At 58.4% G+C, this 57671-nt stretch carries 51 protein-coding genes and 3 pseudogenes (1 of these 54 only partly in view); 15 read left to right on the top strand and 39 right to left on the bottom strand.

Annotated features, from left to right (window positions below; all coding sequences use genetic code 11):
- Positions 1 to 1200, bottom strand: the 5' portion of a protein-coding gene (locus ABCS64_RS03880) for a lipoprotein-releasing ABC transporter permease subunit (RefSeq protein ID WP_418890600.1). 48 nt of this gene lie to the left of the window's left edge; 1200 of the gene's 1248 nt are visible here — the first part of the coding sequence; its start codon is at positions 1198 to 1200; its stop codon lies beyond the left edge, outside the window.
- A 174-nt stretch (positions 1201 to 1374) separates the two neighbouring features.
- On the opposite strand from ABCS64_RS03880, the gene recJ reads away from it, so the two are divergent.
- Positions 1375 to 3228, top strand: coding sequence for a single-stranded-DNA-specific exonuclease RecJ (gene recJ / locus ABCS64_RS03875; RefSeq protein ID WP_418890599.1), 1854 nt, complete (start codon positions 1375 to 1377; stop codon positions 3226 to 3228).
- 1143 nt (positions 3229 to 4371) lie between these two features.
- Here the strand turns inward: recJ and ABCS64_RS03870 are convergent.
- From ABCS64_RS03870 to ppx, 8 genes are all read right to left on the bottom strand, one after another.
- Positions 4372 to 4815, bottom strand: coding sequence for a PACE efflux transporter (locus ABCS64_RS03870; protein ID WP_418890598.1), 444 nt, complete (start codon positions 4813 to 4815; stop codon positions 4372 to 4374).
- A gap of 47 nt (positions 4816 to 4862) precedes the next feature.
- On the bottom strand, positions 4863 to 5282 hold the full coding sequence (locus ABCS64_RS03865) for a T6SS amidase immunity protein Tai4 family protein (protein ID WP_418890597.1): 420 nt from the start codon (positions 5280 to 5282) through the stop codon (positions 4863 to 4865).
- Positions 5279 to 5767 (bottom strand): type VI secretion system amidase effector protein Tae4, encoded by a 489-nt coding sequence (locus ABCS64_RS03860; RefSeq protein WP_418890596.1) that lies wholly within the window; start codon positions 5765 to 5767, stop codon positions 5279 to 5281. The genes ABCS64_RS03865 and ABCS64_RS03860 overlap by 4 nt, the downstream gene beginning before the upstream one ends.
- Positions 5768 to 5883: 116 nt before the next feature.
- Positions 5884 to 6612: an ABC-type transport auxiliary lipoprotein family protein gene (locus ABCS64_RS03855; protein WP_418890595.1), complete on the bottom strand. Its 729-nt coding sequence runs from the start codon at positions 6610 to 6612 to the stop codon at positions 5884 to 5886.
- Positions 6609 to 7562: an MlaD family protein gene (locus ABCS64_RS03850; RefSeq protein WP_418890594.1), complete on the bottom strand. Its 954-nt coding sequence runs from the start codon at positions 7560 to 7562 to the stop codon at positions 6609 to 6611. Before ABCS64_RS03850 ends, ABCS64_RS03855 begins: the two co-directional genes overlap by 4 nt.
- Positions 7563 to 7576: 14 nt before the next feature.
- The gene (locus ABCS64_RS03845; RefSeq protein ID WP_418890593.1) at positions 7577 to 8356 is read right to left on the bottom strand and encodes an ABC transporter ATP-binding protein; all 780 of its coding nucleotides are present in this window, start codon (positions 8354 to 8356) and stop codon (positions 7577 to 7579) included.
- Between the two features lie 59 nt (positions 8357 to 8415).
- Positions 8416 to 9543, bottom strand: a complete 1128-nt coding sequence (locus ABCS64_RS03840; RefSeq protein WP_418891872.1) for an ABC transporter permease — start codon at positions 9541 to 9543, stop codon at positions 8416 to 8418.
- 29 nt (positions 9544 to 9572) lie between these two features.
- A complete protein-coding gene (ppx, locus tag ABCS64_RS03835; protein ID WP_418890592.1) occupies positions 9573 to 11177 on the bottom strand; it encodes an exopolyphosphatase in 1605 nt (534 codons plus the stop codon).
- Positions 11178 to 11691: 514 nt separating this feature from the next.
- Between ppx and ppk1 the strand changes: the two genes are divergently transcribed.
- Together ppk1 and ABCS64_RS03825 are read left to right on the top strand one after the other, a co-directional pair.
- Complete coding sequence (ppk1, locus tag ABCS64_RS03830; RefSeq protein WP_418890591.1) at positions 11692 to 13821, top strand: polyphosphate kinase 1; 2130 nt, start codon at positions 11692 to 11694, stop codon at positions 13819 to 13821.
- Positions 13822 to 13849: 28 nt separating this feature from the next.
- Positions 13850 to 14044, top strand: coding sequence for a hypothetical protein (locus ABCS64_RS03825; protein ID WP_418890590.1), 195 nt, complete (start codon positions 13850 to 13852; stop codon positions 14042 to 14044).
- Positions 14045 to 14503: 459 nt separating this feature from the next.
- Here the strand turns inward: ABCS64_RS03825 and ABCS64_RS03820 are convergent, their stop codons facing one another.
- The 7 genes and pseudogenes from ABCS64_RS03820 to ABCS64_RS03790 all read right to left on the bottom strand — a co-directional run bounded on the left by ABCS64_RS03820 (position 14504) and on the right by ABCS64_RS03790 (position 20466).
- On the bottom strand, positions 14504 to 16666 hold the full coding sequence (locus ABCS64_RS03820; RefSeq protein WP_418890589.1) for a TonB-dependent receptor domain-containing protein: 2163 nt from the start codon (positions 16664 to 16666) through the stop codon (positions 14504 to 14506).
- 148 nt (positions 16667 to 16814) lie between these two features.
- On the bottom strand, positions 16815 to 16967 hold the full coding sequence (locus tag ABCS64_RS03815; RefSeq protein WP_418890588.1) for a hypothetical protein: 153 nt from the start codon (positions 16965 to 16967) through the stop codon (positions 16815 to 16817).
- 216 nt (positions 16968 to 17183) lie between these two features.
- Positions 17184 to 17384, bottom strand: a pseudogene (locus tag ABCS64_RS03810) (ABC transporter ATP-binding protein); the annotation flags it as partial.
- A gap of 393 nt (positions 17385 to 17777) precedes the next feature.
- Positions 17778 to 18095: pseudogene (locus tag ABCS64_RS03805) on the bottom strand (ATP-binding cassette domain-containing protein); the annotation flags it as partial.
- Between the two features lie 192 nt (positions 18096 to 18287).
- Positions 18288 to 19130: pseudogene (locus ABCS64_RS03800) on the bottom strand (ABC-F family ATP-binding cassette domain-containing protein); the annotation flags it as partial.
- Between the two features lie 71 nt (positions 19131 to 19201).
- Positions 19202 to 19906, bottom strand: coding sequence for an aspartate/glutamate racemase family protein (locus ABCS64_RS03795; protein WP_418890587.1), 705 nt, complete (start codon positions 19904 to 19906; stop codon positions 19202 to 19204).
- A complete protein-coding gene (locus tag ABCS64_RS03790; protein WP_418890586.1) occupies positions 19903 to 20466 on the bottom strand; it encodes an NAD(P)H-dependent oxidoreductase in 564 nt (187 codons plus the stop codon). The genes ABCS64_RS03795 and ABCS64_RS03790 overlap by 4 nt, the downstream gene beginning before the upstream one ends.
- Positions 20467 to 20851: 385 nt before the next feature.
- Between ABCS64_RS03790 and ABCS64_RS03785 the strand changes: the two genes are divergently transcribed.
- From ABCS64_RS03785 to ABCS64_RS03765, 5 genes are all read left to right on the top strand, one after another.
- Positions 20852 to 21508: an amino acid ABC transporter permease gene (locus ABCS64_RS03785; protein WP_418890585.1), complete on the top strand. Its 657-nt coding sequence runs from the start codon at positions 20852 to 20854 to the stop codon at positions 21506 to 21508.
- Positions 21501 to 22157: an amino acid ABC transporter permease gene (locus ABCS64_RS03780; RefSeq protein ID WP_418890584.1), complete on the top strand. Its 657-nt coding sequence runs from the start codon at positions 21501 to 21503 to the stop codon at positions 22155 to 22157. The genes ABCS64_RS03785 and ABCS64_RS03780 overlap by 8 nt, the downstream gene beginning before the upstream one ends.
- The gene (locus ABCS64_RS03775) at positions 22154 to 22909 is read left to right on the top strand and encodes an amino acid ABC transporter ATP-binding protein (RefSeq protein ID WP_422653347.1); all 756 of its coding nucleotides are present in this window, start codon (positions 22154 to 22156) and stop codon (positions 22907 to 22909) included. The genes ABCS64_RS03780 and ABCS64_RS03775 overlap by 4 nt, the downstream gene beginning before the upstream one ends.
- Before the next feature lie 38 nt (positions 22910 to 22947).
- A complete protein-coding gene (locus ABCS64_RS03770; RefSeq protein ID WP_418890583.1) occupies positions 22948 to 23763 on the top strand; it encodes a cysteine ABC transporter substrate-binding protein in 816 nt (271 codons plus the stop codon).
- Positions 23764 to 23920: 157 nt separating this feature from the next.
- A complete protein-coding gene (locus ABCS64_RS03765; RefSeq protein ID WP_418890582.1) occupies positions 23921 to 24265 on the top strand; it encodes a UbiA prenyltransferase family protein in 345 nt (114 codons plus the stop codon).
- A 25-nt stretch (positions 24266 to 24290) separates the two neighbouring features.
- Here the strand turns inward: ABCS64_RS03765 and ABCS64_RS03760 are convergent, their stop codons facing one another.
- Together ABCS64_RS03760 and ABCS64_RS03755 are read right to left on the bottom strand one after the other, a co-directional pair.
- Positions 24291 to 25376: an AbrB family transcriptional regulator gene (locus tag ABCS64_RS03760; RefSeq protein ID WP_418891870.1), complete on the bottom strand. Its 1086-nt coding sequence runs from the start codon at positions 25374 to 25376 to the stop codon at positions 24291 to 24293.
- Between the two features lie 355 nt (positions 25377 to 25731).
- Positions 25732 to 26013 carry a hypothetical protein gene (locus tag ABCS64_RS03755; RefSeq protein ID WP_418890581.1) on the bottom strand — a complete coding sequence of 94 codons (282 nt, stop codon included), beginning with the start codon at positions 26011 to 26013 and terminating at the stop codon, positions 25732 to 25734.
- Positions 26014 to 26282: 269 nt separating this feature from the next.
- Here ABCS64_RS03755 and ABCS64_RS03750 point away from each other — a divergent pair, with 269 nt between their 5' ends.
- Positions 26283 to 28244 (top strand): peptidase U32 family protein, encoded by a 1962-nt coding sequence (locus ABCS64_RS03750; RefSeq protein WP_418891869.1) that lies wholly within the window; start codon positions 26283 to 26285, stop codon positions 28242 to 28244.
- 103 nt (positions 28245 to 28347) lie between these two features.
- Here the strand turns inward: ABCS64_RS03750 and ABCS64_RS03745 are convergent, their stop codons facing one another.
- Entirely contained in the window at positions 28348 to 28518 is a 171-nt protein-coding gene (locus tag ABCS64_RS03745; protein WP_418890580.1) for a DUF6935 domain-containing protein, read from the bottom strand.
- A 146-nt stretch (positions 28519 to 28664) separates the two neighbouring features.
- On the opposite strand from ABCS64_RS03745, the gene ABCS64_RS03740 reads away from it, so the two are divergent.
- Positions 28665 to 29876 (top strand): phospholipase A, encoded by a 1212-nt coding sequence (locus ABCS64_RS03740; protein ID WP_418890579.1) that lies wholly within the window; start codon positions 28665 to 28667, stop codon positions 29874 to 29876.
- A gap of 426 nt (positions 29877 to 30302) precedes the next feature.
- Here the strand turns inward: ABCS64_RS03740 and ABCS64_RS03735 are convergent, their stop codons facing one another.
- The 3 genes from ABCS64_RS03735 to ABCS64_RS03725 form a co-directional block, all read right to left on the bottom strand.
- Positions 30303 to 31178 (bottom strand): M48 family metallopeptidase, encoded by an 876-nt coding sequence (locus ABCS64_RS03735; protein ID WP_418890578.1) that lies wholly within the window; start codon positions 31176 to 31178, stop codon positions 30303 to 30305.
- Positions 31179 to 31616: 438 nt separating this feature from the next.
- The gene (locus ABCS64_RS03730) at positions 31617 to 32816 is read right to left on the bottom strand and encodes an NnrS family protein (RefSeq protein ID WP_418890577.1); all 1200 of its coding nucleotides are present in this window, start codon (positions 32814 to 32816) and stop codon (positions 31617 to 31619) included.
- Between the two features lie 79 nt (positions 32817 to 32895).
- Positions 32896 to 33123, bottom strand: a complete 228-nt coding sequence (locus ABCS64_RS03725; RefSeq protein ID WP_418890576.1) for a SlyX family protein — start codon at positions 33121 to 33123, stop codon at positions 32896 to 32898.
- Positions 33124 to 33230: 107 nt separating this feature from the next.
- On the opposite strand from ABCS64_RS03725, the gene ABCS64_RS03720 reads away from it, so the two are divergent.
- Positions 33231 to 33524 carry an FmdB family zinc ribbon protein gene (locus ABCS64_RS03720; RefSeq protein ID WP_418890575.1) on the top strand — a complete coding sequence of 98 codons (294 nt, stop codon included), beginning with the start codon at positions 33231 to 33233 and terminating at the stop codon, positions 33522 to 33524.
- Positions 33525 to 33617: 93 nt separating this feature from the next.
- On the opposite strand, the gene putP is transcribed toward ABCS64_RS03720, so the two are convergent.
- On the bottom strand, positions 33618 to 35144 hold the full coding sequence (gene putP / locus ABCS64_RS03715) for a sodium/proline symporter PutP (protein ID WP_418890574.1): 1527 nt from the start codon (positions 35142 to 35144) through the stop codon (positions 33618 to 33620).
- A gap of 348 nt (positions 35145 to 35492) precedes the next feature.
- On the opposite strand from putP, the gene ABCS64_RS03710 reads away from it, so the two are divergent.
- Complete coding sequence (locus tag ABCS64_RS03710; RefSeq protein ID WP_418890573.1) at positions 35493 to 36278, top strand: enoyl-CoA hydratase/isomerase family protein; 786 nt, start codon at positions 35493 to 35495, stop codon at positions 36276 to 36278.
- A 1110-nt stretch (positions 36279 to 37388) separates the two neighbouring features.
- Here the strand turns inward: ABCS64_RS03710 and ylqF are convergent.
- Entirely contained in the window at positions 37389 to 38303 is a 915-nt protein-coding gene (gene ylqF, locus ABCS64_RS03705; RefSeq protein ID WP_418890572.1) for a ribosome biogenesis GTPase YlqF, read from the bottom strand.
- Positions 38304 to 38480: 177 nt separating this feature from the next.
- Between ylqF and ABCS64_RS03700 the strand changes: the two genes are divergently transcribed.
- Positions 38481 to 39389 (top strand): class I SAM-dependent methyltransferase, encoded by a 909-nt coding sequence (locus ABCS64_RS03700; RefSeq protein WP_418890571.1) that lies wholly within the window; start codon positions 38481 to 38483, stop codon positions 39387 to 39389.
- Positions 39390 to 39656: 267 nt separating this feature from the next.
- Complete coding sequence (gene brnQ / locus ABCS64_RS03695; RefSeq protein WP_418890570.1) at positions 39657 to 41021, top strand: branched-chain amino acid transport system II carrier protein; 1365 nt, start codon at positions 39657 to 39659, stop codon at positions 41019 to 41021.
- 28 nt (positions 41022 to 41049) lie between these two features.
- Here brnQ and ABCS64_RS03690 read toward each other — a convergent pair whose 3' ends face one another.
- From ABCS64_RS03690 to typA, 11 genes are all read right to left on the bottom strand, one after another.
- Entirely contained in the window at positions 41050 to 41889 is an 840-nt protein-coding gene (locus tag ABCS64_RS03690; RefSeq protein ID WP_418890569.1) for a metal ABC transporter permease, read from the bottom strand.
- A complete protein-coding gene (locus ABCS64_RS03685) occupies positions 41886 to 42773 on the bottom strand; it encodes a metal ABC transporter permease (RefSeq protein ID WP_418890568.1) in 888 nt (295 codons plus the stop codon). The genes ABCS64_RS03690 and ABCS64_RS03685 overlap by 4 nt, the downstream gene beginning before the upstream one ends.
- Before the next feature lie 38 nt (positions 42774 to 42811).
- Entirely contained in the window at positions 42812 to 43651 is an 840-nt protein-coding gene (locus ABCS64_RS03680; RefSeq protein WP_418890567.1) for a metal ABC transporter ATP-binding protein, read from the bottom strand.
- A 336-nt stretch (positions 43652 to 43987) separates the two neighbouring features.
- Entirely contained in the window at positions 43988 to 44893 is a 906-nt protein-coding gene (locus ABCS64_RS03675) for a metal ABC transporter substrate-binding protein (protein ID WP_418890566.1), read from the bottom strand.
- 270 nt (positions 44894 to 45163) lie between these two features.
- Complete coding sequence (locus ABCS64_RS03670) at positions 45164 to 46480, bottom strand: hemolysin family protein (protein WP_418890565.1); 1317 nt, start codon at positions 46478 to 46480, stop codon at positions 45164 to 45166.
- Positions 46481 to 46644: 164 nt separating this feature from the next.
- Positions 46645 to 47136, bottom strand: coding sequence for a ClpXP protease specificity-enhancing factor (locus ABCS64_RS03665; protein WP_418890564.1), 492 nt, complete (start codon positions 47134 to 47136; stop codon positions 46645 to 46647).
- A gap of 39 nt (positions 47137 to 47175) precedes the next feature.
- Positions 47176 to 47775 carry a glutathione S-transferase N-terminal domain-containing protein gene (locus ABCS64_RS03660; RefSeq protein WP_418890563.1) on the bottom strand — a complete coding sequence of 200 codons (600 nt, stop codon included), beginning with the start codon at positions 47773 to 47775 and terminating at the stop codon, positions 47176 to 47178.
- Positions 47776 to 48055: 280 nt separating this feature from the next.
- The gene (gene recR, locus ABCS64_RS03655; protein ID WP_418890562.1) at positions 48056 to 48658 is read right to left on the bottom strand and encodes a recombination mediator RecR; all 603 of its coding nucleotides are present in this window, start codon (positions 48656 to 48658) and stop codon (positions 48056 to 48058) included.
- On the bottom strand, positions 48658 to 48981 hold the full coding sequence (locus tag ABCS64_RS03650; RefSeq protein ID WP_479686647.1) for a YbaB/EbfC family nucleoid-associated protein: 324 nt from the start codon (positions 48979 to 48981) through the stop codon (positions 48658 to 48660). The genes recR and ABCS64_RS03650 overlap by 1 nt, the downstream gene beginning before the upstream one ends.
- 68 nt (positions 48982 to 49049) lie before the next feature.
- Positions 49050 to 50789, bottom strand: coding sequence for a DNA polymerase III subunit gamma/tau (dnaX, locus tag ABCS64_RS03645; protein ID WP_418890561.1), 1740 nt, complete (start codon positions 50787 to 50789; stop codon positions 49050 to 49052).
- A gap of 62 nt (positions 50790 to 50851) precedes the next feature.
- Positions 50852 to 52696 (bottom strand): translational GTPase TypA, encoded by a 1845-nt coding sequence (typA, locus tag ABCS64_RS03640; RefSeq protein WP_418890560.1) that lies wholly within the window; start codon positions 52694 to 52696, stop codon positions 50852 to 50854.
- A gap of 829 nt (positions 52697 to 53525) precedes the next feature.
- On the opposite strand from typA, the gene ABCS64_RS03635 reads away from it, so the two are divergent.
- The gene (locus tag ABCS64_RS03635; RefSeq protein WP_418890559.1) at positions 53526 to 53774 is read left to right on the top strand and encodes a hypothetical protein; all 249 of its coding nucleotides are present in this window, start codon (positions 53526 to 53528) and stop codon (positions 53772 to 53774) included.
- Between the two features lie 241 nt (positions 53775 to 54015).
- Here the strand turns inward: ABCS64_RS03635 and pdxK are convergent, their stop codons facing one another.
- From pdxK to kduI, 4 genes are all read right to left on the bottom strand, one after another.
- Positions 54016 to 54855 (bottom strand): pyridoxine/pyridoxal/pyridoxamine kinase, encoded by an 840-nt coding sequence (gene pdxK / locus ABCS64_RS03630; protein WP_418890558.1) that lies wholly within the window; start codon positions 54853 to 54855, stop codon positions 54016 to 54018.
- Complete coding sequence (locus tag ABCS64_RS03625) at positions 54852 to 55616, bottom strand: YggS family pyridoxal phosphate-dependent enzyme (protein ID WP_418890557.1); 765 nt, start codon at positions 55614 to 55616, stop codon at positions 54852 to 54854. Before ABCS64_RS03625 ends, pdxK begins: the two co-directional genes overlap by 4 nt.
- A 214-nt stretch (positions 55617 to 55830) precedes the next feature.
- Entirely contained in the window at positions 55831 to 56601 is a 771-nt protein-coding gene (gene kduD / locus ABCS64_RS03620) for a 2-dehydro-3-deoxy-D-gluconate 5-dehydrogenase KduD (protein WP_418890556.1), read from the bottom strand.
- A gap of 161 nt (positions 56602 to 56762) precedes the next feature.
- The gene (gene kduI / locus ABCS64_RS03615) at positions 56763 to 57599 is read right to left on the bottom strand and encodes a 5-dehydro-4-deoxy-D-glucuronate isomerase (protein WP_418890555.1); all 837 of its coding nucleotides are present in this window, start codon (positions 57597 to 57599) and stop codon (positions 56763 to 56765) included.
- Positions 57600 to 57671: the final 72 nt, after the last annotated feature.

The following is a 57671-nucleotide window of genomic DNA, read 5'->3' as shown; positions in this document are numbered from 1 at the left end:
ACTGGGATACAACGTCGCCACCAGCGACAGGATAAAGGAAACGCCCGTCACGGTCGTCACATCACGCCATTGCAGTTCGGAAGGCAGACTGGGGATGTAATACACCTGCTTGTCGAACAGTTGCGTACCGAGCACGCGCTCGATAAACGGCACGACCACATCGATATTGAGCGCCAGCGTCACACCGCCAACGACGCCGAGTCCCAGGCCGATAAAGCCGATCAACGCACCCTGGACGATAAAGATGCCCATGATGCTGTGCGGGCTGGCACCCAATGTGCGCAAAATGGCAATATCCGCCTGCTTGTCGGTCACCGCCATGACCAGTGTCGAAACGATATTGAACGCAGCGACGGCAACGATCAACGAAAGAATGATGAACATCATGTTTTTCTCGATTTGCACAGCGCGGAAGAAATTTGCATGACTCTGCGTCCAGTCGCTGATATAGGCCGGCGTATTGAGCGTATTCGCCAGCTGGCGCACCACGCGCGGCGCCATGAACAGGTCATCGAGCTTCAGGCGCACGCCAGAAACGCGGTCATCGAGCCGATACAATAGCTGCGCATCTTCCATGCGGATCAAGGCCATTCCGCTGTCGTACTCGAACATGCCCACTTCAAAAACACCGCTCACGGTAAACGTCTTCAGGCGCGGCAGGACACCGGCGGGCGTCACCACGCCCTGCGGCGCGATCACCGTCACCTTGTCACCAACAAAAACGCCCAATGCGCGCGCCAGTTCGCTGCCCAGCACAACATTGAACGAACCCGGCGTCAGCGACTCGAGCGTCCCTTCCTTCATATGCGGCCTAAAATCGGCCACCTTGTCTTCCAGCTCCGGCAAAATGCCGCGTACCATCGCGCCGCGCACCGACTGGCCGGAAGAGAGCATCCCCTGCGCCTGCACATAAGGCGCAGCGGCCAGCACATGCGGCTGTCCGGAGGCCTGCGCCGCCACTGCATCCCAGCCGGTCATATCACCATTGGCTCCGCTGATCTGGATATGCGAGACAACCGCCAGGATGCGGCCACGCAGCTCGCTCTGGAAGCCATTCATCACCGACAGCACGACGATCAGCGCCGTCACCCCCAGCGCAATGCCGAGCATCGAAATCAGCGAGATGAAGGAAATAAAATGGTTACGCCGCTTGGCGCGCGTGTAGCGCAAACCAATGGCCAATTCATAAGGCAATGCCATATTCTGTGCGGTATCTGCGCGGTGGCCCGATGAAAGATGAACAAGGCGCCTATAGTACACTTTTCCGCACCCTTTACCGGTGCCTGCGGCCTGCGGCCTTCCACAAATTTAAAGCGCAGCAGGTCGCCGGCCGCACCGATGAACCACGACACGCAATAACGCGCAAATAAAACGATGACCCTATCCGACTCGAACGCCTTTGACGCCCACAACACACATTCCACCCGCCTGAGCGCCCGCCGCGCATCGCCGCGCAGCCAGTGGCAGCTCGAACAGGACGGCGTGCATCCCCTGCTGGCGCGCCTGTACGCTGCGCGCGGCATCGCCGGCCGCAACGAACTCGATTACGGCCTCGCCGCACTGCTGCCGCCCGAACGCCTGACCCATGCGGCCGACGCCGCCGTACTGCTCGCCGATGCCATCGAGGCGCAGGCAAAAATCCTCATCGTTGCCGACTACGACTGCGACGGCGCCACGGCCTGCGCCGTCGGCATCCGTGCCTTACGGGCGCTGGCCGGTGCGCACGGCGTTCATGTCGATTACCTGGTGCCCAGCCGTTTTACCGATGGCTACGGCCTGACGCCGCCGCTCGCCGACATGGCAGCAGCGCGCGGCTGCGAACTGCTCGTGACCGTCGATAACGGCATCGCCAGCCTCGACGGCATCGCCCGCGCCCGGGAACTCGGCATGACGACACTGATCACCGACCATCACCTGCCCGGCGCAACCCTGCCCGAGGCCGACTGCATCGTCAATCCGAATCAGCCGGGCTGTGATTTCCCAAGCAAGAGCCTGGCCGGCGTCGGCGTCATCTTCTACGTCATGCTGGCGCTGCGCGCCGAACTGCGCGCGCGCGGGCACTTTGCCGATGGCAGCGAGCCGAACCTTGCATCGTTGCTCGATCTCGTCGCACTCGGTACCGTCGCCGATGTCGTCCCGCTCGACCACAACAACCGCCTTCTTGTACACCAGGGCTTAAAGCGCATCCGCGCGGGCAGGCTGACGCCCGGTCTGCGCGCGCTGCTCCGCGCTGCCGGCCGCGACCCGGCACGGGCTACGGCGTTCGACCTCGGCTTCGTCGCCGGGCCGCGCCTCAACGCCGCCGGCCGTCTGGCCGACATGTCGACCGGCATCGAAACCCTGCTCACCAACGACGAAGCTTACGCCCTCAATCTGGCGCAACAGCTCGACGCCTACAATCGGGAACGCAAAACCATCGAGGCCGACATGCAGGAACAGGCGATGTGCGCCCTGGCCGGAATGGCGGATTCAGCCTATGCGGACGGCGGCACGGAAGCATCCGACGAGGCCGCCATCGCACTCTTCGACCCCGCCTGGCATCAAGGCGTCATCGGTATCCTGGCCGCGCGCATCAAGGAACAGCGCCATCGGCCGGTATTCGTCTTTGCTCGCAGCAAAGGACAGCGACCTGACCGGAGTGAGGATTCTGAAGATTCAGTGCCCACTGCCGACGCGCCTGCCGCCGACAGCGAGCTGAAAGGCTCCGGCCGCTCGATTCCCGGCCTGCACCTGCGCGATGTCCTCGACCTGATTGACAAACGCGCGCCCGGCCTGCTCAAGCGTTTTGGCGGGCACGCCATGGCCGCCGGCGCAAGCATCATGGAGGCGGATTTCTCCCGCTTCCGGGCATGTCTGGTCGAAGTGGCCCGTGAACTGCTCGACCCCGCCGCGCTGACCCGCACGCTGGAAACCGACGGCGCGCTGGAAACAGGCTATCTGTCGCTCGAAACGGCAAAGATGCTGGATGAAGAAGTCTGGGGACAAAGCTTTCCGCCGCCGCTGTTTGCCGACGAATTCGTCGTCGAGCACCAACGTCTGCTCAAAGACAGGCACCTAAAGCTGCGTTTGCGCAAGGGCGCGGCGCTGTTCGACGGCATCTGCTTCAACTTCAGCGATGCCGTCCACGGCACAATTCGCGCCGTTTACCGACTATCCATCAACGAATTCAACGGCGTGCAGAACCTGCAACTGATCATCGAATATCTCGAAAACACGGGCAAAGCCTGAAATAGCGGCTTCCTTCGCCAAAATACTGCGTTGGCTCGCCTTGCCGTACTGCTCGTACTGTCAGCGGCTTACCGCCTTGTCTTTTGGCAAAATCGAGCCATAGCGGCTTCCTTCGCCAAAATACGGCGTTGGCTCGCCTTGTCTTTTGGCAAAGCCGAGCCGCTATATTTTTTGTGTCTTAAATATGGGTGCCCTGAACCCCGCGTGAATAGGGCGTTTGCGGGCAGGCACCTCTGGAACGCCCTATTTATAAGGGTTTTAGAGCACCCCTCTCGGAAATGCCCTAAATACGCGGGCTAGCGGGCAGGTGCCATGAAACTAAAAACAAGAATTTCCTCCGCATGCGCACTGACCTCCACCCACGAAACTCCTTTTGATGCCGTTGCGCTGTGCGGTAGCGCGCCCCGCTGACTTTCTTTGCCTCGCCAAAGAAAGTCAGCAAAGAAACGCGACTCCAGGCGCAGAAAACCCCTTGCCTCGGGTTGGAGTGGTACTTGTGCGGCGGGCTTGAAAACTCGCTGCGCTCAGACAATCAAGCCCTTGATTCCGCCAAGCTTCCCCGCGCCTGCGGCTGCGCCTAAAGGGGTTTCTGGGTGCTTCGTAGTGATCGAATACGCGAAAGAGCATACCCGGAAACCCGCGTGGATTGGGCGTTTGCGGGCAGGCACCTCTGAAACCTTTATGAATAAAGGCCTTCAGGGCATGGATACCGGAGATGCCCTAAATACGCGGGCTTCAGGGCGCCCATATTTGAGATACCAAAAATATAGCGGCTTAACTTTGCCAAAAGACAAGGCGGCGAGCCGCAGGCAGTACGAGTACGGCAAGGCGAGCCAACGTAGTATTTTGGCAAAGGAAGACGCTATGGCTCGAACTTTGCCATGTGAAAAATAGGCTGTTAACCCCTCAGCCCTTTGAAGCAGCTCCCCTTTAAAAAAACGAGCGAAGCAGTCATTATATTTTTTGATGCTCTGAAGCCCTTGTGTTTAAAGGGCTTCAGCGCGATTTATGTTTTCTGATCTGTTTGCGCGGGTTTGCGGAGCGCTTCTGCCGGCGAGCGCGGCAGCAGCAGGTTGAGCAATACGGCAAAGCCCAGCCAACACAGCAACGCAGTTATGTTGACAAGGAAAGCCGCTATAGTTTTCAGGCCTTGCCGACAATCGGAAAACAGCGGTCGTAGGCCAGATTGAAAATGAAGGCATAGGCAACGTAAGCCAGCGCCACCGCGATATCGGCGATCAGCGCTTCCAGCCAGCCCATGCCCGTCCAGACCACGATCAAGGGCAGCGTGATGACGAGCAGCCCGAACTCAAAACCGAGTGCATGCACAATGCGGAGCAGATGCGGCCTCCGGTCGGCGTTGCGCCCGGTCAGCCGGCCTTCCACCCAGTCGAACAAGGTGTTGTAGACGGCGTTCCAGCAAGCGGCGATCAAGGCGATCAACGCCATCAGACCGAACGAGGTTTTGGCCGGCACACCGCTTAGCCAGATGAACGGCGGCGTAATCAGCAGTAACCCGCCGATTTCAAACAGCGCGACTTGCCGGCAGCGATCCCGTGGCGCACGCAGCGTGACGGTTTTGCTCATCAGACCAACTTGGCATAGTAATAAAAGACAAGCATTACAACGGCAACCTACTTCTTCCGTCGAGTTTGAAATGGCTTATCCCCAATCCAATCTGGATGTGGGACATATTTTCTTATTAAGCCATAAAGCTCAGAACTATGATACATATCAATACACTTTAGAAGTGCAAATTCCGCGTCGGCATATCCTTCAATAGGCGTGCTGTAATTACGACTCAGAAATTTCGTAATCAATGCATCAATTTCAGAGTTAGCTGCCAAATCATAATACGTCCAATTGAGAAAAACCCCTCCTGTTCTTTTAGCATCTCGTCCTGCTGGCGAATCTTTGTAAGCTTGTGCAATACAATATGCCAGTGCACGATCCTTAAAGTTATCGGCATTATTTCTAGTAGTAGCTATAATTTGATCCGTTCCCGCATAGGATATAGCTGAACATAGCGACAAAATAGTAAAAAAATATTTCATGAGAGTTTCCAGAAATAGGCTTTAGTAGTCTGATAATTCGCTTCTCGCTCATTAAAATAACAATGATCGTAGCAACTGTTACCATCATATAATGTTGCGTGTCCACTTGCAGTTGACCAACCTCGTACCTCAAAAAGAATAATTCCCTTTTGTCCGATTAAAGCGTTAGATGGTGGATACTTGATAATTTTAGGTTTTCCCCAATGTCGGCATAAAAAATCAGCAAGGTCATTGACACGGTAAAAATAGTTCCGCCTATCTTTACCTGTCACAGTTTTGTTAGCTATAGCTGGTATATACGTCCCTGTTTGATTAAGTATATAACTCATACGAACTGCGCATGTATTCTCCCAAGGTTGAGTTGGGTGTCTAATATTAATAGCAACAACACCACCAATCACTTCTGCAACTTTATCTGCGGGATTAAAAGCATCGTAAATCTTTTGCGAAGCAGTCCAAGCTGCTAAAAAAGATGGCCTTGCCAAGTTAACCTTCCTATATAAAAATAAACATATACTAATTAATCTTTATTTATGCGGATTTAAATCCAACATTAATGACATTAATAAAAAATATTTAAAATAAAAATATATTACACAAATCAGTGCCGTCGCGGTTTGGCCGTTTCCGCCGTGCGGCAGAGGGAGCGGCCGGCAGACTGCGCGTTCAACGCGCCCAACCAGTCGGCAAGCTGTTGCCCCAGCGCATTGCCGGCCTCAACAAGCGCTCCCACGCCGCCGCGCGCATCGGGTGTGGCCGCATTTTTTTCGGTGACAAACCGGCGCTCGGCAATAACGCGCCGCGTCGCGTCGGTCAGTATCGCGGTAGCCTGCAGTAACGCCCGGCTGTGCTGCGGCGAATCGAAGACCTGCGAAAACTCCTGTAATTCGACGCGCAGCGCACAGGCTCCCGCCGCACTCGCCGCCGCATCCGGCACACCCAGCTGCTGGCGCAGACGCTGCGTCAGCAGCTGGCCGGGATTGGCCGCCCAGCGGCTATCCACGTATTCACGCCGCTTGAGCGGATCGTCGTAGGCCAGGCGATAGCCGATGCCGGGCGAGTCGAACCACGGCGGCGTATCGACATCGACGGCCAGGCTCATTGCCTCGGCGCCGGTACCGCCCTGCCCGGCCAAGGCTGAAACGGGCAGGCCAAAATCATAGACGGTTGGCTGTACGGCGGATGGACTGGCGGCGCAGCCGGCCAGCAGCGCGATCGCTGCCAAGGCGCCGGCAGGAGCCGCCGCACGGCGGATAGCACGACGAATTGCGCGGTGGATGGATAGAGACGCCCAGTGGCGGAAAATTGTCAGCAACATCGGATTCCTCATGGTTTTTTCCTGTCTGCCGGTGCGGTAAAGCCGGCTTCTCCCGGCCCCGGCGTCTGCTTGGGGCCGCCGAGAATCAGACTTTGCGGCCGGTCTTCCAGCATTTTCAGGACACGGTTTAACTGCCGCGACGTGACCGCCAGATCGCGGCCCAGTTCATTTAAGCGCGGCAGCGTCGCGGCGCCGGACTGACCGCCCAGCGCCACGTCGAGTTTATCGCTGACGCTTTGCAGACGGGCAACCAGCCCGCGCGCTTCGGCAAAGAAGGGGCCGATCTGGCCGGTGGCGTACTCGGCGCGTTGCAGCGTCGTCTGCAAGGTGCGCAGATTCTGTCCGGACAGCGCCTGCCGAAGCTGCTCCGAGGCTTCGCGCGCATTATCCGAAGCGGCCGCGAGGTTATCCAGCGTGCGCGTCATCGCCTTCCGATTTTCGGGATTCAGAATCCGGTTGATATTCACAACCAGACGATGAATCTGTTTGAGCGTATCCGTGCCCGTGTCGGTCAATGCGTCTACGAGGGAATCTTCCATCGGAATGCGCGGCATGCCTCCCGATTCTGCCGACAAAAGCGCGCGATCGGCATCCACGGGGTGTCCCACGCCGTCTTCATCCCGGTCATCGAGCTGGATATGGGCGATGCCGGTTACGCCCTGATACCCCAGGCGGGCGATGGCGCCCTGCCTGACGGGCACATCGTCGCGGATACGGATGTGGATCAGGATATTGCGCGGATCGCGGCTGTCGAGATCGATGTCCTCGACGCGGCCGACGCGGATTCCCCGGTAGCGCACCTGCGCCTGCGGATTCAGCCCGCTGACGCTCTTGTCGGTCACGACCAGGTAATCGCGCATATGCTCGGTCTTGCCGCCAAACCACCATAAAGAAAGGATGGCGGCAATGCCGAGCAGTAAGGTAAAGATTCCGGTGATCAGGGCGTGGGAGCGGTTTTCCATGGTGGATTTTCTGCCTATTTCTTGGACAAGGTGGCGGATAAGGCGGCCAGCGCGTGTTCGGAACAAAAAAAGTTGTGGATAAACGGATGGTCGACTGCCATCACCTCGGCCGGCGGGCCGCAGGCAATGATACGCTGGTCGGCCAGCACCGCGATATGCGTGGCCAGGCCGGCCAGCGTATCGAGATCGTGCGTGACCATCACGACGGTGAAATTCAGCTCCTTCTGCAAGGCGCTGATCAGTTTGACGAAGCTGGCCGCCAGATCGGGATCGAGGCCGGCGGTCGGCTCGTCCAGCACCAGCAGTTCCGGCTCCAGCGCCAGAGAACGCGCCAGCGCAACGCGCTTAATCATACCGCCCGACAGTTCCGCCGGCATCAGATGACCATGACGCGGTTCGAGTTCGACCATCGCCAGCTTGAGGCGCACTAGCTCACCGATCATGGCCTCGTCAAGCCGGTGCAGTTCGCGCAGCGGGAAAGCGATATTGTCGAAAACCGACAGCGCGGAAAACAGCGCGCCCTGCTGGAACAACATGCCGAAACGGCGGCGCAAGGCGCGGCGGCGAAGGGGATCGGCATCGGCGATCGGCTCACCGAACAGGCGCACCGTGCCGCGCTCCGGCGTCAGCAGCCCGATGATTTCACGCAGCAGCGTCGTTTTGCCACTGCCGGAGCCGCCGACCAGCGCCATCACCTGTCCGGCCAAAACGTCCAGATCGAGATCGCGGTGAATGACCGTCTCGCCGAAGCGCGTCGATAAGCCGCGCACCTGCACGACAGGCGCCCGGGACACTACTGGGGACGCAGATTCATGCGCTGGAAGCGGTGTCATGTCCGTTCGTCTGTCCATGCTCAGATCCCCACATTGCGCGTCAGGATGGCGAACAGCGCATCCGTCAGAATGACCAGCGTAATCGCCGTGACGACGGCCGTCGTCGTATTGCTCGACAGGCTTTCGGTGTTCGGCCGCACCTTGAGGCCGAAATGACAGGACACCAGCGCAATCAGAAAGCCGAAAAACACGCCCTTACTCAGGCCGATCCACACATTGGCGACCGGCACGACACGCGGCAGCGCGGTAATGAAATAGTGAAAAGACAACCCCATTTCCAGATTGGCCGATACCATGCCGCCGACCAGCGCCGCCGCCGAGCACCAGACGACCAGCAGCGGCATGGTCAGCGCCAGCGCGGCGACTTTTGGAAATACCAGGCGCAAGCTGCGCGAAACGCCCATCGTCGCCAGCGCGTCGATTTCCTGCGTCACGCGCATCACACCGATCTGCGCCGTCATGGCCGAGCCAGAACGGCCGGCAACGAGGACGGCGACAAGCACCGGCCCCAGCTCGCGGATGATGCTGATGCCCAGCAGATTGACGATATAGATGTCCGCGCCGAAAGTACGCAGTTGCAGCGCGGAAAGAAAAGAGAGCACGACGCCGATGAGAAAGCCGACGAGCGCCGTCACGGGCAAAGCCTGCGCGCCGCTGCGGAAAATATTGGCCGAGAATTCCCGCCCAGGAATATCGCGCGGGTGAAAGAGCAGATAACGCGCATCGAGCACCAATTGCCCGAACAGGGCGATTAGCCCCGCCAGATTGCGCAAGCCGCTCAGCACAGCGCCACCGACGAGCAACAGGCCGCCGGAAAGGTACGCTGGGCGTTCCGGCCGGGCACTGTCTACCGGAACAGCGGCGGCGCGTTCGATGATGGCCCGCAAGACGGGCGGAACAGCCACGGTTTTCGGCCACTTGCCGCCCCAGGCGCGCCACAGCGTTAAGGCGCCGACGCTGTCGAGCCGCGTAATGCCGTGCAAATCCCAGGTGGTTTCAGCCCCGACCTGCGCGCGCAGACTGGCTTCAAACGCCGCAATCGACGCGGGCAGCCTGGCCAACGTCCAGTCGCCGGAAAGAGCCAGCGTGCGCCGGCCATCCGCAGCTTCATGCAGAGAAAACGCCGCTTCCGACACCGGCGCCATCATCGCTGCATCCCTGTCAGATCCGCCTTGCACTACGTCCTCCCGCGCGCCGCCGACCGGCGCTTGATTGTCCAGCCGAATCCCACGCGTTGCCAGATCGCCGCTTCATCCGCCAACGCCGAGGCACTGAGCGGATTGGCCGCCAGCCAGCTGGCAGGAAACGAGAGCGAAAAAACGCCATATTCGCCTTCGGTGCCGTTTTTATCGCCCGAACTCTTTGTACGCGCGGTTTGTGATGCTTTTGTTCTGCCGGCATATTCCCCGCCTTGCAGGCTGACCCGAACATCCGGCGCCACGGAAAGATTGTCGCGCGAACGATAGAGCAGCGCGGCCAGGCGCAGGCAGAACACCAGCACCCAACAGAAATCGCCATCCGGCAGGAATTTTTTCAGCTTTTCCAGCTTGCCGCGCTGACCGAGAATCAGGGCGGAGAGGCGCTCCTGTTCCGTCTTCGAAAAACCCGGCATATCCGCGCAGCGCGTAATGTACGCGCCATGTTTATGAAAATCGCCATGCGAAATCGAAATACCAATTTCATGCAGCGACGACGCCCATGTCAGCAGGCGCATTCCGTACTCATGCACCTGCGGATCGCAACCGTCCGCCAGCTGCGCGAAGCACGCCAACGCCATAGCCTTGACCCGCGCGGCCTGCGACACGTCGATGTGGTAACGGCGCATGAAACGGCGCACCGTCGTATCGCGCATGTCGCGCCGGTGAAAACGGCCAAGCAGGTCATAGAGAACCCCCAGGCGCAACGCACCTTCGGAATAGATCATGCGCTCGATGCCCAGTTCTGCAAATATGGCGGACAGAATCGCAAAACCGCCTGCCAGCACGGGCGCACGCTCGCCGCGCAGGCCGGACAGGCCGAGGTTTTCCATCGAGCCGGCGCGGATCAGCAGGCTGCGCAGTTTTTCCAGCCCGGCGCGGGTAATACCGTCACCGCCGCCGGGATTGAGCCGGTTCATTTCCAACAGATCGGCAATCGCCCGCGCCGTGCCGGAAGAGGCAACCGCCTCACTCCAGCCCAGTTGCCGATACGCCTGCGCAAAGCGCTGCACTTCGCGCGCTGCGGACAGTTCCGCCTTGATCAGGCGTTTGGCATCAACGCGCCCATCGGGGAAAAAGCGCAGCGAATAACTCACGCACCCCATGTACAGGGAATCCATAAGCATCGGCTCAATTTTTTTGCCGATGATGAGTTCGGTCGAACCGCCGCCAATATCGACGACCAGCCGCCGGTCGCGCGTCGGCGGCAGCGCATGGGCAACGCCAAGGTAGATAAGGCGCGCCTCTTCGCGGCCGGCGATGATTTCAATGGGAAAACCGAGCGCCTGTTCGGCCTTGGGCAGAAATGCCGCCGCATTGCGGGCGACACGCAGGGTATTGGTCGCCACCGCGCGCACCGAGCCAGGCTGGAAACCGCGCAGACGTTCGCCAAAGCGCGAAAGCGCCGCCAGCGCCCGCGTCTGCGAGGCCGTATCCAGCAGCTTGTCCGGCGTCAGGCCGGAGGCCAGGCGAACCGTCTCTTTGAGGGTATCGAGCGGGTAAATCTGGCTATAGACGAGGCGGCCAACTTCCAGGTGAAAACTGTTCGACCCGAGATCGACGGCGGCAATCTGTTCGTAGGGCATAGGGCGATCAAGACTTTCCGGCGGCCGATGACTCGGCGCATTTCAGCATATTCCGTGTATCTTGCATATTGGAGTGGAGTGGCCGGTTCCGGCAACGCCGGGAATACCGAGAATACCGGCCTGAATTTGCATGGCGGGCGTCATTCTATCACCTCGCCCTATGCGATCGTCGGGCCGCGCCCGCATTACCGACCCGGTTAATGTATTCACGATGCGTTGGCCGGTCTGTGTATCGCTCGCCACAGGGCCGCGCAGGCCGATTTTTCGGCGGAGACGGGGATATCAGCGATATTTCGCGACTGCTTTTCTGCCGGTTCTCTGCCGCTTCCCTACCAGTTTCCTGCCGCTTTTGAGCGCCGTTCCCCGCTTCTTGTCGCTCCTATCACGAGAATCCTCATTCACCCGAACCGGCCGGATGCGGTGGGCAGATTCAACCATCCGGAAATATCGGGGGTTTGGCGATAGAATGGCCGCTGCCCGACCCGGCAATGATTCTCCACGTGTTCTTATCCCCATGCGCTTGTCCAAATCGCCCCGCTCTCCCCACTCCTTGCCTCATTCCGCTGGAAAGCCAGAGGATCACGGCAAATACCTCAACCGCGAACTCGCCCTGCTAGCCTTCAACCGGCGCGTGCTGGCGCAGGCAAGCGATCCGTCCGCACCGCTGCTCGAACGCCTGCGTTTTTTGTGCATCGTCAGCAGCAATCTCGACGGGTTCTTTGAAATTCGCCTCGCCGGTCTCAAGGAACAGATCAAGCTCAATTCGGGCGAAGTGTCGGTGGATGGACTGACGGCGCAGGCGGCCTATGATCGGGTCAGTGATACGGCACATGGATTGGTCGCCGAACAATACGCACTGCTCAACGGGCAGATCCTGCCGGCACTGGCCGCAGAAGGCATCCGTTTTTTCCGGCGCAGCCAGTGGAATGAAGCGCAGTTCGAGTGGATTCGCGATTATTTTTTCCGCGAAGTCATGCCGGTGCTGACGCCGATCGGGCTGGATCCTTCCCATCCTTTTCCGCGTGTCCTGAACAAGAGCCTGAACTTTGCCGTCGAGCTGGACGGCAAGGATGCTTTTGGCCGGCATTCCGGCACGGCCATCGTCCAGGCGCCGCGCGTGCTGCCGCGCCTCATCCGCCTGCCCGAAGCCCTGTGCGGCTGCCCATATGGTTTCATTTTTCTGTCGTCGATACTGCACGCCTTCGTCAATGAGCTGTTTGCGGGCATGACGGTACTCGGCTGCTACCAGTTCCGTGTCACGCGCAACAGCGACCTATTCGTCGATGAAGAAGAAGCCAAAAACCTGCGCATCGAAATCCAGGGGGAACTGCCCCAGCGCCACTTCGGCGACGCCGTGCGGCTGGAAGTTGCGGACAACTGCCCGGAACATATGGCTGATTTTTTGCTGACCCAGTTCAGTCTCCGCCGCAGCGATCTTTACTGCGTTTGCGGCCCGGTCAATCTCGCCCGTCTCATCGAGATTCCCGACCAGGTCGACCGGCCGGATCTGAAGTTTCCGCCATTTACGCCGAGCCTGCCCAAGACGCTCGACAAGAGGCACGGTATTTTTGAAGCCTTGCGTAAAAACGACATTCTGCTGCATCACCCTTACCAGAGTTTTTTGCCCGTTATTGCGCTCATTGACCAGGCTGCCACCGATCCTCAGGTCGTTGCCATCAAGATGACCGTCTATCGCACCGGAACGGATTCCGTGCTGATGAAGTCGCTGCTGCGCGCCGCACGCAACGGCAAGGAAGTCACCGTCGTCGTCGAACTCATGGCGCGCTTCGACGAAGAAGCCAATATCGGCTGGGCCACCCAGCTCGAAAAAGTCGGCGCTCATGTCGTTTACGGCGTCGTCGGCCACAAAACACACGCCAAGATGCTGATGATTGTGCGCCGGGAGAGCGACGCTTCCGGCAGCTGCCTGCGCCGTTACGCGCATCTGGGCACCGGCAACTACCATCCGCGCACCGCCCGCCTGTACACGGATTTCGGCCTGCTGACGAGCAACGAGGCCATTTGCGCCGATGTCAACGAAATCTTCAAGCAGCTCACCGGTCTGGGGCGCGCCAGCGCGCTTTGCCATCTCTGGCAGTCGCCGTTCTCGCTGCACCGCAACGTCATCGCCGCCATCGAGGCCGAAACCGACGCGGCACGCAACGGCAAACGCGCGCGCATCATCGCCAAAATGAATGCGCTGCTCGAACCGGGCGTGATCGATACGCTGTACGCCGCTTCGCAGGCAGGCGTCAGGATCGACCTGATCGTGCGCGGCGTCTGCGCCCTGCGCCCCGGCCTCAAGGGATTATCAGAAAATATCCGCGTGCGTTCGGTCATCGGCCGTTTTCTCGAACATCAGCGCATTTTCTATTTTTATGCTGGCGGCGAAGAGAAGGTTCTGCTGTCAAGCGCCGACTGGATGGAGCGCAACTTCTTCCGCCGCATCGAACTGGCCTTTCCCGTCCTCGATAAAAAGCTCAAGCGCCGCGTCATTCACGAAGGTCTGCGTCTTTATCTCGCAGATAACCAGCAGGCCTGGGAAATGAACGCCCAAGGCGGCTACCGCCCGCGTCACGACGGGCGCCGGGCAAAAACACAGCGCAGCGCACAGCGCGAATTGCTGGAATTGCTGAAACGCTAAAATGCGGTGTCATTGTCATGGGAAAAAAGTGTTTTTAGAACGCCATCTTGGCGAAATAATCTTTTATAAGCCGCAACTGCCCCCTTTTTTCAAGCATGAAAGCATGACCGCCGGTGGCGGCATTTCAAACAAAAGCATTGCGGAAGGCAGGCCGGAGATGCCCAATCCACGCGGGCTCGCGGGCAGCTGTTCAGAGATGCCCAAGCCAGAAAAACGTTCGTAAAGAAACAAGCACGGCATGTGCCGTTTCAGGTCGGGCTTTTGTCCGCGGCGCGCAAGGGCTTGTGCGTGTAGCGTCAAATAGCTAAAAAATCACCACCGCGTTGCGCCACTTTTTCACACGCCCTGTACTGTCTGCGGCGGCTGCCCGGAAGTCCGCGTCCTTTGGACGTTTCAAATAGGGTAGTGCTGGAACCCGCGCCAATTGGGGGTTTGCGAGTAGGTGTCGCTGAAACCCGCGTGGATTGGGCGTTTCAGACAGGACAGCTCTGAAACCCGCGTCAATTGGGCGTTTGCGAGCAGGCATCCCGGAAACCCTTATTCCACCCGGGATTCCATTCGGGCTTCGAGCCTGCTCCGCCGCTGCCGGCATCTGCCTGCATTGCACGTTAAGCGCGGTAGCGGCGGCGTGCGGCGGGCTGAACGTCTGTGGCGTCCGAACGTCCACGGCCGCGCCGGATTTTCAGAAACGCTTATCAAATGAAACGTAGTAATTCCGCCCTCGGCCGACCATGGTGGTCGTGTCATAGCTGTTGTAATGGATACGCTTCCGGTCAAAGAGATTGTTGATGCCAAAATTCAGCGTGAAGTTCTTGTCGAAGAAGCTCATGCCGCTATCTACCGGCTTCCAGCTGCCAAACAGGTCGACGATGGTAAACGCCTGGTTGATGTAGCGGTATTCGACGCCGCGAATTTTACGGACATAGATGTCGCGCTTCGGCTTGAACCAGTGGGTTAACTTGACGCCGCCGGTCAGCTTCCACCCCGGATGGGTGTAGGAAGCATTGAAAGAGAGCTTATCCACCGAGGGCTGTTCCAGCTTGCCGGTTGCGCTATCGATAATTTTCAGGTGATCGTATCCGCCGCCGAATTTCCAGTCACGCCAGCGGTATTTTCCTTCGACTTCATACCCCTTGCGTTTGGCCGCGCTGACATTTCGGTACTGGGCATATTGACGGGTTGTAACACGATCGCCAATGTCGGGGGGCGTACCGAGTTCAGGCGCCTCCTTCAGGGAGATCATGTCCTCGATTTTGCCGTCAAAATAGGTCGCCTTGAAATAGAGTTCATCATGACCCAGTAAATTTTGCTTATCGACCGAAAAGCCGATCTCATACTCCTTGGCCGTTTCCGGCTTCAGGTTAGCGTTCGGCACATACCAGTAATGGGGATTTAACGCACCATCGGATGAGGTTTCGTGCGGTGTCGGGCCGCGGAAGGTTTCCGCATAACCGGCCAGGAGGTAGATGCCATCGAAGGCCTGATACGCCAGACTGACTTTCGGCGACAGACGGCTATCCTTGTATCCTTTCGCGCCGCCTTTATCGACACCGCGCTGGAAGCTGTCGTAACGCGCGCCAAGGGTCACATCCAGCTTGCCAAAGCTGGCGGTATCCTGCGCATAGATACCCAGGTCCTTATAGTAATTGGGCATCGAGCCAAACGCGGACACTTTCCCTTTGTTGACCATGTGCGCATCTTCGTTGCGGTCTTCATAATCGAGTCCAATGACAAGCTGGTTATCAACCGCACCGAGTTTAAATTTAGATTTGTTCTTGACACCCAATCCCCAGCGCTCATCCCAGTTGGTATAACGGTTGGCGGACAACCCATCCCAGATGCGCGAATAGGACGCCTTGCTTGTATAGAGCTTGGCCTCCAGATCGATCCACGGATTGTTCGCCGGGGCAAACTGGTAGCTAACACTGTAGTCCTTTTGCTTGAGCCATCCATACACGGGCGACTTGCCCGGATCAACGCCGTACAACGTCTGCCATGTAGTTTCCAGATTTTCGTTATAGTCGAAGTATGAAAAGGACAGCCGTTGTTCCGGCGTCATATCCCAGCCCAGCTTGAGCATAGTGTTCTTGATATTTTCATCGTTCGCGGCATGCGTAATCCGTTTACCATCGGTCGTCACTACGCCGCCGGCAGCCAATTTGTTGTCGCCGAATTCGGCTCTGCGCCCATAGACAACGAAATCGAAGGGGCTGTTTTTTGGATCAAACGCAAAAGCCAAATACCCACTTCGGCTGTTGTTGACATCATAACGGCCACCGACGGTCAATCCTGTTTCTTTACCTGCGGCGAGAAAATCCTTGGCATCCTTCGTCCGCATACTCACGATTCCGCCAATGGCGCCGCTACCATGCAGCACGGAAGAGCCGCCCTTGACGACTTCAACCTCCTTCAACAGATTCGGATCCGTACGGAAAGAAGAAATATGGTTGGAAAACATATTCACCGAGCGCCGGATGCCATCCTGTTCGATGATCACCCGATTCTCCGACTGATAGCCAAAACCGCGAATCTTGAATTGCGAGCCGATCTGACGACCATGATCGTAGCCCGTCTCGAAGCCTGGTATCTGGCTGAGGCTTTCAACGACATTCTCACTGCCCTGCAAGTCTTCGTTTTCCAGCACGCTGACTTGCCCGGCATATGTTGCGGCGGAACTATCCATGCGGTTGGCAGTGACCGTCACCGGCGCGAGGCTCACTTCCGTACTTGCGGAGTCAGAGGACGTACGGGGTGGTTTGGCGGAATCATTTTCCTGAGCGAATGCCGGTATGGAAAGGCATACGCCCAACAGCGCAATGCTGTTTGCCAGACAGGTTTTCTTCATCAAATCTTCTCCATGCATATTCGGGTAAATCAAAAATCCAGGCCGGTGGACGGCATGTTTTGGCATCTCTCACAAGGCGTAAATCACGAGTGCCCAAGCGCAGTGCTGGCACGCTGCAACGTCTCTCTCAGCAGCAAAACAAGGCACATTAAATGTGTTCGCCGGCTGGCTTATTATTAAGCAATAAATGATAATAATCATCAATAACATTTTTATAGTTACGATCAAAAAACACGCCGAGTACGGCTTTTCTCTTGCTATTACGCAACACATGTCCCCAAAGCCATTCATGGTTTTTCATGCTTCTCCGGAAAAATCCGGTAACCCAATCCATCCATGATCGCCTTCGGTAAAAAACATAAACACGCCAATGAAAAAGGCCGCAGTCGCTGCGGCCTTCGATATATTTTTGATGTGATGTTGCAGAAAAAACCGGCGCAATACCTCAGCAGAATCTGCGCACTCTCCCTTCAGATTCCCTTCAGATCCGTCCCGCACTTATCGACGAGCGCGCGATTCAGCCCTCCAGAAACGCCCAGCGCTCCAGCAAGGCCATGAGCTCTTCCTCGATTTCGGCGAGTCGCGTCGACAAACGCCGCGCTTCGTCGGGCTGCGCCTGATACAGCGCCGGATCTTCCAGCCGCAGCATGGTGCTTTTTTGTTCCGCCTCCAGCGCTGCAATACGCCCTGGCAAAGCGTCGAGTTCGCGCGTTTCTTTGTAACCCAGCTTGCGCCGTCCTCCGGCAGAACTTTTCTCTGCAAGAGATTCGGGCGATGCCGGCGCTGTCGTTGCCGGATGCTTTGCCGAGACTGTACGATGCGCGCCACCAGTGCGCTGCACGACCTGACGTTCTCTCTGACGCCCTTTTTGGTATTCCAGCCAGTCGCCATAGCCGCCGACCGATTCATACCAGCGGCCCTCGCCTTCCGGCGCGATGATCTGCGTCACCACATTGTCGAGAAAAGCGCGGTCATGACTGACGAGGAACAGTGTGCCCGTGTAATCCTGTAGCAGCTGTTCAAGCAGTTCCAGCGTTTCGATATCCAGATCGTTGGTCGGCTCGTCGAGTACCAGCACATTGGCAGGCCGCGCAAACAGGCGTGCCAGCAGTAGCCGGTTGCGTTCGCCGCCGGACAGCGATTTGACCGGCGAACGGGCGCGCTCGGGCGCAAACAGAAAATCGCCAAGATAGCCGATAACGTGCTTCCTCTCATTGCCGATTTCCACATAATCCGAGCCGGGAGAAATCACATCGACCAGCGCCGCTTCCTCATCGAGCTGCGTCCGGAATTGATCGAAATAAGCAATCTGCAGGCGCGTCCCCAAGCGCACCTGACCGGTATCCGGCGCCAGTTCGCCGAGAATCAGGCGCAGCAGCGTCGTCTTGCCCGCGCCATTGGGGCCGATAATGCCAATGCGGTCGCCGCGTTGCAGGCGGCAGGAAAAGTTGCGCACCACGGCTTGATCACCAAAGCTTTTGGATACATCGACCAATTCAGCCACCAGGCGACCGCTTTTTTTGCCGGCGTCGATCGCCAGTTCGACGCGCCCCTGGCGTTCCCGCCGTGCCGCGCGTTCGCGCCGCAACTGTTCAAGCCGGCGCACACGGCCTTCGTTGCGCGTTCGCCGCGCTTCAATGCCTTTACGAATCCAGATTTCTTCCTGCGCCAACAGTTTATCGAAGCGAGCGTTAAGGCTTGCTTCGTCGTGCAGCGCTTTTTCCTTGATCGCCTGGTAATCAGCAAAGTAGCCGGGAAATGATTGCAGGCGGCCGCGATCCAGCTCGACGATGCGCGTCGAAACACGGTCGAGAAAATGCCGATCGTGCGTGATGAAAACCATCGCCACGGCAGACGCGCGCAGCATGTCCTCCAACCATTCGATAGCCTCGATGTCGAGATGGTTGGTCGGTTCGTCGAGCAGCAATACATCCGGCGGCACCGCCAATGCCTGCGCCAGCGCCAGCCGCTTTTTCTGCCCGCCGGACAACGTGCCGACCCGCGCACTGGCATCGAGTGAAAAGCGCTGGATCGCCTGTTCCGCCTGCGCTTCAAAAGACCAGGCCTGGCGCATCTCGAGCGCATTTTGCAGATGGTGCAGGCGATCGAGCAGAAATACCTGACGCTCAGGCGATGCGGAAATTTCATGCGCCACGGCATGGTACTCGGCGAGCAGTGACGAAACCTCGCCCATGCCGGCGACGACCGCCTCAAACACGCTCATATCCGGCGCAAACAGGGGCTCCTGCGGCACATACCCCAAATGCAGCCCCGGCTGCCGCCACACCACGCCATCATCGAGCGCGCCCTGCCCCGCCAAGGCGCGCAGCAGAGAAGATTTACCACTGCCGTTGCGCCCGATCAGCGCCACACGCTCACCCGGATCGAGCTGAAAACTGGCGTGGTCGAGCAGCGGCACATGACCGTAAGCCAATGAGGCATCGGAAAGCGTCAGATAGGGCATTTCAGCAGCTCTTTAACAAATCATTAAGCGGTGGCGCTCCGGCCGCACCCGCTCAGAAAGCATCGAACACGTCAAACGTATCCCTCCAAAATAAATGTCACGGCGGCAAGTGCGTGAATCCGGGCGCTATCGAAGACGGGCAACGGGCATTCTTCCGGCTGCAACAACAAACCAATTTCAGTGCAGCCGAAAATCACCGCTTGCGCACCGCTTGCCTGTAAACCGGCAATGACGCTCTGAAAAAATGCGCGCGCCTCGGCAGTCGGGCGATTGCGGCACAGCTCCTCGAAAATCACCCGATCGATTTCATCCTGCTGCGCCGCATCCGGAACAAGTGCATGCACGCCCCGCAGACGCAAGCGGTCGGTATAAAAACCGTCGCACATGGTAAAGCGCGTCCCCAGTAAAGCGGCGGTATGCAGCCCATTGATCCGGAGGGCATCGGCAACGGCATCGACAATGTGCAGCAGAGGAATACCAACCGCGTTCTGTACAGTATCGGCAACCTTGTGCATGGTGTTGGTCGCCAATACCAGCGCCTGTGCGCCAACGCTTTCCAGCCGGCGGGCACTCTGCGCAAGGACTTCTCCGGCCTGCGCCCAGTCGCCTGCTCGCTGCATCCGCACAATAGGCTCAAACTCCAGGCTGTGCATCACGATGTCGGCGCTGTGATTGCCGCCCAGGCGGGCATTGATTTCGCGGTTGATACACTGGTAGTAGGACACCGTGCTCTCCGGACTCATACCGCCGATGACGCCCAGGGTTTTCAGTTTCATTCCGGCAAATCCTCGATCTGCCGCACCAGGCGCCCAGCGTGATCCCTGGCCTTGGCCTGCACGCTTTGCAGATCTTCCTCACGGCTGAGTCCGGCAATGTACATCATGCTGTTGGAAATGACCGGTTGCCCGAACTGCAAGCCGCACAACAGCCCTGTCTGGCGTAAAGGGGGAATAAACGCCTCGATGGCGTAATTCATCGCCTGGCCTTCCGCATAGGCTTCGGCTGGCGAGCCGGTGGTAAAGGAAATGATCAGCCGCTTGCCGCCCAATTTGGCACCTGATCCATAGGCAAAACCGTGCGTGAACACATCGTCCAGCCATTTCTTAAGCAGTGCGGGCAGGCTGTACCAGAAAAGCGGGAACTGCCAGACGATCACGTCGGCGGCAAGCAGTGCCTGCTGTTCGGCGGCAATATCGATCTGGTAGTCGGGATACAGCGCGTCCAAACGGCGAATCTGCGCATGGGGCAGACGACCGGCAAGTTCATCGAGAATCGCCCGATTGGCGGTAGACTGCTGCAGGTTCGGATGGCCGGAAATAATCAGGATGTTTTTCATGGCAACTTCCTTTGCGTTTTCTGGGAGAATTTTCTGGAAAAGGTTGATAACACGATCAAGCCATCAATGGGATCGCACACACATGTGAAAGCAATCACACCAAGGCAAATGGTGCAATATAAACGACCAGCAAAAAAAGCGCATACCTGGACAATCATTACGCCTTCATCCGCAGTCCTGACACGCCGATAATCACAACCTGCCGGATAGATCATCAAGACGATAGAAAGTGACCAGCTACCCACGATAGCAGGGGTTATAACTTCAAGTTATTTCACCATGACGAAAAGATTTCTTCGCCCGCCATGCTTTCAGGGATAATGCCCAACTTCCACACGCTGCTTCATCGGTGTTTCATCGCATTACTTTTATTGCACCACTTTCCATGGATTTTGCTTATCTCAGCGAAGTTTTTCCGCAATACATTAGCGCAACGGGAGAAACGCTACGCTTGTCACTGTGGGGCGTCGGATTGTCGTTACTACTCGGTCTGTCGGTATGCATTGCAGTCGTCTACCGCTTGCCCGTACTCGCTCGATTCTGCCGCCTGTATATCGAGCTATCACGCAACACGCCGCTGCTGGTGCAATTATTTTTCCTTTATTACGGCCTGCCGAAACTGGGCGTCCACCTATCAGGCTTTGTCTGTGGGGTGATCGGACTGACCTTCCTGGGGACATCTTATATGGCCGAAGCGTTCCGCGGCGGCATTGAATCGGTGAACAAGATTCAGCAAGAGGCAGCGCTGAGCATTGGGCTAACCCCCGCACAAACTTTTATTTATGTCGTATTCCCGCAATCACTTGCGGCGTCCGTCCCGGCGCTGGTTGCCAATACGCTATTCCTGATCAAAGAGACCTCGGTTGTCGGCGTATTGGCGGTAGTGGAATTACTCAATCTGAGCAAGGAGTTAATCGGCCTGGATTACCAAACGAACGAGGCACTGCTGATGCTGGTGCTCGGCTATGCGACACTATTGCTACCCGTAATCGCCTTGGCGCCGTGGATCGAACGCCAGGTACGCAAAGCAAGCCATGGCTGAACCGGTCGAATGGGGCGCATATGCCTGGCGGCTATTGCTTGGCATGAAGATGACATTCGCCATCTCCGTCGTCTCGATGGGTATTTCAATTCTTGGCGGGGTACTGTTCGGAATACTGATGATGCTGCCCAGTCGGTTGCTGCGTTTTTGCTGCCGCTGCTATCTGGAGCTGATCCGCTTCATTCCGCTTCTGGTATTGCTGTTCATCTTTTATTTTGGACTGGCTGGCTGGTTCGACTGGCACTGGGAACCGTATGTGGTCTGCATTTTCGTTTTTAGCCTATGGGGCATTGCCGAAATGGGTGACCTCGTGCGCGCAGCGCTCTCGTCGATTGACAGGCATCAGAGCGAAACAGCGTTGGCACTCGGTTTGAGCAAGGCACAAACCTTCCGTTACGTGCTGCTGCCGCAAAGTATCCGCCGCGCCTTGCCCGGCATAGTCAACCTGCTGACGCGAATGGTTAAGACGACAGCGCTGGCCGCCCTGATCGGCGTTGTCGAAGTCGTTAAAGTTGCGCAGCAGATTATCGAGTTGCACCCAAGCGCCTCATTCTGGATTTATGGAGCCGTATTTGTGCTGTACTTTATCGTCTGTTATCCACTTTCTCTGCTGGCAGCGCGCCTGGAAAAACAGGAGCGGGAGTCATGAAATCCGTAACCGGCACAACGGCGCCACTGCTTAGCTTGCGCGGCATTGATAAATACTACGGCGATATTCATGCCTTGCATGACATCAATCTGGATATTGCCGCCGGCGAAGTGGTCGTTCTGCTCGGCCCTTCCGGTTGCGGGAAGAGCACATTGCTACGCTGCATCAACGGACTGGAGCCCACTCAGGGCGGGCGAATCTTTCTCGACGGCTACGGCGCACTGGGAGAGGATATTGGCTGGCACGCCGCCCGTCAGCACATCGGCATGGTTTTCCAGAGCTATGAACTATTCAACCATCTCAATGTGCTGGACAACATCCTGCTGGGCCCACTCAAGGCACAGAAGCGACAACGCGATGAAGTAGAAGCACAAGCCGATCAGCTATTGCAGCGCATTGGGCTTTACGAGCGCAAAACAGCCTATCCGCGCGAACTGTCCGGCGGCCAGAAGCAGCGCATCGCCATTGTCCGCGCGCTCTGCCTGAATCCAAAACTTCTTCTCCTCGACGAAATCACCGCTGCGCTCGACCCGGAGATGGTGCGCGAAGTGCTCGACGTTGTCCTCGAACTGGCCGCCGAAGGTATGACGATGCTCATCGTCACGCATGAAATGGGCTTTGCGCGTAAGGTCGCCGACCGCATCATTTTCATGGACGCCGGGAAAATCATCGAGCAGGCCGATCCGGAAACTTTTTTCACTGCCCCAGCCTCACAACGGGCACAGGCATTCCTCAACCTTATGCATTATTGACACATTTAATTTTTTGACTTGACCGAAAGGACTCTCCAATGAAAAAGACGATTCTCCTGGCTACATTACTTGGCGCTCTATTTACCCAGGCTTCAGCATTTGCCGCCAGCCCTGAAGACCTCAAAGCCAAGGGGGAAGTTCGTATTGGCGTTTTCAGCGACAAGCCCCCATTCGGCTATGTCGACGCCAAAGGCATCTCGCAAGGTTTCGATGTTGAGATCGGCCGTTATATCGCTAAAGATCTGCTGGGTGACGCAAACAAGGCCAAATTTGTACTGGTGGAAGCTGCCAACCGCGTCGAATTCCTACGATCTGGCAAGGTCGACATCATTCTTGCTAACTTCACCGTCACGCCGGAACGTGCCAAGGTTGTCGATTTTGCCAAACCTTACATGAAAGTCGCACTCGGTGTCGTATCCCCCAACAAAGCGGTCATCACCGACATCGCCCAGATCAAGGGAAAAACCCTGCTGCTCAATAAAGGCACGACGGCTGACCGTTACTTCAGCAAGGAGCACAAGGAAATCAAAAGCTTGAAGTTCGACCACAACACCGAAACCTTCAACGCTCTTGTCGATGGGCGCGGCGAGGCATTGGCACACGACAATACCCTGCTGCTCGCCTGGGCAGAAGAACATCCTGGTTACACCGTCGGTATCGCTCGTCTGGGCAACGATGACTTTATCGCTCCAGCCGTCGCCAAAGGCGATGACAAACTACGCGCCTATCTGGATGAAAAAATTGAGGAAATCAGCAAAAACGGCGTACTTAAGGCTGCTTACCAGAAAACGCTGCGGCCCGTATTCGGTGACAAAGTGCCCGCTTCGGAAATTTTAGTCGACAACCTAAAATAAGCTTAGGCGGACAACAGGTCGTAGAGAAACAAAATCTAGCTTACCACACCCGGCGCAAACGCCATCGCGCCGCATTGACCTTGGCCCATCATCTTGATTTACAGGCGCCAGCTCATGGCTCTGGCTCATCGTATTGAACGCTTTTAGCGAAAAGGTTGTGACAGAAAGCGTACTTGTCGTCGATTTGGATGGCTCGCTGATCTATACCGACATGCGGCACGAATCGGCCGTGCGTCTGCTGGGGGATCATCCGCTGGCTGTGCTTGAGTTTTCCAATCCCGATGCATGGCTTTCACTGCTGCTGGCATTTCTTGCCTTCAGCATCTGCGCATCCTCCGTCTATGTCGTCAGCGACCTGCCCGATCTGGAAAACGACCGGCAGCATCTGCGCAAGAAAAGCCGGTCGTTTTCGCCATCAAGCGATCGTGTCAGCCCGGCGACAGGTATGGTCTTCGGTGCCATCCTGCTAGCCGGAATGGTGGGCCTGCCATCGCTTTCGTAACCGCCGCCGGCCGTCGGGCAACCGACTATGTCCCCGCTGCCTGCACCCCATTTAAAGCATTCAAAGGCCCGGCAATGCGGCAAATCCAGCGTGCCAGCGGCGGCGCGGTCAAGATCACAACGAACAGGCGCAGAGTCTGTGTTGCCGCGACAAATGGTATATCCGTTTTTGTGCCGCTATCCATTGCCAGCAAAATGATTGCATCCAGCCCACCGGGCGTTGTGGCCAGATAAGCGGTCAGCAGATCACTACCAGCAAAACGGTGCAGCATCCAGGCAAAAAATGCGCACAGCCCAATGAGCATGAAGGCTGAGAAAAAGAGCCAGTGCATCTTGCGCAGACTTGCGTATAACAGCGTGCGGTTGAAGCCAAGTCCGACGAACCAGCCGATGAGCATCGAAGCGGCCATTTGAAAAACCGGCGGCAGACGGAAATCCATCCAGCCCGCCGCATTGATGACGGCACCGGTCAGCATCGTCACCAGCAAAGCACCGGCAGGGATGCGTAAACGCCAGGCAATAAAACCGCAAATCGCCATAATCACCAGCGTCAGCGCCATTTGCACCAGATCGCCCAGGAAAAAAGCAGATAACGAAAACCGCGCATTCGCCGCAACATCAATGGGATGTGGCACCGATAGACGATGTACTGCCAGCGAGGCCAGCAGAACGACAAGCAACATGCGCAGATACTGCATCATCGCCACCATGCGCACATCCGACCCATAGGCCTCGGCCAGCGCAATCATCGCACTCGCGCCACCGGGCGAAGCGCCCCAAGCCGCTGTATTGCCCGGCAACACCCGCCACCGGGTCAGAAACCAGCCCACCAACCCGCCGGCAATTACCGAACTCAAAACCATGGCACCGAGTACTTGCCAGTTTTCGGTCAGCGCCCCCAATACCGACGGCGTCATGCTCTTTGCCGCTGCACAGCCGACCAGCGCCTGCGCATAAATGAAGCAAGGACGCGGCAATTTCAGCCTCGCGCCCAAAAGCCGGAAACTCATCCCACACAGCACCGAACCGAGAAAAAATGCTGCGGGAACACCCAACCAGACCAGTGTGCCACCCACGGTAACTGAAAATAGGAGCAATGCGACCCACTGCATGTTTTGGCAAGGTACGGATTGCCCGTGCAAAATTGCGGACATTGTTGAGGCGGCCGGATCCAATGAGGGGGCGAGCATGATACTGCGACTCGCACAGGAAATGCCGAAAAAGACGCATTTTGACGACCTCTACCGAGGTTAGCCGGAATAACCAGAGACAGCGGGAGCTGAAAAAAGAAAACCCGCCATTAGCGGGTCGGAAAGAAAAACGAAGAATGACTACAAATGACCACTGACAACACAGCCGCACGCCCAAGGCAGTGCGGCTGTCAAGTTGGCAGGTTGAAAAATGGCGCTTCTAATATTATTTAAGTTTAAGCCCTCCGCCAGCGTTCAAGGTTGAATGCACCAACGCTTATGCGGCACGGAGACTGGCGGCAAAAGCCGTTTCGATGCTTTTCGGAAAATGGAACCGGCAGAAGGTACGGCGGATACCCACCTCATCGACACCATTACGCGCATCTTCAAAGCGGATGCCCAACGCACGTCCATTGGACGCCAGCGTTGCAAAAGCATACTGCCAGCGCCGCGCCTCGGCCAACCGTTCGCGCAATTCACTTTCGTTGTAGATGGCGACACCCGCCCGTTTCAGCGATTCCAGAAAAGCGTCGAAAGATTCTTTACTCAGACTACCCATGTTCAACTCCTTTGCTATGCTTTTTTTGATCCAGCGACATGGATGATCTGTCGCCATGAGCCGATTAACGCGCTGTCCATACGGCGGTTGACAAAAAATTTCGCTCGCACTCTCGAAACACCGTCAAATATCGTAAGAATTACGGTAAGCACATTCCAGATCAATGACTTACAATAGGCACTGCACTCATCAGACCACCCAAAAAACTCTTAATGAGTCTTCCCAACCATCGATCCGGCCACGAATCGGCGCAAAAGACCGGGGCAAGCATGCATGAAACCACGCGGGAAATCATCCCTGGGATAAAACGTGCACAGGCACGGGAAATAGAACTGCTCGCACCCGCCAGAAACGCCGATTTCGGCATGGCCGCCATCGAGCACGGTGCGGATGCCGTATATATTGGCGGTCCCTCTTTTGGCGCGCGTGCCGATGCCGGCAATGCCCTGCCGGATATCGAACGCCTGGCCCGACACGCGCACCGCTTCAATGCCCGTGTGCTGATCGCACTCAATACCATCCTGCGTGACGATGAACTGGAAACTGCGCGCCGCCTCGTCTGGCAATGCTGGGAAGCCGGTGCGGACGCCCTGATCGTGCAGGACATGGGGCTGCTTGAACTTGATTTGCCGCCCATTCAATTGCACGCCAGCACACAATGCGACATCCGCACGCCGGAAAAAGCGCGCTTTCTCGAAAGCGTCGGATTCTCCCGGCTGGTGCTGGCGCGCGAACTGTCACTGGCGCAGATTCATGCCATCGCCACCCAAACGACGGCGGAGCTCGAATTTTTTATCCACGGCGCACTGTGTGTCAGCTACAGCGGCCAATGCTACCTGAGCTATGCGCACACCGGACGCAGCGCCAATCGTGGCGACTGTTCGCAAGCCTGCCGCCTTCCCTACACGCTCACCGACACATCCGGCACAACGCTGCGCTCCGGCAAACACCTGCTCTCGCTCAAGGACAACGACCAGCGCGCCAACCTGCGGCCGCTGATCGAGGCTGGCATCCGCTCGTTCAAGATCGAAGGCCGCCTCAAGGATCTGGCCTACGTCAAAAATATCACCGCCTGTTACCGGCAGCAGCTCGACGCCATTATCGACGCCGGAGAAGGCTGGCGGCGCGCATCCTCGGGCCGTTGTGCCTTTTTCTTCACGCCGCAACCAGAAAAAACCTTTAACCGCGGCGCCACCGATTACTTCGTCAATAAACGCCATGCTGATATCGGCGCCTTCGACTCGCCGAAATTCACCGGCGAACCAATTGGCCATATCACCCGCCTCGGTCAAGCATATTTTGAAGTGCAGAGCAGCGTTTCCCTGCACAATGGCGACGGCCTCAGCTTTCCCACGCCGGATGGCGAACTGGGCGAATTAACCGGCCTCCGCATCAATCTGGCCGAACCGATCGAAGGTGCCCCCGGCCATTACCGGCTGACGCCCGGCGGCAGGCTGCCCGCCAGTCTGCGTGTCGGCGCCCCGGTACATCGCAACCTCGATTATGAATTCGAGCGCCTGCTGGAGAAAAAATCCGCTGAACGACGCCTGTCGTTGAATTTGTCCTTTGCTGAAACTCCCGAAGGGTTTGCTCTGCGCCTGACCGACGAACGCGGCATCTGCGCCGAAGCCCGCCTTACACATGCCAAAGAGACGGCACAGCACCCCGAGCGCGCCACAACCGCCGTGCGCGAAGCGCTTGGCCGGCTCGGCAATACGATCTACACAGCCGCCGCCATCGACATCGACTGGGAAACGCACACCAAGCCCCGCTTCATCCCCGCAGCGGCACTCAACACCCTGCGCCGGCAAGGCATTGAGGCTCTAGATACCGCCCGGCAAGCCGCCTACACCCGCCCACCCCACCATGCTGCACGGACTCCTCCGCTGCCCTATCCGGCAGATACGCTCAGCTATCTTGGCAACGTCTATAACGCCAAAGCACGTGCCTTTTATGAAAAACACGGCGTCCGCCTCATTGAGCCCGCCTATGAATGCCGGCAGGAAAAAGGTGAAGTCTCGCTGATGGTGACCAAACACTGCGTGCGCTACAGCCTTCAGCTGTGTCCCAGGCAGGTCAAGGGACTGCGTCCCGATCCGCTGATCCTGCTAAACGGCAAAGAAAGGCTAATCCTGTGCTTTGACTGCGGCCCCTGTGAGATGCACGTCATCGGCAGGCTCAGGAAAAACCGCGCGCTTCGGCTCTCGCCGCAGACCGCGGCAGTCAAATAAAAGGCCGGCGCCACCTAACCAACTAGCCAGTCAGCCGCGAACCATGCCTAAACACGCCGGCGCGCTTCACTCCATAGCAGAAAGGGGCGGGCAAGCATCAGATTCACTTCGACGGAACATTGTCGTAGTCAGCGTCATGCGCATTTTTCCGCTTTTCGATCGCAGCCCGTGGCGGACGCACCCGTAAATAGGTACTCGCATTGTTGATGGTATACCACAGCCCATCGTATTCCTTGACCCATACAGGGCGCGGGCTGTCCGCACCGAAATCCATTTACCCCGCATGGCGGCAAGCCGCAGATCGGCAAGCGGTGACGAGACGGCGTATCGGCATGCACCAACCGGGAAGGGGAAATCCAGCGCATTGGCGATATCCGGGTAAAATGTACCGCAATGCATTATTTATCAAGGAAATCAACGATGTTCCCGACCCGACCGACCAATGCGCTTGGCTTGCTTCTGCTCTCCTGCACAAGCGCTGCGATGTGCGCGCATTCCACGGCCGCTGCCGCCGCAACGCCCGCCTCCGCTACCGTCTCCACCGGCAACCCGGCCGCCTGCGCCGCATTAAGCGACGACCATGCGCGCCTTGCCTGTTACGACCTTGCGGTCGGCCGCACAAGCGCCGGCGCACCCGCTACTCTCAACCCGCCGAGAGAAACTGCCTCTGCGCAGCTTTCGCAAACCAGCGCTGCCGACAGGGCAGCCACCGCCGGCACGGACGCCGACAGCCGCGCGTCATCGGATGCTTCGGCCGCTTCGGCGGCGGCCGCCTCCGGCAACGGCCTCACGCTGCCGGCACTGGCGGAAAGTGCCCCGAGCGACAAGCGCAGCCTGTCCGCACGCTGGGAACTCGACGCGGCGGACAAACGCGGCACGTTTAACCTGCGCCCCTACAAGCTCAACTACCTGCTGCCGGTACGCTGGAGCAGTTCGCCCAATACGCTGCCCGCCTCGCCCAATCCGAACAACCGCGTCGGCCAGCCGCTCGACCTGGAGAACATCGAAGCGAAATTCCAGATCAGCTTCAAAACCAAGCTGACGGAAGGTCTGTTCGGCAAATATGGCGACCTCTGGGCGGGCTACACGCAGCAATCAAACTGGCAGCTTTACAGCAACTCAGCGCCATTCCGCGACACGATCTACGAACCGGAAATTCTCTCCGTCTTCCGCAGCAACCTGCATCTGGGCGGCGGCCTGCGCCTGCGCATGCTATCGCTCGCCCTCAACCACCAGTCGAACGGACGCGGCCTGCCGCAATCGCGCAGCTGGAACCGGCTCATCGGCACAGCGGGCTTCGAATACGGCAACTTTCAGCTGATCGGGCGCGCCTGGCAGATTCTCGGCCGCGGCAGCCTGCTCAACGACAACCCCGACATCGCCCACTATCTGGGGCGCGGCGACCTGCAAGCGCGCTGGTACGCGGGCGAACATGCCCTGTCGATAACGGCGCGCGGCCCGCTGCTGCACAAACATTCGCGCGGCGCGCTGCTCGCCGAATGGAATTTCCCCATCCATCGCAACTTCAAGGGCTATCTGCAAGCCTCTTCTGGCTACGGCGAAACCTTGCTCGACTACAACCATCGGCAGACGACCTTCGGCCTCGGCATTTCAATTGTCGACTGGCAGTAAGCCTCTGCCGTCGACGACCCTGTTCCTGGACTCGGCCCCGACAGCATTGGCGCGCCTGCCCCGCTCCCCCGCAAAACGGACGGCGATTGATGTGCCGCCGGCGCATGAAGCCATCGAACAGTGAGCTTTATCGAAGCAACAGTGAGCTTTATCGAAGCCAACGACGATGACGCCCGGAAAGCGCTGCTAATAGCCTCTCCTCCGCCCCACACCACCCCCTCCCCGGAACGCCCTTATTTACCTGGGCTACAGCGGCGCTGAAACCGCCGATTGACGCGGGTTTCAGCGGCATGCCGTCAAAGGGTATCTCACAGGCGCGGTGCGTGCGGTGAGATGCAGTCGTCTGAATCTTCGTCTGAATCTGAGCGATTTCGGGTATCGCGCAGGCGTTCGGCGCGCCCGAACACACACGGCGGATCGTCGCGTTTATTTTGGTCGGGCGGTGTAGAGCGGGTACACGCGGTCAGCGTACACACGTAGATCGGCAATGCGCGAGCCATGCGACGGGTGCGTCGAGAGCCATTGCGGCACCGAGCCGGTGGATGCCTTTTCCATCTTCTGCCACAGGGAAATGGCTGCGCGCGGATCGTAGCCGGCGCGCGCCGCCAGTTCGACGCCGATGCGATCGGCCTCCTGCTCCATCCCGCGCGAGTTGGGGCGCATGAACGCCAGGTCGCCGACCACGCCCAGCGCCTGCTGGCCCAGTTTGGCATCGACGCCGAGATAGGCGCCGAGCAGCGCGCCGCCAATGCCCGTCGCCACATTGATGCCGGCGGACTGGCTCATCTTTTCCCGGCCATGTTCACGCAGCGCGTGGGCAATTTCGTGGCCGAGGACGGCTGCCAGCTCATCGTCCGTCGTGTTGAGCTTCTCGATCAGCCCGGTATAGACGGCGATCTTGCCGCCCGGCATACACCAGGCGTTGAGTTCCTTGGATGAAATCACGTTGGTTTCCCACTGCCAGCCCGGCGCATCAGCACGGAAAGTGGCCGTGGCCGGAATCAGTCGGGCGGAAATGCTGCGCACGCGCTGCACCAGGAGGGCGTTCTGGTTGAGCATGCCTTTTTTCTGGGCGTCGGCAATGACCTGGCGATAGGCTTTCGCCGCTTCCCGATTCACTTCGGCGGACGAGACAAGCATCATCTGCTTGCGGCTAACGCCGACCTGGCCGCCGGAAGTCGTATCAACCGACGCGCAGCCGAATAGCGCCAGCGCGGTCAGCAAGGTGACGATCAGTTGCCTGTTCTTCTGCATGATTTCTCCCGTCAGAAAATGAGCGAAATGCGCATCCGGATACTGCATGCCATACCTTCATGCGGGCACGACTCTGAATGCGCACTGAGGGTAACGGCCGGACAGCGGATGTGGCCTACACGCACGGAGCCTACGTATTTTATGCGCAAAGACCGCGCCGAACCACATCTGCCACGGCAAGCCGCCGCCTGACCGACGCCACGGATGGCATTGACCGGCGGCAATGGACGCTGTGCGCGTGCCTCCCGCGCAATTATGCGAAGGCATTGACGGGAAAAGAAACGCCCAAACTCCCGCGTCAATGCCAGCAAGAACCTCAGGCGCCTTCTGTTTTCGGCGGCCAAAAACGCTGTATCCAGCAATCGCTCCCTTGGGATATCAGGCGCGAACCTGTCGCAAACCCGCCGCAAACCGGCGCAAATTTCTACACATTCCGGCGCAAGTCGGGTAGCCAGCATCGTCGCGAGGCTTCGCCCAAGCGCTCGTTCAGCCGGGTTTGCCGTCCACGCGCGGCCGAGTCAGGATCGGCACGTATTTCCACAGATAGATGAGAAAACACAGCGTCCAGGATGTTGCCGAAGCGTACAGGCACGGAATGTAGTAGCGATCTGGCAAGCCGAACCAGATAGCGACGCGCAGGATGAGCGCGATGCCGATCAGCCAGTAGCAGAGCGTCTCGCCAAATCCGGCCTTGAGCGGGCGTCCGGTATGGCCAAGCGCCGTGCGCGTGATCATGCCGATGATCAGCCCGGCCATTGCGCCGACGCTCAGGATATGCAGCGTCGCCGCCGGATCAGCCAGACCGAAGGCGGCCAGCCCCAGCACCAGCAGAGCAACGACAATCCAGCCGTGCGCAACATGCAGAATCCACAGCAGCGGCGTAGTGCGTGTCGGCCATGGCCGCCAGCCCCAGATACGCACGAGCTGCACGGCGGCGGCGGGCAGCGCCAGCACGCTGACGAATCCCGGCGGCGCGCCAACCGCCCAGGCAAAAAGCGCCAGCGCCGTCAGCACCACAGCCGCACGGTCGCACCAAGGGTTGCGCCACGGCACGGTTTTCAACGCATTAGCCGTAAAGCTCGGCACGATGCGCCCGGCGATTATCGTTTCCAGCACGGTAATCAGCGCCACGCCCAGGTGTAGGCCAATCAACGGTTCAACATCAAACCAGAGGTGCGCGCCGGCGTGCACCAGCGCATTGGCGGCCGCCAGCGCGAGCAGCAGAAACGGCGCGAAATAGTTGCGGCGATTACGGGCGCGATAAAGCAGACGCCCGATGACGACGGCCAGCGTCGGCAGAAAGGCAAGATCGACGACCGCCGCCAGAATAGGCATGCCGGAAAACATCGCCAGCCGCCCGGCCAGCCAGAGCGCGACCAGCGCGGCCAGCCGCCCGCCCTTCGGCGTCGGCAGTCCCGACCAAACCTGCCCAGCCGTTAGCAAAAAACCAGCGATGATGGCAACGGCGAAGCCGAACACCATTTCGTGACCGTGCCAGAGCATACCCGGCAGCACAGGCGCAAGTTCGACGTCGCCGGCGTATAGGGCGAGCCATAGCGGCAGCACCAACGCGGCAAACAGCGCGCCCAGCAGATAAAAGGGGCGGAAGCCAAGGGCAAACAGGGCAAAACCTGCCGGCGGCGTTTTGGGGCGGAGGCGCGGTTCGTCGATTTGAATGATGGCCAAAATGAAACTCCGTGATCGCAAAAAACATATCCATGCCGCGCAGATACCGCAACGCCGCACAAGCATCAACCAATCCGGTTCAGTAATGCGGCGGCACCTCTTCACGCAGGCTGGGCGGCGCGGCGGACCCAGCCGTTGCCTGCGCTTCCGCATCCGCCTGCATCTGCCGGTAAAGATGGCGCAGCTGCGCTTGCAGGAGCGAAAGTTCCTGTTGTTGACGGAAAACCGTGCGGTTGAGTTCCTCAACCAGATCTTCCATCAGGCTCAAGCGGATTTCGAGTTCGGTGTTTCGGTCATTCACGGCCATGCCCATCCATGCTTCCAATGTTCCCCAGACAGCGGCGTCACAAAACCGCGCCGGCAAATTATAATCGGCGCCTTCAATAAACCAAGAAACTCCAGAGGATTCCCGTCATGCCGCTCGTTTCATGCCGCGCCTGCGGCCACCAGGTCGACACTTCGGCGATGGCCTGCCCCAGCTGCGGCGCCACCGACCCCGGCAAAAAAATCAGTCGGCAGCAGCGCAATCTCATCATTTTTCTCATCCAGCTCGTTTTCTGGGCCTGCGTTCTGGGCATGGGCGGCCGTTACGTGTGGACGCACTGGATTCCGCCGCTCAAGCAATTCGTCGCTAAAAGCCAGGCCGCCGCACCGTCGTCAGGCGCGCCTGACATACCGGACAGAATCGGCATGCCGGCAGCCCAATAAGGACGCGGGCTACAGCCGGCCAGTATCGGCGCAGCGATCACGCGGTGTCGGTCGGCACCGCCGCCCGACATCGCCTCCCCTTACCTACGCCGTTCAGCGCTGCGCCCGAAAATCCGCATCGGCCTGCTCGAAACGCGCCTGAACAGCGGCGTCCGGCGCCTTGCCGAGCAGGGAAACGAGTACGGCGGTCACCCCGCAGGCGACAAAACCGGGCGCAATTTCGTAAAAGGTTCGCCAGCCATCCAGCCCCGCCGCGAGCGCGGGGTTCTTCACCTGAACCAGCCACACGACGCACACCAAGGCGCCGGTAATCATGCCGGCCAGCGCACCGCTGGCGGATATGCGCTTCCATAAAACAGAGAGAATGACGATGGGGCCGAAAGCCGCGCCAAAACCGCCCCAGGCGAACTCCACCAGCCCGAGGACTGTGCTATCCGGATCGGCGGCAATCAGGATGGCGATCACCGCCACCGCCAGCACCATGACGCGGCCCACCCAGACCAGTTCTTTCTGCGGCGCCTTCGGGCGCAGAAAGCCCTTGTAGAAATCTTCGGTAATCGCGCTGGAGCAGACGAGCAGCTGGCAGGACAGGGTAGACATCACGGCGGCCAGAATGGCGGAAAGGATGATGCCGGCAATCCACGGGTTGAACAGAAGCGTCGTCAGGGCAATGAATACGCGCTCATCCTTGCCTTCCATCACACCGACCTGGTCGGGGTTGCCGCCGAAGTAGGCGATGCCGAAATAGCCGACCGCCACCGCACCGCTCAGGCAGACGATCATCCAGGTCATGCCGATGCGGCGGGCCGCGCCGATTGATTTGACGTTTTCCGCCGCCATGAAGCGCGCTAGGATATGCGGCTGGCCGAAATACCCCAGCCCCCAGGCCGCCGTGGAGAGGATGCCGATCAAGGTCGTTCCCGTCCAGAGGCTGTCGTACTGTTTCCCCGTTTCCTGCGCGACAGCGGCAATGGCGGCGTGCATCTGCGCCGTACCGCCCAGCGACAGGTACACCATGACCGGCGTCAGGATCAACGCAAAGAGCATCAGCGTGGCCTGCACGGTATCCGTCCAGCTCACCGCCAGAAAGCCGCCGATGAAGGTATAGGCAATGGTTGCGCCCGCCCCCAGCCACATGGCGGTCGTGTAATCCAGGCCGGGGGAAAGGCTCTGAAACAGCCGCGCGCCCGCCACGACACCCGCCGCACAATAGATGGTGAAGAAAAACAGGATGATGATGGCGGAGCTAACCTTCATGAACTGCCCCTGCGCACCAAAACGATGGTAGAAATAATTGGGCAGGGTGAGCGCATTATTGTTGTGCTCGGTATGCACGCGCAGCCGTCCCGCGACGATCAGCCAGTTCAGCCAGGCGCCGATCACCAGGCCGATGGCGATCCAGGATTTGCTCAGCCCGCTGGCGTAAATCGCCCCCGGCAGGCCCATCAGCAGCCAGCCGGACATATCGGACGCCCCGGCGGACATGGCCGTGACGAAAGCGCCCAGCCGCCGCCCGCCGAGGATGTAGTCGTCGAAATTGCGGGTAGAAAAATAGGCCGCCATGCCAATGAGCAGAACGGCGGAAAGATAAATGCCAAAAGTAATGTAGATCGGGTTCATGAAATTATTTTCGCTGTGTTTTCCGGATTTCCCTGCAGCTGCGAATTTTAAACGTTCCCCGTCCGCCGCGGCCAGATTTTCAGATTGGGCGCAGGAAACATCCGGAGACAAGAATCGTCGCACGCCCGTTTCTCGAATCCTTGCCGGAAACTCATAAAACATGGCAGAAAACATAAATCGCCCGGAGCCCCTTTAAAAATAAGGGCTTCGGCGCATCAAAAAATATAAAACGGAAAACTGCGCGCAATGATCGTTGACTTCCGGAGGCGATGCTTTGACAACAAAAAGCGGCGGCGACTAGACTGCGCGAATCCTTGAGTGAACCTTTAACTGCCACCGGAGGAAACCATGTATCAGCATCTCATTTATGAGCAACAATGCGAAATCGACGTCGTTATCCTGAACCGACCGGACACGGCTAATGCGTTTACCCAGGAAATGCTGGACGAAGTCGCCGCAGTCTTCACACAAATCGAGCGGGATTCTCCGGCCCGGGCCGTTATTTTGAAGGCTGCCGGCAAGCTCTTCTCCGGCGGCGGCGACATCAAAATGTTCCGCGACCTTCTTGCCGCCAAGGCGCCCTTGCCCGTCGAACTGGTGCTGGGTACGGGGCGCATGGCGCTGGCGGTGCGCCGCTGCAAAAAGCCTGTTGTCGCCGTGGTTCAGGGAGCCGCCGCTGGCGCCGGCTTCGGCCTGGCGATGGCTTGTGATTACCGCATTCTGTCCGAATCCGCCAAGCTGGTTCCGGCGTTCAACGGCATCGGCCTGTCCGGAGATACCGGCCTCATGTACTTTCTGGGCAAAAATCTGGGGCCTGCCCGCACCTATGAACTGATGACGCTCAAAACCGCCCTCAGCGCCCGGGAAGCCAAGGATCTGGGGCTGGCCACCGAGATCGTTCCCGACGATGCCCTGGAAGCCCAGGGAAAAGCTTTTACCGAGAAACTCCTGCACAAGCCGACCCGAATCCTGGAACGGCAAAAAGCCTTGCTCAACGCTTATTTTTACAGTGAGCTGGAAACCTTCAACCAAGAAGAAGCCGTGGCCATGCACTTATCCTCCAAGGAAGCAGACTTTGCCGAAGCGGTTTCGGCCTTTCTGGACAAACGCCCGGCAAAATTCAGCGGGCGCTGACCGGCGGCGGGACGTGTCGGGACGTCGGGTCATCGAGGCGTGAGGGCAACAGGCATTCCCAAACGCTTCCCGGCAAGCGCCGCTGAACCCCGCGTAAACAGGGCGTTTCCGGGCAGGCACCTCTGAAACGCCCTGTTTATAAGGGTTTCAGGGCATACCCCTCGGAGACGCCCTAAATACGCGGGCTAGCGGGCAGGTACCCTGAGATACTTTAAATATAGGAATTGCCAAGACCTGCGCGCTGACCTTCACCTGCGAGGCTTCTCTTGATGCCGTTGCGCTGAGCGGCAGCGTGCCCCGCTGACTTTCTTTGCCTCGCCAAAGAAAGGCGACCCCCAGGCGCAGAAAGCTCCTTGTCGCGGGTTTGCTTGTCGGCGGGCTTGATAACTCGCTGCGCTCAGACAATCAAGCCCTTGTTCCCGCCAAGCTGCCCCGTGTCTTTCTGAAATAGCGGCTTCCTTTGCCAAAATACAGCGTTGCTGTGTTGGCCTGGCCTTGCCGTACTACTCGTACTGTCTGTGGCTCGCCGCCTTGTCTTTTGGCAAAGTCGAGCCGCTATGTTTTGAGCGTCTCAAATATGGGTGCCCTGAACCCCGCGTATTTAGGGCGTTTGCGGACAGGCACCTTTGGAACGCTCTATTTATAAGGGTTTCAGGGCATACCCCTCGGAGACGCCCTAAATACGCGGGCTAGCGGACAGCCACCTTTTGGGGAAGGCGTCACGGAGCCGTCGCGTCGGTGGCCGATGGGTTTTTTATTCTCCCCCTGTGGGGGAGATGCCCCGAAGGGGCAGAGAGGGCAACACGCCGAAGCCTTGGCTTCTGTTACTTCAGATGGGATTTGATTTTTCTTCTGCGCTTTATTTGCCTTTTTATCCTCTCCCAAAGGGTAAGGTTTTTTGGGGTGCTCCGAACCCCACGCGGATAAAGGCGTTCCGGGCAAGTACCTCTGGAACCCTTATCAATAAAGGGCTTCAGGGTAAGCCCCCCGGAGATGCCCTATTTACAAGGGGTTTACGGGCAGCTCCTCTGAAACGCCCTAGATACGCGGGCTGGCGGGCATCTTTTCTGCGGCGCCCAAAAAATACCGTTGTCCGTTACGCCGGCTTTTTCATGCGGGCGGGCGCGCTGGTTTATCTTCCGCAGCCGTTTCGTCGTGTTCCGAGGCTGCTTCGGCGAGCATGGCTCGGCGCGTTTCCGGCGTTTCCAGGCTGATGCGCCCAAGCCGGCCATCCCGATAATCCTGCAGCAGTACGAGCGAGGCCTTGGCAAAATCGAGCGCGCCGCCGCGCATCCGCAACGCCCGCCGGCGCGCGACGCTTTCGATGATGTCTACGGCATCCAGTTCTTCGACCGCGAACCCATAACGCGCCGCAAGCAGCGCGGGATAACGCTCGCGCAGCAGCCCGGCAAGAAACACTGCGACTTCCTCGTCAATAACGGCATTGCGCCCAATGGCATGACTGGTCGCGAGCATAAAGCCATCGCTGTCATACTGAATTTTCGGCCACATCAGTCCCGGCGTATCGATGATCGTCTGCCGTGCGCTCAGGCGGTGCGCCTGCTGCATCTTGGTCACCGCCGGCTCGTCGCCGACCTTGGCGATCTTGTGGCCGACGAGCGCATTCATCAGCGTCGATTTGCCGACATTGGGAATCCCCATGATCATCATGCGCAGCGGTTTGGTCGTGTCGTTGCGATGTGGCGCCAGCGCCTGGCACAGTGCGGGCAAGCGGGCAACTTCGCCGGCGTTGCGGCTCGAAATCGCCACGGCGCTGACGCCCGGCTGCCGGTTGAACTCGGCGATCCAGGCGCGCGTGACCGCCGGATCGGCGAGATCGGACTTGTTGAGCACCTTCAGGCAAGGCCGCTGCCGATGCCGGCGCAGATCGGCCACCAGCGGGTTGGCGCTGGCCGCCGGCAGGCGCGCGTCGACGACTTCGATAACAACGTCGATATTGGCCATCGTTTCGGCCGCCTTTCGGCGCGCCGACACCATGTGTCCGGGAAACCACTGAATTGCCATGAACGATCCAGAAAAGTCAGAACTCAAATGTGGGGGATGCAATAAACGGGGGGCATTATCGCATTGCCGGCGCATGAGTCCGTGCTTTATCTGCCCGGCTGCTGCGCTTTGTTCTATCGATCGCTCTTTTTTTGCCCGTACGTGCCTTACGCGAAGCACGATAAAATCGCCCGCATCATGAATCCCAAAAAATCCCCAAATACCCGGCACAGCGGCAAGCCCCCCGCGCCGGCGCCTGCTGAACCGTTGATCGCCGGCCAGTCGATCGAACTGCTTAAGGAACTGCATATCCTGACGCGCGAGGGCAAGCTCAACCAGGACAGCCGCCGCAAGCTGAAACAGGTTCGCCATCTCTACCAGTTCATCGAACCGCTGCTGGTTCATCTACAGGAAGCGCAAGGCGATTTCACGCTCGTCGACCTTGGCGCGGGCAAGTCGTATCTCGGCTTTATCCTCTACGATCTGTTTTTGCATCCCCGGCATTGCGGGCAGATTTTCGGCATCGAGACGCGCGCCGAACTCGTCACGCGTTCGCGTGAACTGGCTGGCCGCCTGGGTTTTTCCCGCATGTATTTTGAGCATCTGAGTGCCGAGGCTTCGATTCATGCACCCACCCTGCCGGCGCGGGTCGATATCGTCACCGCCCTGCATGCCTGCGATACGGCGACGGACGATGCCATCCGCTTTGCCCTGCACAAGCGCGCCCGCTTTGTGGTGCTGGCCCCCTGCTGTCAGGCGGAAGTCGCCGCCGTCCTGCGCCAAAACAAGAGTGCCGCGCTGGCACGCACTCCGCTCGCCGAACTGTGGCGTCACCCAATCCACACGCGCGAATTCGGCAGTTTGCTGACCAATGTGTTGCGTTGCCTGCAACTGGAAGCCCATGCTTATCGCGTCACCACCACCGAACTGGTCGGCTGGGAACATTCGCTCAAGAACGAGCTGATCATCGCCGAATACACCGGGCAAACGCGCGGCAACGCGGCGCAACGGCTGGCGACGATCCTGCACCAGCTGGGCCTTGAAGCGCTAAGCAGCCGCTTTCTCGATTCTCCCGTTCCGCCCGCTCCGGCAGAAAATAATGCATGAATGCCGAGGGAATGCTTCCCCGGAACGGCTTCCAGCGCACCCCGACTTTGTTTCATGCATAAATACTGATATATTCGGTGCGTGGAAACCGCCTGCCGATGGCGGTTTTTTCGTTACCCAGACTTTTCGTGTGACCGCTCTGACCATTGGGCAGAGCGGTAGTATTTTTGGAAATTAAACAGTGTGTGGCAAGACGATTGTCGGGCGCCAGCCTGTCCGGAATGGCCCCGATTTCATCAACGCCGGTGTGACACACTTTACATAGACATGCATACTCACAGATCTATTTTTGTAGCCACGGGCTTGATGCTGTTCGCACTGTTTTTCGGCGCGGGCAATTTGATTTTCCCCGCGCTGATGGGGCAGCAGGCGGGGGATCACATTTTCGCTGCCATGAGCGGCTTTTTGCTGACCGGCGCCGGACTGCCCCTGCTGGGCGTTATCGCGGTCGGCTATTCCGGCTCGCGCGATGTACAGGATCTGGCATCGCGCGTTACGCCCTGGTACGGCACGCTGTTTGCCGTGATGCTGTATCTGGCGATTGGCCCCTTGTTCGCTATTCCGCGTACAGCAACCGTATCCTTCGAAATCGGCGTCGCGCCCTTCCTCGGTGAACTTGATGAATACGGCAAAAGACTGTATCTGGCGGCCTTCTGTCTACTCTTCTTCGGTGCGTCGTACTGGCTGTCAATTTCGCCGGGCAAGCTGGTCGACCGCATCGGCAAGGTGCTCACGCCGGCCTTGCTCCTGACCATCGCCATTCTGGTGATCACCGCGGCCATAAAACCGATGGCCGCGCCGCAGGCGCCGCAGGCCGCGAGCGGCTACGACACGCACGCGCTGACCCAAGGCATCATCGCCGGTTACGAAACGATGGATGCGCTCGCTTCGCTGGTCTTCGCCATCATCGTCATCAGCAGCGTACGCAGCAAGGGCGTGTCGGATAAACGGCAAATGCTTAGCCTGACGATGCGCGCCGGTTGCGTGGCGGCGCTTTGCCTGTCGGTGGTTTATGTTTTCATTGCCTATATGGGCGCCACCAGCGTTGGCGGCATCGGCCTGCAACAAAACGGGGCGGCCGTACTCTCGAAAAGCGCTGAACATTACTTCGGCAATGCCGGCAAAATCTTGCTGGCCGTGATCGTGTTCCTTGCCTGCCTGTCTACCGCAGTCGGGCTGATCACTTCCTGTTCGGGATATTTCAACCGCCTGCTGCCGCGATGCGCCTACCGCACCTGGGCCATCCTCTTCACGCTGGTGTCCTGCGGACTCGCCAATGTCGGGCTCAACACCATCATCAAACTTTCTGTGCCCGCACTGATGTTGCTCTACCCGCTGACGATCGCTCTCATCGCACTCGCCCTGCTCCATAATTTTTTTGGCGGCGGCCGCATCGTCTATATCTGCACGATGCTCGCGACAGGGACGGTCGCACTGTTTGACGGCTGGAAAGCATTTAGCGGTGTCGAGCACGGCCTGCCCATGCGCCTGCATGCGCTGTTTGGCGACTACCTGCCGCTGTACGCCTCCGGCTTGGGCTGGGTAGTGCCGGCGCTGATCGGTTTTGGCATTGGCATGACCATAAAGATTCTGCAACGCCCCAGGCCAGCGATCGATTCCACACCGTCCTGATTAGCGAAAAAACACAGAAACGCGCCGCTCATGCGTGCGATGGCATTCGGGTCTTTCTGTAATGCATACCATAATGTAGCAACAGCATCAGAAAAAAGCCCGCCGCCTGACAAAGTACGATGCAGGCGCCCGTCGAGGCATCGAGCCGAAAGCTGATCAGCACGCCGGCGTAGGTGGCACACATTGAGAGCAGCGCGGCAACGATCAGCATGTGGTGAAAACGGCTGACCACCAGTTGCGCGCTGATTCCGGGCGCAATCAGCATCGCCACCGCCAGTACGACGCCAACGGCCTGCATTGCGCCGACAGCAGTCAGCGCCAACAGCGCCAGCAGGCCGACATAAAGGAACGGCACGGACAGGCCACTGAGCCGTGCATGGGCGGCATCGAAAACGAACAACATGAAATCGCGCCATTTCAAGGCCAGCACAATCAGGACCGTTAGGCAGATCCAGAGAACCTGCCAGCGCTGCCCGGGCTGCATGCCCAGCAGGTTGCCGAACAGAATGTGCGTTAAATGCTGGCCGCTATCGGCTTTCTGGAAAAGAATGATGCCAGCGGCAAACATGCCGGAAAAAACGATGCCCAGTAGCGTATCGCTCTTCAGGACGCTGCGGTATTCGAGCCAGCCGGTCGTCAGTGCGCAAACAAGCGCGGCGCAAAATGCACCCAGCGCCAGCGGCCATCCAAAAATGGCTGCGATAACGATGCCGGGCAGAATGGCGTGCGAAATGGCATCACCCATCAGCGCCCAGCCTTTGAGCACCAGGAAGCACGAAAGCATGGCGCAGGTCAATCCGAGCAGCAAGGCAACCCAGAGCGCTTGCTGCATGAACGGATAATTAAATGCCTCCAGCCAGCCGCTCATACGCTGCCCTCCTCCCCGTATCGAACGGGCGCTGTGCATTGCAGTCGATGAGCGCTCTTCGTCTGTGTCGCACGGTGTACGGCGAGATGCTTGATGGCAAAAACCAGCAGAAACAAAAAACTTTGCAGAACGACGATGACCGCACCGGTCGCAGCATCAAGAAAATAACTGGCATAGGCGCCGACAACGGCTGTGACGACACCAATGATCAGCGCGCAGATCAGCACGCGACCGAAACGGTCGGTCATCAAAAAAGCCGTCGCGCCCGGCGTAATCAGCAAAGCAATAACTAAAATGGCGCCGACAGTCTGCAAGGCGGCCACAACGGCTGCACTGACCAGTGCGAAAAACAACCATTGCAGGCGGCGCACCGGCAGACCCGTGGTCACAGCCTGCACGTCGTCAAAAAACAGCAGCATGAAATCCCGCCACTTCAGCGCCAAAATCAGCAAGGAAACGCCAGCAATGACTAGCATCTGCCACAGGTCACTGTCGGCAATGCCCAGGATATTGCCGTAAATCACGGCTTGCAAATCCACTGCTGTCGGGTACAACGAAATGATCAGCAAACCCGTAGCAAAAAATACGGAGAACACAAAACCGATCACTGCGTCCTGCCTCAGCATCGGCAGGCGACGCAGCACCAGCATGGCGGCGGCGGCGAATAGCCCAGTGGTAAACGCCCCCAGTGCGTAAGGCAACTGCCACAAATAGGCCACAGCAACGCCCGGCACGACGGCATGCGAAAGCGCATCGCCAATCAGCGACCAACCTTTGAGCAAAAGAAACACGGAAAGTAACGCGCAGACGCAACCGATCAAGGCGCTGCAAAACAACGCCTTGAGCATAAAGTCATAGTGCAAAGGCTCAAGCAGAAAATTCATGGCGCATCACCTGGGAGAATGATTCCAGCCACAGACCATCAAGCCTGCCCACCAAAAAAGACGGCCGGATGTTCGTCATCGCTGACAATACGTACCTGCGGCGCGGTTTCACCGAGACCAATATTCTTGAGCATGCCGCCGAAGGTGCGCTCCAGATTGTCTACCGTATAAACATCCGCCACTGATCCGCGGGCAATGACGGTGCGGTTGAGCAGCACCACTTCGTTGCAGTAGCGCGGCACTGCCCCCAGGTTGTGCGTAGAAACCAACATCAAATATCCCTGCTCACGCAGCGCCTGCAACAGATCCATCACCGCATATTCCGTTTGCACATCGACGCCGGTAAAAGGTTCATCAAGCAGAATGACGCGACTCTCCTGCGCCAGCGCACGCGCCAGGAATACCCGTTTTTTCTGGCCTCCGGAGAGTGCGCCGATCTGACGCTCGGCAAGATCGGCAATGCCCATGCGCTCCATTGCCGCGCGCACCGCCACGCGGTCGGCATCGTGCGGCCGACGCAGCGGCCCCATATGGCCGTAACGCCCCAGCATAACGACATCCTTGACCAGAATCGGAAAATGCCAGTCGATATTTTCGCTCTGCGGCACATAGGCAACGCTGTTGCGTTTGAGCGCCTGCGCCACGGGCAAGCCGTTGATCCGCACCGACCCCTTCTGCGGATGCACGATGCCGATAATGGCATTGAACAAAGTGGATTTGCCGCTGCCATTGACGCCAACCAACGCACAGGTCACCCCGCCGCGCAGAGAAAACGATACATCGTGAATGGCGCGGTGTCCGTTCGGATACGTTACAGCGATATCCGCCACTTCCAGTGAAGTGTTAAGCGAAGTGTCGGTCATTTCATCCGGAGTCATGATCAGCAGGCAAATTCCATCATTAATTTCGGCGATTCTGGAACCCGCAAAGCGCAGTTGCGAAGCTTTAAAAAGCTGGCAAACATGACGCCTGTGAGGTTCATTCCAGTTCCTTTATTTCAATTGCGCGCGTTTCTCTCCAGTCCATTTACAACGGTGATCTCAATCAGCAGCCAAGCCGTTTTCAGATTTCCAATCATTCGCAGTATCGATTTCGTTCAGCCAAAAACTGCCCATGCCTATCCTTCGCTACTGATATCGCCCGCCCCGGACAAAACTTCAATGCAGCCACAGAGCAACGGCCTTTTAGGCACTGAATTGAGGACGCAGGCAGGGTCACTTCGCCTCCAAACCTTTCATCACGGTGTCCGTTGTCACACGCAGAAGATCAAGGAAAGTCGGTACCGGGCCATTCGCAGCAGAAAGCGAATCTACGTAGAGCACACCGCCATAGCGCGCGCCGCTTTCCTTGGCGACCTGCTTCGCCGGTTTGTCGGATACCGTACTTTCGCTGAAAACCACCGGAATCTTATTTTTACGCACCGTTTCGATTAGCGCGGAAACCTGCTGCGGCGTACCTTGCTGCTCGGCGTTGATCGGCCACAAATATGCTTCACGCAATCCCAAGTCACGCGCCAGATAGCTGAATGCGCCTTCGCTCGTCACCAGCCAGCGCTGCTCGGCAGGCACCCGTTCGACGCGTTTACGCAATTCACCGTCCATCGCATTGAGCTTCTCCCGGTAAGCCTGCGCCCGGCTGTGGTAACCGGCCGCATGTTTTGGATCATGCTTCACCAGCGCGGCTTCGATATTGTCGACATAGATCCGCGCATTGGCGACCGACATCCAGGCGTGCGGATTCGGCTTGCCATCGTATTCACCGCCCCGGATTGACATGGGGGTAACGCCCGCGGTCACAACCACGGAAGGCACATTCTTCACGTTGGAAAAAAAGCGCTCGAACCAAACCTCCAGGTTCAGCCCATTCCATAAAACCAGATCGGCCTGCTGCGCCCTGATCAAGTCTTGTGGCGTCGGTTCGTAATTGTGAATTTCAGCCCCCGGCTTGGTAATGGAAAGCACTCTGGCGTCGTTGCCGGCAACATTTTTTGCCATATCGGCAATCACGGTGAACGTCGTCACTACGGTAAACGGTTTGCTGGCCGCAGAGACCTGCCCGCATAAAGCCAAGGCTGAAACCGCCATCAACACACGCGCACATGCACGGATATATGGATACATACACACACTCCTTTTCTTGATTTTTGAAATTCTAAAAAACCAGGGAAAGATCCTTTTCCTAAAAAGGATCAACGCACGAAATGATAATTCTTATCATTTAAAAATGCAAACTAGATGATGATTCGACACGAAAGCCGCAAGAAGTACGTTGAGCGGATTGATTAATTATCAGAATTACCGGCGGCAGCCGATTGCTGGGACTGCTCTGGGCACGATATTTATTTCAGGCGTGCCGGCCGTCAAACGTGCTGCGTTTTTCCGCGTGCACCTTTAGCGGCGTTTAGCGGCGGATTCTGACTCAGGCGGCAAAGGGGAAAGCAGCACTTTATCAACACGGTTTTTATCCATGTCGATAACTTCGAAGCGGTAGCCAGCCACCTCAAAATAATCTCCGGCGATGGGGATGCGGCCGAGTACGAACATCATCAAGCCACCCAGCGTGTTGAAAGCATTTTCATCTTCGCCAGGCAGATCATCCTCGATACCAGAAAGCTGTTTGACGCGCTCAATGGCTAAACCACCGTCGATCAGCCACGAACCGTCCGCGCGTTGAACGGCCTCCTGTTCCTCATCGATATCCGAAGATGGCACTTCACCGACAATGGCGGTCAATACGTCCGTCAGCGTCACCAGGCCTTCCAGCTCACCATACTCATCGACAATCAACGCACACTGCTCGCGCGCCTTGCGGAAATTCTCAAGCAGATGCGTTGTCGTCACCCCCTCCGGGACATACAACGGCCGGCGCAAAAAGCGTTCGATATTGAGTTTTTCGCCAGCCAGCGCCGGCTGGAGAAGATCCACCGTGCGTAGAATACCAACGACCTGGGAGAGATCATCACGGCAAACAACGATACGCGTATAAGGGCTTTCCGCCACACGGGCGCGGATCTGCGCTTCCGGGGCATCCAGGTCGAGCGCGTAAATATCATTACGGTGCGTCATGATCGAAGCAATCCGCTGCTCATCCAGACGCAGCACGTTGGAAACGATCGTCTGTTCGCTTTCGTGGAAAACGCCGGCCTCTGCCCCCTGTTCCATCAACACGTTGATTTCATCGTCGGTTACGGGGGGTTCAGCGCGCTGCCGCGCCCCCAGCAAATGCAGCACCAGTCCGGAAGAAGCAGAAAGCAGCCAGATCAGCGGTTTGCCAATCTTGGCCAGCACGCCCATCGGCGGTGCAATCAGGGCGGCAATCCGCTCGGGTGCCAGCAAGCCGAGACGCTTGGGCACCAGCTCGCCAATGATGATCGAAAAATAGGTGAGCGCGACGACGACGACTGTCAAGGCAACTCCACGCGCATAAGGCGCCAGCCCCGGCCATTGGGACAACCATTCAGTCAGCGGCGCGGCCAGCGTATTTTCCCCGATAGCGCCGCTCAGGATACCAACGGTGGTAATACCCACCTGGATCGTCGATAAAAAGCCCGATGGTTCATTGCTCAGCGCCAGTGCCGCTTGTGCGCCGGGACTACCGTCATCGGCCAGTTTCTGCAAACGCGCCTTGCGCGCCGAAACGACAGCGATCTCGGACATGGCGAAAACGCCATTGATACAGATCAGAAAAAACAGCAGCAGGAGATCCATGGCCGCAACCGTGGGGCTATCTCAGCAAAGATCCGTTGCCATATCGCGCTATCGCGGTCATGGCATCTGGGAGCCTGTCTATATCTTGCAGCTGTGACGATGTACCTCGACCGGTAGACACAGCGGCGGCGATACGACGGTACCCGGGGAATACCCTGCCCATCTTATTTAATGCGCTGCAGCTTTGGACGCCCGGAAGGTGGTAATGGCGCGCCGTCATCATCATGACCATCATCACCGTTCCGGCCTTCATGACTCGTCAATTTAGGCGCAACAGCATCAGATCCCCGATCGAGCGACATTTTCTGATCCGTTTCCTGCGCATCATTTTGGGCGGGGCTGCTTTTTTCGTACTCAAAGGCCATGCCATGACCATTTTCCCGCGCATAGATGGCGACAACATTGCCTACCGGAATCAGAATATCCCGCGGCACACCACCGAAACGCGCCTGAAAAGAAATATCTTCATTACCGATGTTGAGTCGGTTCGTTGCCTCATAATCGATGTTCAGAACGATGTGTCCATCGCGCACGAACTCACGCGGCACGCGCGCCCATTCATCGGCGACGACGGTGATATAGGGCGTAAACCCATGATCGCAACACCATTCATGGAGTGCCCGAATCAAATAAGAGCGGGTCGATGGAAGGCTCACGGCGTCTATGGCTCCTGCGGAAAAATAGGCACCGACGGTTTAACGCCGCATGGCCTTTTCGGAAGGCGTCAGCGCATCAATATACCCCTGACGGCTGAAAATCCGTTCAGCGTATTTCATCAGCGGCGCCGCCGATTTCGGCAAATCGATACCATAGTGTTCAAGCCGCCAAAGCAAGGGAGCAATGGCCACATCAAGCATCGAGAACTCCTCGCCCAGCATATGCTTCTGCTTAACGAAAAGCGGCGCCATCTCAATCAGGCGTTCACGGATGATCTGGCGCGCCTTTTCCGCTGTCTTGAGATTATTTTTTTCCAGCGGTTCGATATAGGCGAATATTTCGCGCTCCATGCTAACCAGCAACTGACGCGCGCGCGCGCGCATGATCGGATCGGGCGGCATCAACTGAGGATGTGGGAAACGCTCGTCGATATACTCATTGATGATGTTCGGCTCATATAGAATCAGGTCACGCTCGACGAGCACCGGCACCCGACCATACGGATTGACGGCGGCAATGTCATCGGCCTTGGCAAACAGATCGACATCGACAACCTGAAAATCCATGCCCTTTTCGTAAAGCACGATGCGGCAACGCTGGCTGAACGGGCATGTCGTGCCCGAATATAAAATCATCATGGTTATCCGTATCCCAAAAACACGCCCGTAAACGCCGGCTGCAAAGCGCACTCACCCCCTTTGGCGATGAGCGCAACGGCAAACCTGGCCGATCAGCGCCGGTCTATGTCGCTCATTTGCTCATCAAACTGCACTCACGCTTGAAGCCCGGCAAAATGTAAAACGCCATGCGATACCCCTCAATCCATGGCTGGGGCCGATTATACGCCAGCCCTATCGGCAAATGAAGCAGCGACACCGGGCGGAAACGGCAGAAAGACTCGACAACGGCCCCGGCGTGCTACTCCGACAGCGCCCGGCGTTCGCGCAAAGCCTGCGCCAATGTCCCCGCATCGACGAATTCCAGTTCGCCGCCAACCGGCACGCCGCGGGCAATGCGCGACACCCGGATAGCGCGGCTTTTCAGCATCTCGGTCAGATAATGCGCCGTCACCTCACCCTCATTGGTAAAGTTGGTCGCCAGAATTACTTCCTTGACGATGCCATCACAGACGCGCGCCAGCAGACGCTCCAGCCGTAATTCGCGCGGCCCCACGCCATCCAGCGGCGAAACCCGCCCCATCAACACGTAATACAGACCGGAATAGGCTTGTGTCTGCTCCATCATGTTCATGTCAACGGGCGTTTCGACAATGCACAGCAGCGAAGGGTCGCGGCGCGACGAGGCGCATCGCTCACACAGCTCGCTTTCGGTCAGTGTGTTACAGCGCTGGCAATGACGCAGGGCGAGCAGCGCGCGTTGCAAGGCGTCGGCCAGATTCTGTGCGCCCGGCCGATCGCGCTGCATCAGGTGATACGCCATGCGCTGCGCCGATTTTGGTCCGATGCCGGGCAGACAGCGTAGCGCCTCGATCAAGGCTTCGAGACTTGAAACCGTGGTCATCAGAACGGCAACTTCATACCGGGCGGCAAATTCAGGCCGGCGGCAAATCCCGCCATACGTTCCTGCGAGATCTGTTCAGCACGGCGCACGGCATCGTTGAATGCCGCCGCAATGAGATCTTCCAGCATTTCGCGGTCATCCATCGCCGACGCATCGATCGCGACACGGCGCACATCATGCGCGCAGGTCATCGTCACCTTGACCATCCCCGCGCCGGACTGCCCCTCGACCTCGACCTGCGCCAACTGCTCCTGCGCCTTCCTCATGTTTTCCTGCATTTGCTGCGCCTGCTTCATCAGGCCGGCAATTCCACCTTTCATCATGCTGTATACCTCGTATCGGGAATGTTGAAGGGTATGAATGGTACGTCGTGATCCATATCATGCTTGCATCAAACGGGTTTGATGGACGAAGCCACCAGTGTTGCATCAAACAGATCGATGGCCTCGCGCACGAATGCGTCCTGTTCTATGGCCGCCACGGCCTGCGCCTGCCGCGCCTGCTCACGCTTCTGGGCGGCAGCAGCGGGCGTGTCGCCGGAAACCGCGTCGACGTCGATACGCAGGCGGATGGCGCGCCCATAATACGTATCCAGCGCCTGCTGTAGCTTGTCCTGCGCCGGTTTCATCAGTAAATGCCGGTGTTCCGGCGCCAGCACCAGCGTCATTTCCGCCGTATCCGCCTGGCGCAGAGCACAATGCTGCGCCAGCTCGCGCGCCATACCGCCGAGTCCGGATGCCGTCAGTGCAGCCAGAATCTGTGCCCAATGATCCTGCGCTGCCGAAATGTCAGCCCCGGCTGGGGGCGCATCGTCATGCGTAAGGGACGGTTTCAGCGAAGCCTTTTTTTTAGATGCGACGGCCTCTTTTTCAGGAACAGGAATCTCCGTCTCCAATTGCGCCGGCGCGCTGGTCGCTGCGGCAGATCGGCGCGGCACGTCCTTCTGATCCTTAGGGTTAGCCGGATTTGCATGGTCTTCGCCCTGTGCTCTGCGCGCTTTTTTCCCTATTGCCCGCTGTTCGTCTTTTTCATCCTCATCGCCTGCCTGCACGGGGCGGAAGGCATGCAGGCGCAGCAGAGTCATGATGAAACCGGCACGCTCGTCGGGCGCCAACGGCAATTCCTGCCGTCCGTGGATGGCGATCTGGTAGCCGAGTTGAATGGACTCCGGGTCGAAACGCGCCGCCAGATCGAGCAGGCGTGCGCGTTCAGGTAAATCGTCGGCAATCGCGGACGGCGCCAGCTGCGCGACCTGCAGCCGTGTAAACAATCCTGACAATTCCTGCAAGGCTTCGTCAAAAGACAGACTGCGTGCCGCCATCGCCTCGACAATCCGCAGCGTGGCCGCCACGTCGCCCGCCTGTAGCGTTTCCAGAATGTCGTACAGATAGTCGAGATCGACCGCGCCGAGCATATCGCGCACCGACGCCTCTTCCACCTTGCCCGCGCCGTGTGCGATCGCCTGGTCGAGTAGCGAAAGCGCATCGCGCATGCTGCCCGAAGCCGAGCGCGCCAGCAGGTTCAAGGCGCCCGTTTCGGCCGGAATACCTTCTGCCTCGAGAATATGGCGAAGGTGATCGACGATAAGCTGCGGCGGCATCTGCTTGAGGTTGAATTGCAGACAACGCGACAGTACCGTCACTGGGATTTTTTGCGGATCGGTCGTCGCCAGGATGAACTTGATATGCGCCGGCGGTTCCTCCAGTGTCTTCAGCATGGCGTTGAAGGCCGAATTCGACAGCATGTGCACTTCGTCGATGACATAGACCTTGAAACGCCCGCGCGTCGGCGCATACACGGCGTTTTCCAGCAACTGCCGCATTTCATCAACTTTGGTGTTAGTCGCCGCATCCACTTCGAGCAAATCGACGAAACGGCCGCTGTCGATTTCCGTGCAGGCGGAACAAGTACCGCAGGGCATCGCCGTCACGCCGGTTTCACAATTGAGCGATTTGGCGAGAATGCGCGCCAGCGTTGTCTTGCCGACACCGCGCGTGCCGGTAAAAAGATAGGCGTGGTGCAGCCGCTGCTCATTCAGCGCGTGCGTCAGCGCCCGCACGACGTGCTCCTGGCCGACCAGGCTGGCAAATGTTTTCGGCCGCCATTTGCGCGCCAGAACCTGATAACTCATGCGCCGATTCTACCCCGGATTACCCTGCGCCCGAAAATTGCGAACACACCGTAGCGCGCCGCCTATATTTCAGCACGCGCCGCACGACGCCGTGCGTGTTCCTGCAGATAGCGCTTGCGAATGCGGAGGGTCTTGGGCGTGATTTCGACCAGTTCATCATCGTCGATGAATTCGACGGCCGATTCCAGGGTGAGCTGGATCGGCGGCGTCAGATTGATCGCTTCGTCCTTGCCAGCAGCACGGATATTGGTAAGCTGCTTGGTCTTGATCGGATTGACCACCAGATCGTTGTCGCGCGCGTGAATGCCGATGACCATGCCCTCGTACAGCCGGTCGCCAGGCACCACGAACATCCGGCCGCGTTCCTGAAGTTTCCACAAGGCATAGGCCACCGCCTCACCCTGCTCGGCCGACACCAGCACGCCATTGCGGCGGCCGGGGAGATCGCCCTTGAGCGGGGCATAATCGTCGAAGACATGGCTCATCAGCCCGGTACCGCGCGTCAGATTCATAAATTCGCCCTGAAAACCGATCAGGCCGCGCGCCGGGATGCGGTATTCGAGCCGCACACGTCCGCGCCCATCGGAAACCATGTCCTGCAGCTCGCCCTTGCGATAGCCAAGCGCCTCCATGACGCCGCCCTGGTGCGTTTCTTCGACATCCAGCGTCAGCATTTCATACGGTTCGCACGGCTCGCCGTCGATCGTTTTGATGATCACCTTCGGCCGCCCAACCGCCAGCTCGTAGCCTTCACGGCGCATCGTTTCGAGCAAGATAGTCAGGTGCAGTTCGCCGCGCCCGGACACCAGAAACACGTCGGTATCCGGCGTATCTTCGACACGCAGCGCCATATTCGTCAGCAATTCCTTGTGCAGGCGCTCGCGGATCTGTCGGCTGGTTACATACTTGCCTTCGCTGCCGGCATACGGCGAATCGTTAACCATGAAAGTCATATTCAGCGTCGGTTCGTCGATCTTCAGCATCGGCAAAGCTTCCGGCGACTCCTGGTCGGCAATCGTACAGCCGATGGACAGTTCATCGATCCCCGTCACCAGTACGATGTCGCCCGCCACCGCTTCGTCGAGCGTTACCCGCTCGATGCCTTTAAAGCCGAAAATCTGGTTGAGCCGTGCACTTTTTGGCGCGCCGTGGGGAAAGCTGCCGTCCGCTTGGGGCTGCCCGTAGAGCACCGTGACCGGCTGTGCCGGCCTCAGGCGGCCGCGCTGGATGCGGCCGATACCGATGCGGCCGACATACGGCGAATAATCAAGGGCTGCGATCTGCAATTGCAGCGGCCCGTCGATATCGTTCGCTTCGGGCGGCGGCACATGCGTCAAAATCGCTTCAAACATTGGCCGCATATCCACCCCCGGCCGTTTCAGGTCGGTTGCCGCCGTGCCGTTTAGGGCGGAGGCATAGATCACCGGAAAATCGAGCTGTTCGTCTGTCGCACCCAGTTTGTCGAAAAGATCAAAAGTGTGATCGACCACCCAGTCTGGCCGCGCGCCGTCACGGTCGATCTTGTTAACGACGACAATTGGCCGCAGCCCCAGCGCCAGCGCTTTTTTGGTGACAAAGCGCGTCTGCGGCATCGGCCCCTCGACCGCATCAACAAGCAGCAGTACGCCATCAACCATGCCCAACACGCGCTCTACCTCGCCGCCAAAATCGGCGTGCCCCGGCGTATCGACGATATTGATATGCACCCCTTGGTAATCGACGGCCAGGTTCTTCGCCAGAATCGTGATACCGCGTTCGCGCTCGATATCGTTATTGTCCATGACACGCTCGGCGACGTGCTGGTGTGCGGCGAATGTTCCCGCCTGTTGCAGGAGTTTATCGACCAGCGTGGTTTTTCCGTGGTCGACGTGGGCGATGATGGCGATATTGCGGACGGCGCGTGACATGAAACACTGACCTGTTAAAAGGGGCGGTGATTCTAGCACGCCGCATGCCAACGCACTTGCTCGCCTGCGTGCCGGCGGATGCCGAAACAAAGCGCCGCTGCAAAATGACACGGCGGCGCGTTTCCCGATAGGTGCCGCTGGAACCCGCGTAAACAGGGCGTTTGCGGGCAGGCACCTCTGGAACCCTTATAAATAAAGGGCTTCAGGGCAGGGGTGCCGGAGATGCCCTGTTTAAAAGGGCTCCAGAGCATACCCCTCTGAAATACCCTAAATACACGGGCTAGCGGGCAAGTGCCCGAAAAACTAAAAACAAGAATTGAAAGGGTTGTTTGACTGTAGGTGCTGGCTCCGCCCGCGAGGCTTCTCTTGATACCGTTGCGCTGTGCGGCAGCGCACCCCGCTGACTTTCTTTGCCTCGCCAAAGAAAGTCAGCAAAGAAAGGCGACCCCGAGGCGCAGAAGACTCCTTGTCGCGGGTTGCTTGGCAGCGGGCTTGATAACTCGCTTACGCTCGAACAATCAAGCCCTTGTTCCCGCCAAGCTATCCCGCGCCTGCGGCTGCGCCTAAGGAAGTTTGGGGTGCTTCGTCGTGATCGGATGCGCGAAGGGGTATGCTCGCAAACCCGTATAAATAAAGGCGATTCGGGCAGGTATCTCTGGAACCCTTATAAACAAAGGGCTAGCGGGCATGTGCCTCTAAAGCCCTTATAAATAGGGCGTTTGCGGGCGGGTGCTCTGGGGTGCCCTGTTTATAAGGGGTTCCGGGCATCCTTGGAGATGTCCGTGCATAAAGGGTTTCAGAGGGTTAGTTGGACACAGTGTTCCGGTTTATGTTTTTTGATGCCCTGAAGCCCTTTATTTACGGGGACCTCCGGGCATTTTATGTTTTCTGCCCTGTTTTTACGGATTTCAGGGGGCGCAAGCTTAAAGAGCGGCTCGACTTTGCCAAAAGACAAGGCGGCGAGCCGCAGGCAGTACGAGCAGTACGGCAAGGCGAAGCCAACGTAGTATTTTGGCGAAGGAAGCCGCTATGGCTTAACTTTGCCAAAGACAAGGCGGTAAAGCCGCAGGCAGTATGAGTAATACGGCAAGGCGAGCCAACGCAGTATTTTGGCCAAGGAAGCCGCTATGGCTCGACTTTGCCAAAGACAAGGCGACAAGCCGCAGACAGTACGAGTAGTACGGCAAGGCAAGGCCAACGCAGCAACGCAGCAGTTTGGCAAAAGAAGATGCTATCAACCCTCGGAACTGCCTGTAAATAAAGGATTTCTGGGCAGTCCTTGTTTTTTCCATAGCCCTAGCCAATCAGGCCGAGTCGTCTTATGACCCGAGCTGCGGCGGGAAGCGCAGTTCTCCACTATTTTCGGCGGCAGTATATTTCAGCGCCTGCACAACCCAGTCGCCGGCTGTCTGCATGGCTTTTTCCAGCCGGTCGCCGCGAAGCAGACCCGCGTTGAGGGCAGCGTGGAAAGCATCGCCCGTGCCCTTGACATCGCTGTCGATGCGCGGATGCCGGCTGCGGACGACGTTTCCGGCGCTGACGGCAAGGTTGACGATCTCTCCGGCACATGCGCCGGGGCTGCTGGTCACAATGACCGTTTTCAGCCTGCCGCCGAGCAGGCTGCGCGCAGCGGCAATGGCATCCTGCGGGTTATCGCTGCCTTTTTCGCTGAGGTAGCCCAATTCAAAATGGTTGGGCGTGATGAGGTCGGCGCAGGCGACAAGGCGACGGCGATAATGTTCCGCCAGCTCGGGACGAACATAAAGACCGCTATCGGCATCGCCCAGCACGGGGTCGATACTGACGCGCACATGCGGACGGCGGCGGCGCAGATCGGTCAGCCAGTCCCCCAGGATCTCCGCCTGTTCCGGGCTGCCGAGGTAGCCGAGAACGACAGCGCGCAGATGCTCCAGCGCGCGGCGGCGCTCAAGGTCTTCGAGGTAGCCGGCAAACCAGTCGGGCGGTATGGCGCCGCCATGAATGCTGTCGTAGTGCGGCGTGTTGGAAAAGAGAACCGTCGGCACGGCGCAGGCCCGGATGCCGAAGCGGCCAAACACAGGCAGGGCGGCGTTGTTGCCGACGGTGCCATAGACGACCTGCGACTGGATGGAGAGAACGTCTATCGGCAGCGGATGACGTTCGGCGTAATTCATCGTCATTGTGGTGATTGCGAGAGATTCGGCCAATAGGCGCTGTCGGGCGTATTGCGCGCACCGAAAATCGCCTGCCCGACGCGGACGGTCGTCGCGCCTTCGGCAATGGCAAGTTCAAAATCGCCGGACATGCCCATCGAAAGTTCGGCAAGCTCGGGATGCCGCTGCTGTAGGCGGTCGCGCGTTTCCCGCAGGCGGATAAAGCATTTCCGGACGGCGGCCTCATCGCTGCTGAACAGTGCAAGCGTCATTAGCCCGCGCGGTTTCAGGGCGCTGTAAGCAGGCAAGACCTTGAGAAAGCGCTCCGCTTCCTCCGGTGCGATGCCGTATTTCTGCGGTTCGTCGGAGGTATTGATCTGAATAAAAACGTCGAGGCTGCGCCCTTCCTGTTGCAGGCGGCGGTCCAGCGCTTCGGCGACGGATAGCTGGTCGAGCGCCTGAAACTCGGCGGCAAAACGGGCGACATAGCGGGCCTTGTTGGTTTGCAGATGCCCGATGATGGCCCAGCGCAATTGCGGCAGATCGTGCAAAGCCTGCCATTTTTGCCAGGCTTCCTGCACCCTGTTTTCGCCAAGCAGGTTGATACCGCCGCCGTCGCAGGCGGCACGCAGACTCTCCGCCGGCACGGTTTTGCTGACGGGCAGCAGACGAACTTCGGTCGGATCGCGTCCGCAACGGCGGCAAGCCGCGTCGATACGCGCCCGTACGGCGGCAAGATTGGCGCGGATGGCTTCCGCAGTCTCAGCGTGTGGATAAACAGGCTTCATTGTGTTGTGTATTCGGATTACAAGTCACAGCTTAGGGGGCGCGAATGGCTTAATCGCCGCCTCATCGGCGGTCAGATTTTAACTCCGCAATCTATCCGCTTTTCTCCTCTTCCAGATAACAGTGGCTGATCCAACATGGGCGGTATGCGAGTCTGCGCGTCGAACGTTCATAGTTCATCGCCTTGCCTTGTGCCTTGTACCTGGCGTTTGCACTTCAGCGCGCCAGCCAGCCGCCGTCGACAGCGATGGTGTAGCCGTTAATATAGTCAGCCGCCGCTGAAGCCAGAAACACGACCGCTCCTCCCAGGTCTTCCGGCGTGCCCCAGCGGCCAGCCGGGATGCGGCCAAGGATTTCCGCATTGCGCTGCGCATCACCGCGCAGGGCGGCGGTGTTGTCGGTCGCCATATAGCCGGGCGCGATGGCATTGACGTTGATCCCCCGCCCCGCCCATTCGTTGGCAAGCAGCATCGTCAGCCCTTTAATGCCGCTTTTCGAGGCCGTGTAGGACGGCACGCGGATCCCCCCTTGAAAAGACAGCATCGAGGCAATATTGATGATCTTGCCGCCACCACCCTGCCGGATGAACTGGCGCGCCGCCGCCTGGCAGAGAAAGAAAACCGACTTTAAGTTGACATCCATCACCGCATCCCATTCCTGCTCGGTAAAGTCGATGGCATCGTTGCGTTTGATGATGCCGGCGTTATTGACAAGAATATCAATGCGCCCAAAGTGTTCAAACGCCGTATCGATGATGCGCGGAATCACATCAAGCTTGGCGAGATCGGCCTGAATATGCGCATAACGGCGGCCGCTTGCCGCCACCGCCTGCGCCGTTTCCGGCGCCTCGGCAGCATGACCGACACCGGCGATATCCGCGCCGGCCTGCGCCAGCGCCACTGCCATACCGCGCCCGAGGCCGCGCGTTGCGCCGGTGACGACGGCAACCTTGCCATCGAGCTTGAAAGCATCAAGAATTCCATTCATTGCCTATTCTCCAAAATCGAGTGAAGCGCCAGGGAAACTGCCACCTGAATATGCCACGAGAAGCCGCCACAACGCTCCCTGGCGATCTTTCCATCTTCACCTTGACCGTATTTCTCCACCGCGCTGCGGGCTTTTACTGGCCTATCTATTCAGCCCATCCGTCAACGCAGATCGCCGGGCGCCAGCCCATCCATATCGTCAAATGTCTGGTTTTCGCCAGCCATCGCCCAAACAAAAGCATACGGCCCGGTGCCGACGCCGGAATGGATCGACCAGGACGGCGAAATCACCGCCTGTTCATTGGCAACGACGAGATGCCGCGTTTCCTGCGGCTGCCCGTGCAGGTGGAAGATCCGTGTTTCCGGCGCCATGCCGAAGTAGAGATACACCTCCATGCGCCGCTCGTGCGTGTGCGGTGGGAAGGTGTTCCACACGCTGCCCGGTTCCAGCACAGTCACGCCGAGTGCCAGCTGGCAGCTCTTGCAGACGGCGGGATGCACGTACTGGTTGATCGTGCGCACGTTGCAGCTCTCGGTCAAACCGAGCTTGCGCGGGTTGGCCATCTGGCGGGTAATGTGCACCGTTGGATATGTGGTGTGCGCCGGGCAACTGACCAGGTAAAACTTAGCCGGCTGCGCCGGGTCGTCGCTCTCGAAGGCGACGCTCGCCGTCCCCATGCCGACGTACATCCCTTCGCCGTTTTCCAGGCTCTGCACCTGCCCATCGACGTTCACGCGGCCGCGCTCGCCCAAATTGACGATTCCCAGTTCGCGCCGGTCAAGAAAATTCGGCGTACCGAACGTCTTGCCGCCTTGTAGCGCCAGGGCTTCCGACGTAGGCACCGCACCGCCAAAAACGACGCGATCGACATGCGTATACGTCAAACGCAATTCGCCGGTCACAAAAACCTGTTCAACGAGAAAATGCCGGCGCAACGCCGCCGTATCATAGCGCTTCACATCTTCCGGGTGATGCGCATAACGAATATCCAGTTTCATCGCTTCTCCATCAAAGATTTATCGCCTTCCGAACAGCGCCGTGGTGGCAGCCGAAAATTCGCCCGTAACCGG

Origin of the sequence: Dentiradicibacter hellwigii (assembly GCF_041770905.1) — a bacterium.
GTDB lineage: Bacteria > Pseudomonadota > Gammaproteobacteria > Burkholderiales > Rhodocyclaceae > Propionivibrio > Propionivibrio hellwigii.
This window is presented reverse-complemented; position numbering and strand designations above follow the sequence as displayed.

What these genes read in the sequence shown, in the direction of transcription:
- ABCS64_RS03855 (WP_418890595.1), bottom strand. Translation starts at nt 6,612, where the DNA reads ATGAGGAATCCGATGTTGCTGACAATTTTCCGCCACTGGGCGTCTCTA.
- ABCS64_RS03700 (WP_418890571.1), top strand. Translation starts at nt 38,481, where the DNA reads ATGAATCCCAAAAAATCCCCAAATACCCGGCACAGCGGCAAGCCCCCC.
- putP (WP_418890574.1), bottom strand. Translation starts at nt 35,144, where the DNA reads ATGAACCCGATCTACATTACTTTTGGCATTTATCTTTCCGCCGTTCTG.
- ABCS64_RS03635 (WP_418890559.1), top strand. Translation starts at nt 53,526, where the DNA reads ATGTTTTTTGATGCCCTGAAGCCCTTTATTTACGGGGACCTCCGGGCA.
- ABCS64_RS03850 (WP_418890594.1), bottom strand. Translation starts at nt 7,562, where the DNA reads ATGGAAAACCGCTCCCACGCCCTGATCACCGGAATCTTTACCTTACTG.
- ABCS64_RS03760 (WP_418891870.1), bottom strand. Translation starts at nt 25,376, where the DNA reads ATGCAGTGGGTCGCATTGCTCCTATTTTCAGTTACCGTGGGTGGCACA.
- ABCS64_RS03750 (WP_418891869.1), top strand. Translation starts at nt 26,283, where the DNA reads ATGCATGAAACCACGCGGGAAATCATCCCTGGGATAAAACGTGCACAG.
- ABCS64_RS03745 (WP_418890580.1), bottom strand. Translation starts at nt 28,518, where the DNA reads ATGGATTTCGGTGCGGACAGCCCGCGCCCTGTATGGGTCAAGGAATAC.
- ABCS64_RS03670 (WP_418890565.1), bottom strand. Translation starts at nt 46,480, where the DNA reads ATGGATCTCCTGCTGCTGTTTTTTCTGATCTGTATCAATGGCGTTTTC.
- kduI (WP_418890555.1), bottom strand. Translation starts at nt 57,599, where the DNA reads ATGAAACTGGATATTCGTTATGCGCATCACCCGGAAGATGTGAAGCGC.
- ylqF (WP_418890572.1), bottom strand. Translation starts at nt 38,303, where the DNA reads ATGGCAATTCAGTGGTTTCCCGGACACATGGTGTCGGCGCGCCGAAAG.
- ABCS64_RS03795 (WP_418890587.1), bottom strand. Translation starts at nt 19,906, where the DNA reads ATGAAACTGAAAACCCTGGGCGTCATCGGCGGTATGAGTCCGGAGAGC.
- pdxK (WP_418890558.1), bottom strand. Translation starts at nt 54,855, where the DNA reads ATGACGATGAATTACGCCGAACGTCATCCGCTGCCGATAGACGTTCTC.
- ABCS64_RS03840 (WP_418891872.1), bottom strand. Translation starts at nt 9,543, where the DNA reads ATGATGGCGCCGGTGTCGGAAGCGGCGTTTTCTCTGCATGAAGCTGCG.
- ABCS64_RS03780 (WP_418890584.1), top strand. Translation starts at nt 21,501, where the DNA reads ATGGCTGAACCGGTCGAATGGGGCGCATATGCCTGGCGGCTATTGCTT.
- ABCS64_RS03690 (WP_418890569.1), bottom strand. Translation starts at nt 41,889, where the DNA reads ATGAGCGGCTGGCTGGAGGCATTTAATTATCCGTTCATGCAGCAAGCG.
- brnQ (WP_418890570.1), top strand. Translation starts at nt 39,657, where the DNA reads ATGCATACTCACAGATCTATTTTTGTAGCCACGGGCTTGATGCTGTTC.
- ABCS64_RS03785 (WP_418890585.1), top strand. Translation starts at nt 20,852, where the DNA reads ATGGATTTTGCTTATCTCAGCGAAGTTTTTCCGCAATACATTAGCGCA.
- ABCS64_RS03865 (WP_418890597.1), bottom strand. Translation starts at nt 5,282, where the DNA reads ATGAAATATTTTTTTACTATTTTGTCGCTATGTTCAGCTATATCCTAT.
- dnaX (WP_418890561.1), bottom strand. Translation starts at nt 50,789, where the DNA reads ATGAGTTATCAGGTTCTGGCGCGCAAATGGCGGCCGAAAACATTTGCC.
- ABCS64_RS03675 (WP_418890566.1), bottom strand. Translation starts at nt 44,893, where the DNA reads ATGTATCCATATATCCGTGCATGTGCGCGTGTGTTGATGGCGGTTTCA.
- ABCS64_RS03710 (WP_418890573.1), top strand. Translation starts at nt 35,493, where the DNA reads ATGTATCAGCATCTCATTTATGAGCAACAATGCGAAATCGACGTCGTT.
- ABCS64_RS03685 (WP_418890568.1), bottom strand. Translation starts at nt 42,773, where the DNA reads ATGAATTTTCTGCTTGAGCCTTTGCACTATGACTTTATGCTCAAGGCG.
- ABCS64_RS03660 (WP_418890563.1), bottom strand. Translation starts at nt 47,775, where the DNA reads ATGATGATTTTATATTCGGGCACGACATGCCCGTTCAGCCAGCGTTGC.
- ABCS64_RS03820 (WP_418890589.1), bottom strand. Translation starts at nt 16,666, where the DNA reads ATGAAGAAAACCTGTCTGGCAAACAGCATTGCGCTGTTGGGCGTATGC.
- recJ (WP_418890599.1), top strand. Translation starts at nt 1,375, where the DNA reads ATGACCCTATCCGACTCGAACGCCTTTGACGCCCACAACACACATTCC.
- kduD (WP_418890556.1), bottom strand. Translation starts at nt 56,601, where the DNA reads ATGAATGGAATTCTTGATGCTTTCAAGCTCGATGGCAAGGTTGCCGTC.
- ABCS64_RS03870 (WP_418890598.1), bottom strand. Translation starts at nt 4,815, where the DNA reads ATGAGCAAAACCGTCACGCTGCGTGCGCCACGGGATCGCTGCCGGCAA.
- ppx (WP_418890592.1), bottom strand. Translation starts at nt 11,177, where the DNA reads ATGCCCTACGAACAGATTGCCGCCGTCGATCTCGGGTCGAACAGTTTT.
- ABCS64_RS03725 (WP_418890576.1), bottom strand. Translation starts at nt 33,123, where the DNA reads ATGGCCGTGAATGACCGAAACACCGAACTCGAAATCCGCTTGAGCCTG.
- ABCS64_RS03720 (WP_418890575.1), top strand. Translation starts at nt 33,231, where the DNA reads ATGCCGCTCGTTTCATGCCGCGCCTGCGGCCACCAGGTCGACACTTCG.
- ABCS64_RS03815 (WP_418890588.1), bottom strand. Translation starts at nt 16,967, where the DNA reads ATGAAAAACCATGAATGGCTTTGGGGACATGTGTTGCGTAATAGCAAG.
- ABCS64_RS03770 (WP_418890583.1), top strand. Translation starts at nt 22,948, where the DNA reads ATGAAAAAGACGATTCTCCTGGCTACATTACTTGGCGCTCTATTTACC.
- ABCS64_RS03625 (WP_418890557.1), bottom strand. Translation starts at nt 55,616, where the DNA reads ATGAAGCCTGTTTATCCACACGCTGAGACTGCGGAAGCCATCCGCGCC.
- ABCS64_RS03775 (WP_422653347.1), top strand. Translation starts at nt 22,154, where the DNA reads ATGAAATCCGTAACCGGCACAACGGCGCCACTGCTTAGCTTGCGCGGC.
- ABCS64_RS03650 (WP_479686647.1), bottom strand. Translation starts at nt 48,981, where the DNA reads ATGATGAAAGGTGGAATTGCCGGCCTGATGAAGCAGGCGCAGCAAATG.
- ABCS64_RS03740 (WP_418890579.1), top strand. Translation starts at nt 28,665, where the DNA reads ATGTTCCCGACCCGACCGACCAATGCGCTTGGCTTGCTTCTGCTCTCC.
- ABCS64_RS03680 (WP_418890567.1), bottom strand. Translation starts at nt 43,651, where the DNA reads ATGACTCCGGATGAAATGACCGACACTTCGCTTAACACTTCACTGGAA.
- ABCS64_RS03790 (WP_418890586.1), bottom strand. Translation starts at nt 20,466, where the DNA reads ATGAAAAACATCCTGATTATTTCCGGCCATCCGAACCTGCAGCAGTCT.
- recR (WP_418890562.1), bottom strand. Translation starts at nt 48,658, where the DNA reads ATGACCACGGTTTCAAGTCTCGAAGCCTTGATCGAGGCGCTACGCTGT.
- ABCS64_RS03755 (WP_418890581.1), bottom strand. Translation starts at nt 26,013, where the DNA reads ATGGGTAGTCTGAGTAAAGAATCTTTCGACGCTTTTCTGGAATCGCTG.
- typA (WP_418890560.1), bottom strand. Translation starts at nt 52,696, where the DNA reads ATGTCACGCGCCGTCCGCAATATCGCCATCATCGCCCACGTCGACCAC.
- ABCS64_RS03735 (WP_418890578.1), bottom strand. Translation starts at nt 31,178, where the DNA reads ATGCAGTATCCGGATGCGCATTTCGCTCATTTTCTGACGGGAGAAATC.
- ppk1 (WP_418890591.1), top strand. Translation starts at nt 11,692, where the DNA reads ATGCGCTTGTCCAAATCGCCCCGCTCTCCCCACTCCTTGCCTCATTCC.